This is a genomic window from Micromonospora sp. C97 (genome assembly GCF_018070385.1).
GTDB lineage: Bacteria > Actinomycetota > Actinomycetes > Mycobacteriales > Micromonosporaceae > Micromonospora > Micromonospora parva.
On record NZ_JAGPXU010000027.1, the window covers coordinates 1 to 55,556 of the forward strand.

At 71.8% G+C, this 55,556-nt stretch carries 60 protein-coding genes and 1 pseudogene (1 of these 61 running past the window's edge); 16 read left to right on the forward strand and 45 right to left on the reverse strand.

What is annotated here, in order from left to right; translation table 11 throughout:
• Nucleotides 1-31: 31 nt before the first annotated feature.
• Nucleotides 32-472 carry a hypothetical protein gene (locus KBX26_RS26095; RefSeq protein WP_210866625.1) on the reverse strand — a complete coding sequence of 147 codons (441 nt, stop codon included), beginning with the start codon at nt 470-472 and terminating at the stop codon, nt 32-34.
• Nucleotides 473-762: 290 nt separating this feature from the next.
• On the opposite strand from KBX26_RS26095, the gene KBX26_RS26100 reads away from it, so the two are divergent.
• Entirely contained in the window at nt 763-1,059 is a 297-nt protein-coding gene (locus KBX26_RS26100; protein WP_030336432.1) for a thiamine-binding protein, read from the forward strand.
• A gap of 189 nt (nt 1,060-1,248) precedes the next feature.
• Nucleotides 1,249-2,691 carry an NADP-dependent phosphogluconate dehydrogenase gene (gene gndA / locus KBX26_RS26105; protein WP_030336434.1) on the forward strand — a complete coding sequence of 481 codons (1,443 nt, stop codon included), beginning with the start codon at nt 1,249-1,251 and terminating at the stop codon, nt 2,689-2,691.
• A gap of 234 nt (nt 2,692-2,925) precedes the next feature.
• Here the strand turns inward: gndA and KBX26_RS26110 are convergent, their stop codons facing one another.
• The 5 genes from KBX26_RS26110 to recO form a co-directional block, all read right to left on the reverse strand.
• A complete protein-coding gene (locus KBX26_RS26110) occupies nt 2,926-3,687 on the reverse strand; it encodes a pirin-like bicupin family protein (RefSeq protein ID WP_030336436.1) in 762 nt (253 codons plus the stop codon).
• Complete coding sequence (locus KBX26_RS26115) at nt 3,684-3,911, reverse strand: hypothetical protein (protein ID WP_030336439.1); 228 nt, start codon at nt 3,909-3,911, stop codon at nt 3,684-3,686. The genes KBX26_RS26110 and KBX26_RS26115 overlap by 4 nt, the downstream gene beginning before the upstream one ends.
• Nucleotides 3,912-4,114: 203 nt before the next feature.
• Nucleotides 4,115-4,300 (reverse strand): hypothetical protein, encoded by a 186-nt coding sequence (locus KBX26_RS26120; RefSeq protein ID WP_030336441.1) that lies wholly within the window; start codon nt 4,298-4,300, stop codon nt 4,115-4,117.
• A gap of 71 nt (nt 4,301-4,371) precedes the next feature.
• Nucleotides 4,372-5,184, reverse strand: a complete 813-nt coding sequence (locus tag KBX26_RS26125; protein ID WP_030336443.1) for an isoprenyl transferase — start codon at nt 5,182-5,184, stop codon at nt 4,372-4,374.
• A 4-nt stretch (nt 5,185-5,188) separates the two neighbouring features.
• Complete coding sequence (recO, locus tag KBX26_RS26130) at nt 5,189-6,055, reverse strand: DNA repair protein RecO (RefSeq protein ID WP_030336445.1); 867 nt, start codon at nt 6,053-6,055, stop codon at nt 5,189-5,191.
• Between the two features lie 102 nt (nt 6,056-6,157).
• Here recO and KBX26_RS26135 point away from each other — a divergent pair, with 102 nt between their 5' ends.
• Nucleotides 6,158-6,970, forward strand: coding sequence for a DUF4097 family beta strand repeat-containing protein (locus KBX26_RS26135; protein WP_210866626.1), 813 nt, complete (start codon nt 6,158-6,160; stop codon nt 6,968-6,970).
• Here KBX26_RS26135 and KBX26_RS26140 read toward each other — a convergent pair.
• Nucleotides 6,957-8,087 (reverse strand): acyltransferase, encoded by a 1,131-nt coding sequence (locus KBX26_RS26140; RefSeq protein WP_210866627.1) that lies wholly within the window; start codon nt 8,085-8,087, stop codon nt 6,957-6,959. The two genes, KBX26_RS26135 and KBX26_RS26140, sit on opposite strands and share 14 nt — an antisense overlap.
• Nucleotides 8,088-8,291: 204 nt before the next feature.
• On the opposite strand from KBX26_RS26140, the gene KBX26_RS26145 reads away from it, so the two are divergent.
• Nucleotides 8,292-8,477 (forward strand): hypothetical protein, encoded by a 186-nt coding sequence (locus tag KBX26_RS26145; protein ID WP_030336451.1) that lies wholly within the window; start codon nt 8,292-8,294, stop codon nt 8,475-8,477.
• 31 nt (nt 8,478-8,508) lie between these two features.
• Here KBX26_RS26145 and era read toward each other — a convergent pair whose 3' ends face one another.
• The 7 genes from era to KBX26_RS26180 all read right to left on the reverse strand — a co-directional run bounded on the left by era (nt 8,509) and on the right by KBX26_RS26180 (nt 14,613).
• Nucleotides 8,509-9,405: a GTPase Era gene (era, locus tag KBX26_RS26150; RefSeq protein WP_156057903.1), complete on the reverse strand. Its 897-nt coding sequence runs from the start codon at nt 9,403-9,405 to the stop codon at nt 8,509-8,511.
• Nucleotides 9,406-9,410: 5 nt separating this feature from the next.
• Nucleotides 9,411-9,797 carry a hypothetical protein gene (locus tag KBX26_RS26155; RefSeq protein ID WP_030336454.1) on the reverse strand — a complete coding sequence of 129 codons (387 nt, stop codon included), beginning with the start codon at nt 9,795-9,797 and terminating at the stop codon, nt 9,411-9,413.
• Nucleotides 9,790-11,214, reverse strand: coding sequence for a hemolysin family protein (locus KBX26_RS26160; protein WP_156057900.1), 1,425 nt, complete (start codon nt 11,212-11,214; stop codon nt 9,790-9,792). Before KBX26_RS26160 ends, KBX26_RS26155 begins: the two co-directional genes overlap by 8 nt.
• Complete coding sequence (gene ybeY, locus KBX26_RS26165) at nt 11,190-11,663, reverse strand: rRNA maturation RNase YbeY (protein WP_030336457.1); 474 nt, start codon at nt 11,661-11,663, stop codon at nt 11,190-11,192. The genes KBX26_RS26160 and ybeY overlap by 25 nt, the downstream gene beginning before the upstream one ends.
• A gap of 15 nt (nt 11,664-11,678) precedes the next feature.
• The gene (locus tag KBX26_RS26170) at nt 11,679-12,737 is read right to left on the reverse strand and encodes a PhoH family protein (RefSeq protein WP_030336459.1); all 1,059 of its coding nucleotides are present in this window, start codon (nt 12,735-12,737) and stop codon (nt 11,679-11,681) included.
• A 131-nt stretch (nt 12,738-12,868) separates the two neighbouring features.
• Nucleotides 12,869-14,257, reverse strand: coding sequence for a serine hydrolase domain-containing protein (locus KBX26_RS26175; RefSeq protein ID WP_307857911.1), 1,389 nt, complete (start codon nt 14,255-14,257; stop codon nt 12,869-12,871).
• The gene (locus KBX26_RS26180) at nt 14,254-14,613 is read right to left on the reverse strand and encodes a histidine triad nucleotide-binding protein (RefSeq protein ID WP_030336463.1); all 360 of its coding nucleotides are present in this window, start codon (nt 14,611-14,613) and stop codon (nt 14,254-14,256) included. Before KBX26_RS26180 ends, KBX26_RS26175 begins: the two co-directional genes overlap by 4 nt.
• Nucleotides 14,614-14,712: 99 nt before the next feature.
• Between KBX26_RS26180 and KBX26_RS26185 the strand changes: the two genes are divergently transcribed.
• A complete protein-coding gene (locus KBX26_RS26185; protein WP_030336465.1) occupies nt 14,713-15,474 on the forward strand; it encodes an SDR family NAD(P)-dependent oxidoreductase in 762 nt (253 codons plus the stop codon).
• A 282-nt stretch (nt 15,475-15,756) separates the two neighbouring features.
• Here the strand turns inward: KBX26_RS26185 and KBX26_RS26190 are convergent, their stop codons facing one another.
• The 3 genes from KBX26_RS26190 to hrcA form a co-directional block, all read right to left on the reverse strand.
• On the reverse strand, nt 15,757-16,491 hold the full coding sequence (locus KBX26_RS26190; protein WP_030336466.1) for a 16S rRNA (uracil(1498)-N(3))-methyltransferase: 735 nt from the start codon (nt 16,489-16,491) through the stop codon (nt 15,757-15,759).
• Nucleotides 16,492-17,634, reverse strand: coding sequence for a molecular chaperone DnaJ (gene dnaJ / locus KBX26_RS26195; RefSeq protein ID WP_030336468.1), 1,143 nt, complete (start codon nt 17,632-17,634; stop codon nt 16,492-16,494).
• Nucleotides 17,635-17,709: 75 nt separating this feature from the next.
• Nucleotides 17,710-18,732: a heat-inducible transcriptional repressor HrcA gene (gene hrcA, locus KBX26_RS26200; RefSeq protein ID WP_030336470.1), complete on the reverse strand. Its 1,023-nt coding sequence runs from the start codon at nt 18,730-18,732 to the stop codon at nt 17,710-17,712.
• A 225-nt stretch (nt 18,733-18,957) separates the two neighbouring features.
• Between hrcA and KBX26_RS26205 the strand changes: the two genes are divergently transcribed.
• Nucleotides 18,958-19,581 (forward strand): DUF4870 domain-containing protein, encoded by a 624-nt coding sequence (locus tag KBX26_RS26205; protein ID WP_210866628.1) that lies wholly within the window; start codon nt 18,958-18,960, stop codon nt 19,579-19,581.
• Nucleotides 19,582-19,630: 49 nt separating this feature from the next.
• Here the strand turns inward: KBX26_RS26205 and hemW are convergent, their stop codons facing one another.
• Nucleotides 19,631-20,854, reverse strand: coding sequence for a radical SAM family heme chaperone HemW (gene hemW / locus KBX26_RS26210; RefSeq protein ID WP_210866646.1), 1,224 nt, complete (start codon nt 20,852-20,854; stop codon nt 19,631-19,633).
• A 19-nt stretch (nt 20,855-20,873) separates the two neighbouring features.
• Between hemW and KBX26_RS26215 the strand changes: the two genes are divergently transcribed.
• On the forward strand, nt 20,874-21,662 hold the full coding sequence (locus KBX26_RS26215) for an enoyl-CoA hydratase-related protein (protein WP_210866629.1): 789 nt from the start codon (nt 20,874-20,876) through the stop codon (nt 21,660-21,662).
• Nucleotides 21,663-21,704: 42 nt separating this feature from the next.
• Here the strand turns inward: KBX26_RS26215 and KBX26_RS26220 are convergent, their stop codons facing one another.
• A complete protein-coding gene (locus tag KBX26_RS26220) occupies nt 21,705-22,469 on the reverse strand; it encodes an SDR family NAD(P)-dependent oxidoreductase (RefSeq protein WP_210862770.1) in 765 nt (254 codons plus the stop codon).
• A 327-nt stretch (nt 22,470-22,796) separates the two neighbouring features.
• Here KBX26_RS26220 and KBX26_RS26225 point away from each other — a divergent pair, with 327 nt between their 5' ends.
• From KBX26_RS26225 to KBX26_RS26235, 3 genes are all read left to right on the forward strand, one after another.
• Nucleotides 22,797-23,657 (forward strand): hypothetical protein, encoded by an 861-nt coding sequence (locus KBX26_RS26225; protein ID WP_030336480.1) that lies wholly within the window; start codon nt 22,797-22,799, stop codon nt 23,655-23,657.
• A 222-nt stretch (nt 23,658-23,879) separates the two neighbouring features.
• Nucleotides 23,880-24,782: a phytanoyl-CoA dioxygenase family protein gene (locus KBX26_RS26230; RefSeq protein WP_030336481.1), complete on the forward strand. Its 903-nt coding sequence runs from the start codon at nt 23,880-23,882 to the stop codon at nt 24,780-24,782.
• A 159-nt stretch (nt 24,783-24,941) separates the two neighbouring features.
• Nucleotides 24,942-26,144 carry a low temperature requirement protein A gene (locus tag KBX26_RS26235; protein WP_210866630.1) on the forward strand — a complete coding sequence of 401 codons (1,203 nt, stop codon included), beginning with the start codon at nt 24,942-24,944 and terminating at the stop codon, nt 26,142-26,144.
• A 28-nt stretch (nt 26,145-26,172) separates the two neighbouring features.
• Here the strand turns inward: KBX26_RS26235 and KBX26_RS26240 are convergent, their stop codons facing one another.
• From KBX26_RS26240 to KBX26_RS26300, 13 genes are all read right to left on the reverse strand, one after another.
• Nucleotides 26,173-27,363, reverse strand: a complete 1,191-nt coding sequence (locus KBX26_RS26240; RefSeq protein ID WP_210866631.1) for a low temperature requirement protein A — start codon at nt 27,361-27,363, stop codon at nt 26,173-26,175.
• A gap of 143 nt (nt 27,364-27,506) precedes the next feature.
• Nucleotides 27,507-28,304, reverse strand: coding sequence for an ABC transporter permease (locus KBX26_RS26245; RefSeq protein WP_030336487.1), 798 nt, complete (start codon nt 28,302-28,304; stop codon nt 27,507-27,509).
• Nucleotides 28,304-29,224 (reverse strand): ABC transporter ATP-binding protein, encoded by a 921-nt coding sequence (locus KBX26_RS26250; protein WP_030336489.1) that lies wholly within the window; start codon nt 29,222-29,224, stop codon nt 28,304-28,306. Before KBX26_RS26250 ends, KBX26_RS26245 begins: the two co-directional genes overlap by 1 nt.
• Nucleotides 29,221-29,592, reverse strand: a complete 372-nt coding sequence (locus KBX26_RS26255) for a hypothetical protein (protein WP_030336491.1) — start codon at nt 29,590-29,592, stop codon at nt 29,221-29,223. The genes KBX26_RS26250 and KBX26_RS26255 overlap by 4 nt, the downstream gene beginning before the upstream one ends.
• A complete protein-coding gene (locus KBX26_RS26260; protein WP_210857844.1) occupies nt 29,592-30,188 on the reverse strand; it encodes a helix-turn-helix domain-containing protein in 597 nt (198 codons plus the stop codon). The genes KBX26_RS26255 and KBX26_RS26260 overlap by 1 nt, the downstream gene beginning before the upstream one ends.
• An 81-nt stretch (nt 30,189-30,269) precedes the next feature.
• Nucleotides 30,270-30,911, reverse strand: coding sequence for an MOSC domain-containing protein (locus tag KBX26_RS26265; protein ID WP_210866632.1), 642 nt, complete (start codon nt 30,909-30,911; stop codon nt 30,270-30,272).
• A gap of 71 nt (nt 30,912-30,982) precedes the next feature.
• Nucleotides 30,983-31,813: a carbohydrate ABC transporter permease gene (locus KBX26_RS26270; protein ID WP_030336496.1), complete on the reverse strand. Its 831-nt coding sequence runs from the start codon at nt 31,811-31,813 to the stop codon at nt 30,983-30,985.
• On the reverse strand, nt 31,810-32,796 hold the full coding sequence (locus KBX26_RS26275) for a carbohydrate ABC transporter permease (RefSeq protein WP_030336498.1): 987 nt from the start codon (nt 32,794-32,796) through the stop codon (nt 31,810-31,812). The genes KBX26_RS26270 and KBX26_RS26275 overlap by 4 nt, the downstream gene beginning before the upstream one ends.
• Complete coding sequence (locus KBX26_RS26280) at nt 32,793-34,079, reverse strand: sugar ABC transporter substrate-binding protein (RefSeq protein WP_030336500.1); 1,287 nt, start codon at nt 34,077-34,079, stop codon at nt 32,793-32,795. The genes KBX26_RS26275 and KBX26_RS26280 overlap by 4 nt, the downstream gene beginning before the upstream one ends.
• A gap of 249 nt (nt 34,080-34,328) precedes the next feature.
• Complete coding sequence (locus KBX26_RS26285) at nt 34,329-34,613, reverse strand: GlsB/YeaQ/YmgE family stress response membrane protein (protein WP_030336502.1); 285 nt, start codon at nt 34,611-34,613, stop codon at nt 34,329-34,331.
• Between the two features lie 544 nt (nt 34,614-35,157).
• Nucleotides 35,158-35,442, reverse strand: a complete 285-nt coding sequence (locus tag KBX26_RS26290; RefSeq protein WP_030336503.1) for a GlsB/YeaQ/YmgE family stress response membrane protein — start codon at nt 35,440-35,442, stop codon at nt 35,158-35,160.
• A 455-nt stretch (nt 35,443-35,897) separates the two neighbouring features.
• The gene (gene lepA, locus KBX26_RS26295; protein ID WP_030336504.1) at nt 35,898-37,775 is read right to left on the reverse strand and encodes a translation elongation factor 4; all 1,878 of its coding nucleotides are present in this window, start codon (nt 37,773-37,775) and stop codon (nt 35,898-35,900) included.
• Between the two features lie 116 nt (nt 37,776-37,891).
• On the reverse strand, nt 37,892-38,428 hold the full coding sequence (locus tag KBX26_RS26300) for a DUF4240 domain-containing protein (protein WP_030336505.1): 537 nt from the start codon (nt 38,426-38,428) through the stop codon (nt 37,892-37,894).
• A gap of 61 nt (nt 38,429-38,489) precedes the next feature.
• Between KBX26_RS26300 and KBX26_RS26305 the strand changes: the two genes are divergently transcribed.
• Both KBX26_RS26305 and rpsT read left to right on the forward strand, forming a co-directional pair.
• The gene (locus KBX26_RS26305) at nt 38,490-39,476 is read left to right on the forward strand and encodes a phosphotransferase (protein ID WP_307857912.1); all 987 of its coding nucleotides are present in this window, start codon (nt 38,490-38,492) and stop codon (nt 39,474-39,476) included.
• A gap of 468 nt (nt 39,477-39,944) precedes the next feature.
• A complete protein-coding gene (gene rpsT / locus KBX26_RS26310) occupies nt 39,945-40,211 on the forward strand; it encodes a 30S ribosomal protein S20 (RefSeq protein ID WP_030336508.1) in 267 nt (88 codons plus the stop codon).
• A 170-nt stretch (nt 40,212-40,381) separates the two neighbouring features.
• On the opposite strand, the gene KBX26_RS26315 is transcribed toward rpsT, so the two are convergent.
• The 10 genes from KBX26_RS26315 to nadD all read right to left on the reverse strand — a co-directional run bounded on the left by KBX26_RS26315 (nt 40,382) and on the right by nadD (nt 49,418).
• Nucleotides 40,382-40,771, reverse strand: coding sequence for a hypothetical protein (locus KBX26_RS26315; protein WP_030336509.1), 390 nt, complete (start codon nt 40,769-40,771; stop codon nt 40,382-40,384).
• A 29-nt stretch (nt 40,772-40,800) separates the two neighbouring features.
• Nucleotides 40,801-41,781 (reverse strand): DNA polymerase III subunit delta, encoded by a 981-nt coding sequence (gene holA, locus KBX26_RS26320; RefSeq protein ID WP_030336512.1) that lies wholly within the window; start codon nt 41,779-41,781, stop codon nt 40,801-40,803.
• 135 nt (nt 41,782-41,916) lie between these two features.
• Nucleotides 41,917-44,295 carry a ComEC/Rec2 family competence protein gene (locus tag KBX26_RS26325; protein ID WP_210866647.1) on the reverse strand — a complete coding sequence of 793 codons (2,379 nt, stop codon included), beginning with the start codon at nt 44,293-44,295 and terminating at the stop codon, nt 41,917-41,919.
• Between the two features lie 71 nt (nt 44,296-44,366).
• Complete coding sequence (locus KBX26_RS26330; RefSeq protein ID WP_210866633.1) at nt 44,367-45,197, reverse strand: ComEA family DNA-binding protein; 831 nt, start codon at nt 45,195-45,197, stop codon at nt 44,367-44,369.
• Between the two features lie 185 nt (nt 45,198-45,382).
• Complete coding sequence (locus KBX26_RS26335) at nt 45,383-45,757, reverse strand: VOC family protein (RefSeq protein ID WP_030336519.1); 375 nt, start codon at nt 45,755-45,757, stop codon at nt 45,383-45,385.
• A gap of 240 nt (nt 45,758-45,997) precedes the next feature.
• Nucleotides 45,998-46,771: an SDR family NAD(P)-dependent oxidoreductase gene (locus KBX26_RS26340; protein WP_210866634.1), complete on the reverse strand. Its 774-nt coding sequence runs from the start codon at nt 46,769-46,771 to the stop codon at nt 45,998-46,000.
• Between the two features lie 3 nt (nt 46,772-46,774).
• Entirely contained in the window at nt 46,775-47,629 is an 855-nt protein-coding gene (locus KBX26_RS26345; RefSeq protein WP_030336523.1) for a DegV family protein, read from the reverse strand.
• Nucleotides 47,630-47,677: 48 nt separating this feature from the next.
• Complete coding sequence (locus tag KBX26_RS26350; RefSeq protein WP_210866635.1) at nt 47,678-48,307, reverse strand: histidine phosphatase family protein; 630 nt, start codon at nt 48,305-48,307, stop codon at nt 47,678-47,680.
• Nucleotides 48,304-48,711 (reverse strand): ribosome silencing factor, encoded by a 408-nt coding sequence (gene rsfS / locus KBX26_RS26355; RefSeq protein ID WP_030336526.1) that lies wholly within the window; start codon nt 48,709-48,711, stop codon nt 48,304-48,306. The genes KBX26_RS26350 and rsfS overlap by 4 nt, the downstream gene beginning before the upstream one ends.
• 110 nt (nt 48,712-48,821) lie before the next feature.
• Complete coding sequence (gene nadD, locus KBX26_RS26360) at nt 48,822-49,418, reverse strand: nicotinate-nucleotide adenylyltransferase (protein ID WP_030336528.1); 597 nt, start codon at nt 49,416-49,418, stop codon at nt 48,822-48,824.
• A gap of 154 nt (nt 49,419-49,572) precedes the next feature.
• Here nadD and KBX26_RS26365 point away from each other — a divergent pair, with 154 nt between their 5' ends.
• The gene (locus KBX26_RS26365; protein ID WP_030336530.1) at nt 49,573-50,241 is read left to right on the forward strand and encodes a PadR family transcriptional regulator; all 669 of its coding nucleotides are present in this window, start codon (nt 49,573-49,575) and stop codon (nt 50,239-50,241) included.
• 185 nt (nt 50,242-50,426) lie between these two features.
• A complete protein-coding gene (locus KBX26_RS26370) occupies nt 50,427-51,632 on the forward strand; it encodes an FAD-dependent monooxygenase (RefSeq protein ID WP_210866636.1) in 1,206 nt (401 codons plus the stop codon).
• A gap of 99 nt (nt 51,633-51,731) precedes the next feature.
• Here the strand turns inward: KBX26_RS26370 and pepN are convergent.
• Nucleotides 51,732-53,096: pseudogene (pepN, locus tag KBX26_RS26375) on the reverse strand (aminopeptidase N); the annotation flags it as partial.
• 69 nt (nt 53,097-53,165) lie between these two features.
• On the opposite strand from pepN, the gene KBX26_RS26380 reads away from it, so the two are divergent.
• On the forward strand, nt 53,166-53,384 hold the full coding sequence (locus tag KBX26_RS26380; RefSeq protein WP_030336536.1) for a DUF397 domain-containing protein: 219 nt from the start codon (nt 53,166-53,168) through the stop codon (nt 53,382-53,384).
• Nucleotides 53,385-53,504: 120 nt separating this feature from the next.
• On the opposite strand, the gene KBX26_RS26385 is transcribed toward KBX26_RS26380, so the two are convergent.
• On the reverse strand, nt 53,505-53,906 hold the full coding sequence (locus tag KBX26_RS26385) for a hypothetical protein (protein WP_030336538.1): 402 nt from the start codon (nt 53,904-53,906) through the stop codon (nt 53,505-53,507).
• 146 nt (nt 53,907-54,052) lie between these two features.
• On the opposite strand from KBX26_RS26385, the gene KBX26_RS26390 reads away from it, so the two are divergent.
• Nucleotides 54,053-55,315, forward strand: coding sequence for a cytochrome P450 (locus KBX26_RS26390; protein ID WP_210866637.1), 1,263 nt, complete (start codon nt 54,053-54,055; stop codon nt 55,313-55,315).
• Between the two features lie 48 nt (nt 55,316-55,363).
• Here the strand turns inward: KBX26_RS26390 and KBX26_RS26395 are convergent, their stop codons facing one another.
• On the reverse strand, nt 55,364-55,556 hold the 3' end of the coding sequence (locus tag KBX26_RS26395; RefSeq protein WP_030336542.1) for a zinc-dependent alcohol dehydrogenase. The gene runs 977 nt beyond the window's last position; only the last 193 of its 1,170 coding nucleotides appear in the window; the start codon falls outside the window, past its right edge; its stop codon occupies nt 55,364-55,366.

Below are 55,556 nucleotides of genomic sequence, written 5' to 3' on the forward strand. Positions count from 1 at the left end.
GAGCGGGGTGGGGTGGGGTGGGGTGGGGTGGTTAGCTGCGGCGGAAGGCGTAGCGGCGGGCTTGGCCGGCCTGTTGGCTGCGGCCGCTGCCGGAGCGGTTGCCGCCGCCCTGCGGCGGACCGGCCGTCGGTGCCTTCGGCCGCCCGGTTGACTTCGGCAGGTCTGCCACCTTCGGCGCGTCGACAACCACCGGCACGTCGACCGCGTCCGGCAGATCGACCGGCAGCACCACCTCGTCCGGGACGGCCGCCGGCTGCGCCAACTCCACCAGCGCTCCCGGCTTGGCCAGCGCTCCCGGCTCCACCAGCGCCGCCGGCTCGGCCAGCGCCCCGGGCTCCATCAGCGCCGCCGGCAGGGACGGGTCGCGGGACGGCAGGGCGGGTGGCAGCGGGCCGTGGCCGGCCGCCGGGTCGACACCGAGCGGCGTCGCGCTGGGGGTACGGGTCTTCTTCGGGTTACGCCTGGCAGGCATCCGGGCCTCCTTCAGTGCCGACCGGCACGGCCGGTCCCGCGCAGCGGCGGTCGGTCGGATCGGCTGGTGACCGCCGTCGCGCGACGGTCGAGTGGGGAAGGGACTGCTCACCGGTGTCGGGCAGACCGTCGCCGCCGAACGGCGGGGAGGGGGATGCGGGACGCCCGGGAGCGCACGGACCGCGACGCGGGACGGCGGGCCGGCTCGGAAGTGGGGCGTCAGTTACGCATGTCCGTACCGTAGCCACCGCCGCACCGGCGCGCATCCGTTTTTCCTGGCACCATCGGCTCATGCTGATCGCGTTCTCGATCACCCCGCTCGGCGGTGACGATTCGGTGGGTGACCTGGTCGCTGAGGCGGTTCGGGTGGTCCGTGCGTCCGGCCTGCCCAACCGGACCGATGCCATGTTCACCACCGTCGAGGGTGAGTGGGACGAGGTGATGGCGGTGGTGAAGCGAGCGGTCGACGTGGTCGCCGCGCGGGCACCCCGGGTGAGTGTGGTGCTCAAGGCCGACGTCCGGCCCGGGGTCACCGACGCGCTCACCGGGAAGATCGCCCGTATCGAAGCCCGTCTCGCCGAAGGCTGACGCGCGCGGCGGGCAATGACGACAGGTTTCCCTGTGCGCGGCTCGCCGACCACCGTCGGGCGTCGAAACCGCCAGCGTCATCGTCCACATCACGTGCAGTAACGCGACGTCGGTCACTGGTCCGTATCGGCTCACATCACGGTAAGTTTCCAAACGCTGATAGTGGTGTGACGAGAGGTGGCGGCACGGATGGCTGATCAGGCGAGGGCTCAAATCGGGGTGACCGGGCTGGCGGTGATGGGTCGCAATGTGGCCCGCAACCTGGCTCGCAACGGCTTCACGGTGGCAGTGCACAACCGCTCGCCGGAGCGCACCCGCAGCCTGGTCGCCGAGCACGGCGACGAGGGCACGTTCGTGCCGGGCGAGACGATGGCCGATTTCGTGGCGTCGCTGGAGCGGCCCCGCGCTGTCATCGTGATGGTGAAGGCCGGCGCGCCCACCGACGCGGTGATCGACGAGTTGGTGCCGCTGCTCGACGAGGGCGACATCATCGTCGACTGCGGTAACGCCCACTTCGCGGACACCCGTCGCCGTGAGGAGGCGCTGCGGGCGCAGGGGCTGCACTTCAGCGGCACTGGCGTCTCCGGCGGCGAGGAGGGCGCGCTGCGCGGGCCGAGCATCATGCCGGGCGGTTCCGCCGAGTCGTACGCGAAGCTCGGGCCGATGTTCGAGAAGATCGCCGCCCAGGTGGACGGTGTGCCGTGCTGCATGCACGTCGGGCCGGACGGCGCCGGGCACTTCGTCAAGATGGTGCACAACGGCATCGAGTACGCCGACATGCAGCTCATCGCCGAGGCGTACGACCTGCTCCGGGCCGGCCTGGACGCGACGCCGGCCGAGATCGCGGAGATCTTCCGGGAGTGGAACAACGGCGAGTTGGAGTCGTTCCTCATCGAGATCACCGCCGACGTGCTGGCACACACTGACGCGGCGACCGGCCGCTCCTTCGTGGACATCGTGCAGGACCGGGCCGAGCAGAAGGGCACCGGTCGGTGGACCGTGCAGAGCGCCCTGGACCTGGGCATCCCGATCACCGGGATCGCCGAGGCGACCTTCGCCCGCTCGCTCTCCGGGCACGTCGACCAGCGTGAGGCGGCCCGCCGGGCGTTCCCCGACGCGGGTGAGAAGTGGCAGGTCACCGACCGGGAGACCTTCATCGAGGACGTCCGCCGGGCGCTGCTCGCTTCCAAGATCGTCGCGTACGCGCAGGGCTTCGACCACATCCGCGCGGGCAGCCAGGAATACAACTGGGACATCGATCTCGGGGGCACCGCGACGATCTGGCGGGGCGGCTGCATCATCCGGGCCCGCTTCCTCAACCGGATCCGTGAGGCGTACGACCAGCAGCCGGACCTGCCGACGCTGCTGGTGGCCCCGTACTTCGCCGAGGCGGTCAGCGCCGGTGTGCCGAGCTGGCGACGGGTGGTGGGCGACGCGACCCGGGCCGGGGTGCCGACGCCCGCGTTCTCGTCGTCGCTGGCGTACTTCGACGCGTTGCGCGCCGAGCGGCTGCCCGCGGCGCTGATCCAGGGTCTGCGGGACAACTTCGGCGCGCACACCTACCAGCGGGTGGACCGCGACGGCTCGTTCCACACCACCTGGGCCGGCGACCGCACCGAGTCCCCGGCGTAGCCTGCGCAGCACCCCCGCGCCCCGCGCCCCGCGCGCCCGGCGCCCCGCGCGCCCGACACCTCGGGCGCCCGACACCCCGCGCGCCCAGCGCCCAGCGCCCAGCGCCCAGCGCCCAGCGCCCAGCGCCCAGCATGATCGTGCTGGATCCATGATGTAGTGGCCTCCGCGAAAGGCGGAGGCCACTACATCCATGTTCCAGCGTGATCATGGGAGGGCGATGCGAGCCGGCGGCGGTCAGGCGACCGTGGCGTGCATCTCCCAGACGAGGATCTCGGCCGGTTCGTCGGCGGTGACCCGTCGGCCACCGGTCATGGTGAGCCGGGCGGCGTCGCCGGTGCCGAGCGGGCCGCTGCCCTCCAGCGTCACGGTGCCGTTGGGCACGTAGAGGTGCACATAGGGCGCGTCGGGGATGGTGACCTCGTCGCCGGGCGCGAGGCGGGCGGCGTGCAGGGTCGCGTACCGGTTGCGGATGCGGATCGCGGACGCGCCGTCGTAGCGGTCCATCCCGGAGGCGATCGGCACCAGACCGCCGCGCAGCAGCTCGTCCTCGATCTCCAGCTGCTCGTAGCCGGGGTCGACGCCCTGCTCGTCGGGGAGCACCCACATCTGCACGAAGTGCACCGGGTCGCTGTGCGGCTCCTGGTTGTTCAGCCGCCAGGCGTCGTTCTTCTCCGAGTGCAGGATGCCCGTGCCGGCGCTCATCCGCTGGGCCAGACCCGGGTAGATCACCCCGGAGTGCCCGGTCGAGTCCTGGTGCACCAGCGAGCCGCGCAGCACCCAGGTCACGATCTCCATGTCCTGGTGCGGGTGGGTCTCGAAGCCGGCCCCCGGCCGGACCACGTCGTCGTTGTTGACCAGGAGCAGGCCGTGGTGGGTGTTGGCCGGGTCGTAGTGCCGGGAGAACGAGAAGGAGTGCTTGGAGTCCAGCCAGGAGATCCGGGTGGCGAAGCGATCATCGGCCCGCCGGATGTCGACGGCGGGTGCGGGTGCGGTCACCAGGCACGCTGCCCGGCGTCGGGGGTCGACGGCGCCCAGCCCAGGGCCGGCTCACCGATGGCCAGTTCGGCGATCTCACCGCTGCGCAGCGACGGTGTGTGGCCGAACTCGGCGCAGTGCTGCTCGGCGATCTCGGCGCAGATCTCGGCCACCTGCTCACAGATCGGGTCGCCCAGATCGGCGGCGTTCAACGCCATGATCATCTTGAATCGGAGATCCCGCATCTCGCCCCCCGCCGCCGTCGTCCCACCACCTCCGGACCCTACCCGCCGCCCTTGCGCAGGACCCCGAAACGAGCACACCACCCCGGCTCGGCACACCGCGCTGCCCACCCGCGCGTCGGCCGGCAACGTCGTCTCGCCACCGAGGGACACGACGACGCCGCCCGCACGGGGTGCGGGCGGCGCCGGGGAGAGCTGGGGGTTGGTCAGAAGAAGCGGCGGCGCTTGGCCTTCTGCGGACGGATCAGGTCCGCACCCTTCGTCAGCAACCGGGTCGCCCCGGAGGGACCACGCCGGGCCTCCAGGGTGTGGCTGAGCCGGCGGGCACCGGCAGCGGCCAGCGGCACCGCGATCGCCATCACCGCCCACTGGGCAATGCGCTTCTGGATCATGTGGGTTCACCTCCGTCAGTGGCTCCTGACGACTCTGATACCCAGAGTGACGTGCGGGTAAGCGCGTCGGCTCAGATAACCGGGGCGACCGGGTTGGGCAGCGCGCCGCCGAAGCGTCGGTCCCGCTGCGCGTACAACTCGCACGCGTACCAGAGGTGGCGGCGGTCGAAGTCGGGCCAGAGCGTGTCCAGGAAGACCAACTCGGCGTACGCGGTCTGCCAGAGCAGGAAGTTGGAGATCCGCTCCTCCCCGGAGGGGCGCAGGAACAGGTCCACCTCCGGGACCTCCGGGTGGTAGAGGTACTTCGCCACGGTCTTCTCGGTGACCTTCGCCGGGTCCAGCCGGCCGGCGGCCACGTCCCGCGCGATCGCGGCGGCGGCGTCACCGATCTCGGCCTGCCCGCCGTAGTTCACGCAGAACTGCAGGGTCAACGTCGAGTTGTCGCGGGACATCTCCTCGGCGGTCTGCAGCTCGGAGATGACGCTCTTCCACAGCCGCCCAGACCGGCCCGACCACACCACCCGGACACCGAGGTCGACCAGCTGGTCACGACGGCGACGGATCACGTCCCGGTTGAACCCCATCAGGAACCGGACCTCGTCGGGCGAGCGCCGCCAGTTTTCCGTGGAGAACGCGTACGCCGACAGGTACGGGATGCCCATCTCGATGGCGCCCTCGATGGTGTCGAAGAGGCTGTGCTCCCCCGCCTCGTGCCCCTTGGTGCGGGGCAGCCCGCGGTCCTTGGCCCAGCGGCCGTTGCCGTCCATCACCACCGCCACGTGCCTCGGCACCGCCTCGGCGGGCAGCGCCGGGGGGCGGGCCCCGGACGGGTGTGGCACCGGCGGGGTCGGCTCGCGCCGGCCAGCCTTCTTCGATCGGATCACTCGGTCACTCCCTGTTCGCGCCGTCCGCCCCGGCCTCGACGTCGCCACGTGGCCGGAGCACCACGGCCCCGGTGCCTTCCGGCGGCGAGGCCGCGCCGGCCGCCGAGGGACCCCGGTCGACCAGCGGCAGCGAGCGTAGCGCGCGCTCCAGGTGCCACTGCAGGTGAGCCGCGACCAGCCCACTGCACTCCCGACGTACGGCGGCGTCGGTGGCGTCGGCGATCACCCAGTCGCCGGTGGTCAGCGCGGACATCAGATCGATGGTGGCCGGCGCGGGATGAGCCGCCCCGGGTGGCCGACAATCCGGACAGACCGCACCACCGGCCGGTACGGAGAACGCCCGGTGCCGCCCGGGCGTGCCACAGACCGCGCAGGCGACCAGCGCCGGTGCCCAGCCGGCCAGCGACATCCCCCGCAGCAGGTACGCGTCGAGCACCAGGGTGGTGGCGTGCTCGCCCCGGGACAGCGCCTTCAGGGCGCCCACGGTGAGCTGGAACAGCCGCAGCGACGGCTCCCGCTCCACCGGGGTCAGCCGCTCCGCGGTCTCGGCGATCGCACTGGCCGCCGTGTAGCGCGGATAGTCACCCAGGAACCGTTTGCCGTACAGGTCGATGCCCTCGACCTGGCTGACGGTGTGCAGCGAGCTGCCCTGGTTGCCCTTCGGGTCACCGGCGAGCTGGAGGTCGACGTGGCCGAACGGCTCCAGCCGGGCACCGAACTTGCTGGTGGTGCGGCGGATCCCTCGGGCCACCGCGCGCAGCCGGCCGTGCCGGCGGGTGAGCAGGGTGATGATCCGGTCGGACTCGCCGAGCTTCTGCACACGCAGCACCACCGCGTCGTCGCGGTAGAGCTGTCGGCGATACCCGGCCATCGGGCCATTCTCCCTCGGGGTGTGAAATCAGGGTTGGTTCGGGGTGCAAGCGCGGATGAACCCCGATGCGGCCGAGTCGTGCCCGGCCGTAGCGTGCTGCTCATGCAACTGCGCCTGACCTCCACCACCCCCCGCCGGCGTCGCGTCGCCGCTCCCGTCGCGCTGGGACTCACCGCCACCCTCATCGTGCTCGCCGGGTGCGACAACCTGTCGTTCCGCCGGCTCGACTACGACAACACCGAGGCGGTCCGGATCACCATGGTCCGGGTCTCCGGTGGCTCGGGTGACGTGGTGGTGCGGGGCACCGGCCCGGCGTCCGAGGTGCGGATCAAGCGGGTGGTGCGTTACCAGGGCGGTGAGCCGGACAACACCCGGTACGAGATCAAGGGCACCGAACTGGTGCTGGACACCGACTGCGGCTCGCGGTGCAGCATCTCCTACGAGGTGACGGTGCCGGAGGGCGTGGCGGTGCAGGGCGAGACCAGCTCCGGCAACGTCGAGCTGAGCCGGGTCGGCGCGGTGGAGCTGCAGGTGAGCTCGGGCGACGTGCGGATCTCCGGCGCGTCGGGCGCGGTCGGGGTGGAGGCCCGCTCGGGCAACATCGAGGTGAGCGAGGCCACCGCGGCGGTACGGTTGCGTGCCTCGTCCGGGGATATCACCGCACGCCGGCTGGCCGGCACTGTCGACGCCGAGGCCAACTCCGGCAACGTCGACGTCCAGCTCGACCAGCCCGCCTCGGCCCGGGTGCACGCCTCCAGCGGTGATGTCACGCTGCTGGTGCCCCAGGGCAGCTACCGGGTCCGGTCCAACGCCGACTCCGGCGACGAGACCGTCACCGTCGCCGACAACCCGGCCGCGTCCCTGGTGCTCGACGGTTCGGCCAACAGCGGCAACCTCACGATCAGCCAGCGTTGAGCGTGACGCTGGCCTCCTCCCGGGCCACCCGCTGCGCCGGCACCACCACTCGACCGCCGGTCGTCCCGGCACCGTCCGACGTGTCGCCGCCCGGCTGGGCCGCCTCGTCGGCGGGCTGCGCCGCGCCACCGGGGATCAGCTCCGGGCGGCGGCGGGCGGCGACGTCCTCGACCCAGCCGACGGCCAGTGTGACCAACCCGACCAGGGCGAAGACCAGCAGCACCCGGATGGCCAGGCCCACCGGGTCCTGGTGGGACCAGCCCACCACGTCGACCAGTGGAGTGAGCGCCACCACGAACGGCATGTGCCAGAGGTAGACGGTGAGCGCGCGCCGGTTGAGCACGGTGACCGCCCGCTCGGCCAGTCGGCTCCGGCTCAGCCAGGAGACCCCGGCCGGTGCCCGACCCAGCACGATCAGGATGAATGCGGCCGACCAGAGGGCGTTGCCGAGGTGGTTGTCGTTCAGGTCGTACCCACGCGGCCCGGGATGCCCGACGATCCAGGCACCGCCGCCCACGGCGAGAGCGAGCGCCAACGGGTACAGCAGCCAACCGGAAAGTCGGCGCAGCATCCCGGCGTGGTGGGCGAAGCCGAGCAGCCACGCTCCGAAGTAGAGCCCGAACTCGCGCAGCACCGGCGGCGCCGGGTAGATCCCCACCTCGATCATCACCAGCAGGAGGTACGGGGCGAGCAGGGTCGGCAGCGGGGCACGCCGGAACAGCCAGAACGCGACCGGTGAGGCGAACACGAACCACAGGTAGTCGCGCAGGTACCAGATGACGCTCAGCGCCAGCGCGCCCCAGTGGTTGGCCGGCGGGTCGGCCACCGGGAACAGCCACAGCAGCACCCGGGGGCTCACCGGCAGCCCGGTGAACAGCATCGCTGGCACGAAGACCACAGCGACCACCCACAGCGACGGCAGCAGCCGACGCAGCCGACGCCCGACCGCCGCCGGCCCGGAGCGGGTCAGCGAGGCGGCCATCAGCGAGCCGGCCAGCGCGAACATCACCGACATGGCGGGGAAGACGAGGGTGAGGGTCGCCCATCCGGTGACGTGGTAGACGACGACTCGAACGATGGCCAGGGAACGGAGCAGATCGAGATACCGGTTGCGCATCAGCCTGCATCTGGGTCGGGGACGCGGGGCGTAACTCCCCTACCCTGCGCGGTGCCCGCGCGAAACGGTCACCACCCCGACCAAACGTGATCCTTTCCACCCAGCTGACCGAAATGACCTCTGGCTAATCGAGATCCAACTGCCGGAACACCGACGATTGCGGGGCCGGCGGCTCAGCCGGCCCCGCAACCACCGTGAGGGACGATGACTGAACCACTGGCCAGCCCGATCCTGACCCTCGGTCCGCCGGGCGGTTACCACGCCCGGGTCGATGTCACCGAGCGTGCCGAACTGCGCCGCGTCGAAGCCCGACCGGACCACCCCATCCCCATCATGGGCGTGGAACGGTTCCGGGTCCGCTTCTGGGCCGCACGTCCGGGCGAGGGGTGACCGGATCACCCGGCCGGTGAATGCTGGTGGATCAGAAACCCAGCTTGCGCAGCTGCCTCGGGTCACGCTGCCAGTCCTTCGCGACCCGCACGTGCAGGTCGAGGTAGACCCGGCTGCCCAGCAGCTCCTCGATCTGCTTGCGGGCGGTGGTGCCGACCTCCTTGAGCCGACTCGCCTTGTGCCCGAGCACGATGGCCTTCTGACTGGGCCGCTCCACGTACAGGTCAGCGTAGATCTTCATGACCTGACCCTCGGGGATCATCTCCTCCACCACCACGGCGATGGAGTGCGGCAGCTCGTCGCGGACCCCCTCCAGCGCGGCCTCCCGGATCAGCTCGGCGACCAGCACCTGCTCGGGGTCGTCGGTGAGCATGTCGTCCGGGTAGAGCTGCGGCGACGGTGGCAGGTAACTGGTCATCACGTCGACCAGGGTGTCCACCTGGTGCCCGGACACCGCGCTCACCGGCACGATCTCGGCGAACTCCCCCATCTCGCTGACCGCTAGCAGCTGCTCCGCCAGGCGGCGCTTGTCCACCAGGTCGGTCTTGGTCACCACCGCCAGCACTGTCGCCTTCAACCCGGCCAGCTCACCGGTGATGAACCGGTCACCGCGCCCGACCGGCTCGTCGGCCGGGATGCACAGGCCGATCACGTCGACCTCGGTCCAGGTGGACCGGACCAGGTCGTTGAGACGTTCACCGAGCAGCGTACGGGGGCGGTGCAGGCCCGGCGTGTCGACGAGGACCAGCTGCGACTCCGGGCGGTGCAGCACCGCCCGGATGACGTGCCGGGTGGTCTGCGGCTTGTTCGAGGTGATGGCGATCTTGGTGCCGACGATGGCGTTGGTGAGCGTCGACTTGCCAGCGTTGGGACGACCGACGAAGCAGCCGAACCCGGCCCGGTACGGTCGCGCCTGCGGATCCTGCACCGGGCTCACTCGGTCACCGTGCCGAGCACCGTGCCGTCCGGAGCGGCCACGTGGACCGGCGCGTCGGCCGCGAGGTCCCGCACCGCCGCGTGCCCGGCACCGTCCAGCGTCGACGCCTCGGTCACCACCACCGCTGCCTCCAACCGGCTCGCCCCGGCCGCCACCGCCGAAGCGACAGCCAACTGCAACGCGGTGAGCGTCAGCGACGGCAGCGCGACACTTGCCGCCGCGTACGTCCGGCCGTCCTGGTCGCGGACCGCGGCACCCTCCACGGCACCGACCCGGGCGCGGGCTCCCCGGGCCAGGACGACGAGCTTGCCGTCCTCGGCGCTCAGCGCGCCCGACGCGGTGGGGGTGGGCCGGGCGACAGGCGCGGCGGGTGTGTCAGGCATCGGCGGGTTGCCTCTCGTCGTCTCGGTAGTTGTCCGTGTCGTCCCCGGGGCCGGCGTGCTCGCCGCGCCCCGCGGTGTCCTGCTCGTGGCCCGGCTCCACCCGGCTGACCAGCACGGTGTCGATCCGGTTGCGCCGGCCGGTGGTGCCCTCGGCGACCAGGCGGAGGCCGGCGACCTCGGCCTCGGCACCCGGGATCGGCACCCGCCCCAGGGACTGGGCGAGCAGGCCGCCAACCGTCTCCACCTCGTCGGTGGGCAGGTTGGTGTCGAACATCTCGCCGAGATTCTCCACCGGCAGGCGGGCGGTCACCCGCACCGAGGAGTCCCCCAGCCGTTCGACAGGCGGGCGCTCGACATCGTACTCGTCGGTGATCTCACCGACGATTTCCTCCAGGATGTCCTCGATGGTGACCAGACCGCCGGTGCCGCCGTACTCGTCGACCACGATGACCAGGTGGTTGCGGGCCGCCTGCATCTCGGACAGCAGGTCGTCGACCGGCTTGGACTCCGGTACGAAGGTCGCCGGGCGCATCAGCTCGGCCACCGGCAACTGCTCGGCCCCCGGGTCACCGCCACGGGAACGCCGGATCAGGTCCTTGAGGTAGAGCACACCCAGCACGTCGTCGACGCTCTCGCCGATCACCGGGATGCGGGAGAAGCCAGAGCGCAGGAACAGCGCCAGCGCCTGCGCGAGCGTCTTGCCCTCCTCGATCCACACCATCTCCGTGCGCGGCACCATCACCTCACGGGCGATGGTGTCGCCGAGCGCGAAGACGGAGTGGATCATCTGGCGCTCGCCGTGCTCGACCACGCCGCGTTGCTCAGCCAGGTCGACCAGTTCCCGCAGCTCCACCTGGGAGGCGAACGGGCCCTCCCGGAAGCCGCGCCCCGGGGTGACCGCGTTGCCGATCAGGATCAGCAACGACGCGAGCGGGTTGAGCGCCCGGCCCAACCAACGGACCAGCGGCGCCACCGCACGACCCACGGCGTAGGCGTGCTGCCGGCCGAGGGTGCGCGGGGCGACGCCCACGACCACGAAGCTGACCACTGTCATCGCGCCGGCGGTCACCAGCGCGGCCCACCAGCCGGCGCCCAAGCTGTCCACCGCGACGAGCGCCACCAGCGTGGTGGCGGTCAGCTCGGCGAGCAGCCGCAACAGCAGAAGCAGGTTGAGGTGCCGGACCACGTCGCCGGCGACGACCTGGAGGGTACGGGCGCCGCGCACACCGTCGCGGGCCAGCTCGGCGGCGCGGGCGGGTGAGACGGCGGCGAGGGCCGCCTCGGTCATCGCGATCAGGCCGGCCAGCACCACCAGGCCGGCCGCGAAGACGATCAGCTGGAAGTCGGGAAGGCCGGCGGTGGCGCCGGCCGCCAGTAACGGAGGAGTTGACATCACTGGGTGCGGGTCGACCGCCAGCTCGCCAGCAGCCGAGCCTGGAGCGCGAACATCTCCCGCTCCTCCTCCGGCTCGGCGTGGTCGTAACCGAGCAGGTGCAGCACCCCGTGCACGGTGAGCAGGTGCAGCTCGTCGGCCGACGCGTGCCCGGCGGTCGCCGCCTGCTTGGCCGCCACCTCGGGGCAGAGCACGATGTCGCCGAGCAGTGCGGGCTCGCCGCCGGCCGGTGCGGACTCACCCGGGCCGTGGTCGACGCTGCCCTCGTCCATGGGGAAGGCGAGCACGTCGGTCGGGCCGTCGCCACCCATCCAGCGGTGGTTCAGCTCGGTCATGTAGTCGATGTCGACCAGCAGCACTGACAGCTCGGCGAGGGGGTTGACCCCCATCTCGTCGAGGGCGTGCCGGGCGACGGCGAGCACGGCGTCGGTGTCGACGTCGACACCGGACTCGTTGGCGATCTCGATGGACAACTGCTTTCCTCTGCTTTAGCGGCGGCGGCCGGCCCGGCCGCCCTGGGCGGGTCGCCCAGGCACGGCGTGAACGCCCTGCGCCTGCTGATTCTCCCGCTCGGCGTCCCAGCGGGCGTACGCGTCGACGATCTCGCCGACCAGCCGGTGGCGGACCACGTCGGAGCTGGACAGCTGCGAGAAGTGCACGTCGTCGACGTTTTCCAGGATCTCCCGGACCACCCGCAGGCCGCTGCTCGTCCCGCCGGGAAGGTCCACCTGGGTGATGTCACCGGTCACGACGATCTTCGAGTTGAAGCCGAGCCGGGTGAGGAACATCTTCATCTGCTCGGGCGTGGTGTTCTGCGCCTCGTCCAGGATGATGAACGCGTCGTTGAGCGTGCGGCCCCGCATGTAGGCCAGCGGCGCGACCTCGATCGTGCCGGCGGCCATCAGCTTCGGGATCGTCTCCGGGTCGAGCATGTCGTGCAGCGCGTCGTAGAGCGGGCGAAGGTAAGGGTCGATCTTCTCGTTGAGCGTGCCGGGCAGGAAGCCCAGCCGCTCGCCCGCCTCGACCGCCGGACGGGTGAGGATGATCCGGTTGACCTGCTTGGCCTGCAACGCCTGGACGGCCTTCGCCATCGCCAGGTAGGTCTTGCCGGTGCCGGCCGGGCCGATGCCGAAGACGATGGTGTGCGTGTCGATCGCGTCGACGTACCGCTTCTGCCCGAGCGTCTTGGGGCGGATGGTGCGCCCGCGCCGGGAGAGAATGTTGAGCGTCAGAACCTCGGCGGGCCGCTCGGCGCTGCCCTGCTCGAGCATGCCGACGGTACGCCGGACGGCGTCAGTGGTCAGGGTCTCGCCTTTCTCGATGAGTTCGAGGAGCTCGCTGAAGACCCGCTCGGCGAGAGCGTTGTCCGCGGGGTCACCGGTGATGGTGATCTCGTTGCCGCGGACGTGCACGTCACTGGTGACCGAGCGTTCGACGAGTCGGAGGATCTCGTCGCCCGCGCCGAGCAGATTCACCATGATCTTCGGGTCGGGCACGGTGATCCTGGTCTGCACCCGGGGCGGGCCGGGAGGTGGGGTGCCGGTCATAGGTCGGGCCGAAGGGCCCTGCGCCACCTGCTCTCGATCTCGGCGCCGGCCTGCTGGCCTGGCGTGCGGACGTTACACCCATCGTATCGGTTCAACACGGGCCGCATCGCGCCCATTTCCGCTGGCCGCGATCAACCCCCGGCCCGGAAGTCGTACCGGTCGAAGGTCTCCTGGTGGCGGGTGAACCGGTACGTCGCCCAGTGCATCCGGACCACCACGCCGGCCTCGTCCCGGGTCAGTCGCAGCAGCTCACCGGCCTCCCGACCGGAGACCACCCGGAACACGTCCGGCTGGTCCGCCAACGGGGTGAAGATCGCCGGCGGTCGTCCGGCCGGGTCGTCGACCCCGCGCGCCCGCAGGGCGCCGTCGTGCCAGGAGAAGACGTACTCGCTGCCCTCGCCCCACCAACGGCCGAGCGCACCCCGCAGGGCCGCCGGCGCGGGCGCCCCGGGACGCCAGGGCTCGATCTCGGCCGGGTCGTGCTCGACCGCCACCGCGAGCAGCCGGTGCGGCAGGCTGAGCAGTTCGGCGGCCGTGCCGGACGAGCCGAGCACCGCGGCGCCCATCGCACCTGCCGTGCCGTCACCACCGCGACGGCCGTACACCCCGGCGAGGAAGCCGGGCATCGCCCCGTCGTGCCCCACGTGCATCACCCGTTCCCCCTGTGGGATCAGGATCAGCCCGAGCCCGAAGCCCGCGCCCCAGAGCGTCTCGTCGGTGGTGGTCAACGGCCAGCGCATCTCGTCCAGGGTGGCCGGGGCGAGGACCGCGCCGCCCGGGTCCAGGGCAGCCGGGTCGGCCAGGAACGCCGCCCAGCGGGCCATGTCGGTAGCGGTGCTCCACAACTGGGCGGCCGGGCCGACAGCGCCGAAGTCGGTCGGCGGTTCCGGGTGCGCCTCGTCGGAGTACGCGTCGACCAGGAACCCGGTGGCCGCCGTCGGCCGTGGGGTCACTGTGGTGTCGGTCAGCCCCAGCGGCGTCAGGATCCGCTCGGTGAGGGCCTGCGCCCAGCTCCCGCCCCGCAGCCGGGCGACGAGCTGGCCGAGGACTGCCATACCCAGGTTCGAGTAGTGGAACCGGCGGCCGGTCGGCAGCACCCGCTCGGCGCGGTCCAGCTCGGCGACCAGTTGGTCGGCGTCCGGTGCGCGCAGGCTGTCCCAGACGTCGCCGAACGGCTCGCGTTGCAGGCCAGCGGTGTGCGACAGCAACCGGCGTACGGTCAGCTCGCCGTGCGCCGGGAGGTCGAGGTGCCGGCCCACCGGGTCGTCCAGGTCCAGCAGCCCGTCGTCGCGGCACTGCAGGACCAGCACCGCGGTGAACGTCTTGGTGACCGAGCCGATCCGGAACTGGGTGCCCGGTCCCAGCGGGTTGTCGGTGCCGGTCCCGCCGACGGTACGGGTCCAGAGCGGTCGGTCGGCCCGGTGCAGCGCCGCCGACACCGCCGGCACCCGGGCGTCGGCCTGCACCCGCCGGACGAGTCGGTCCAGGTGCTCGTGCACGCGGCTGTCCGGCACGCTCACCCGAGGTCCCGGGCCAGCATCGGGCCCAGCGGCGCGCCACCGAGCAGGTGCGCGTGCACGTGGAACACCTCCTGCCCGCCGTACGCGCCGGTGTTGAACATCAGCCGGAAACCGTCGCCGAGCAGGCCCTCGTCCTCGGCCACGGCGGCGGACGTCGCCAGCACGTCGGCGGCGAGCGCCGGGTCACCCTGGGCGAGCGTCGCCACGTCGGCGTAGTGCTCCTTCGGAATGACCAGCACGTGCACCGGCGCCTTCGGGTCGATGTCACGGAAGGCGAGCGTGGTGTCGGTCTCCCGGACCACGGTGGCCGGGATCTCCCCGGCGACGATGCGGCAGAACAGGCAGTCGGATCCCATCGGGGCAGTGTAAGGAGTAACGGGCCGGTGCCGCCGTGGCGCGGCCCGCGCCGCCGGCCCGTTCGCCGGCATAGAAACGGCTGAGGCAGGATGGCCGGCATGACGGATCGGGCGGTACTCGTGACCGGGGCCTCGCGCGGGATCGGCAGCGCGGTGGCAATGGCGTTCGCGGCCAGCGGTGACCGGGTGGCCATCCACCACCGCGACTCCGCCGACGCGGCCGAGCGGCTGCGCGCGCGGCTACCCGGCGCCGGGCACGTGGTGGTCCGCGCCGACCTCACCGATCCGGACGCGGTCCGGGCCATGGTCGACCGGGCCGCGGAGCTGCTCGGCGGGCTGGACGTGCTGGTCAACAACGCCGGGACGTACGGCGACCGCGACGACCCGCACCCGGTCTTCGGCGCCTCGTACGAACAGTGGCAGAACCGCTGGCGGCAGGTGCTGGAGACCAACCTGACCGGTGCCGGCAACGTCATCTGGTGCGCCGCCCAGCACATGCGGGAGCGCGGCGGGCGGATCGTCAACGTCTCGTCCCGGGGCGCGTTCCGCGGCGAGCCGCACCAGCCGGCGTACGGTGCCAGCAAGGCGGGGCTGAACGCGTTGGGTCAGTCCCTCGCGGTGGCGCTCGCGCCGTACGGCATCACGGTGGCAACCGTCGCGCCGGGGTTCGTGGCGACCGACATGGTCACCGAGTACCTGCGCGGTGAGGAGGGCGCCGCCATCCGGGCGCAGAGCCCGTTCGACCGGGTGGGCGAACCGGAGGAGATCGCCGCGGCCGTGCACTGGCTGGCCTCGCCGCAGGCCACGTGGGCCTCCGGCACGATCGTCGACCTCAACGGCGCCTCGTACCTGCGCAGCTGACCTCGCGACCCGAACCCGCTGCGGCGTCCGCCCGACCGACCGGCGGTGGGCCGCGGCCCCCGACCGACCGGCGGTGGGCCGCGGCCCTGCGGGCCGACGGCGAACACCACATTGAGCGTGATGCCTGTCAGTCATCGTGATGACCCAGAGGCATCACGCTCAATCGAGCGGGCGGCTCCGATCCGGCCGGACCACAAGCCAGCGCGCGGCGGAACACCAGCGGCCGAAACGAGCGACGGGCCACCAGCGGCCGCAACGAGCGGCGGCGTCAGGGGTGGCCAGCTACCAGCGGCCGAGGCGGGTGGCGAGCACGCTGAGCGCGGCCACGCCGGCCGTGGAGGTACGCAGGACCTCCGGCCCGAGGCGTACCGGCCGGCCACCGGCCTCGCGGAAGGCTGTCAGCTCAGCCGGGGCGATGCCACCCTCGGGGCCGACGACGAGGACGATCTCCCCGGCCGACGGCAGGTCGACGCCGGTCAGCGGCTCCTCGGCCTCCTCGTGCAGCACGAACCCGGCGGCGGCACCGGCGATCCGGCGGGCCACCGTGGCGGTGGACTCGTCCGGCGCACCGGCCACCACCGGTAGCCACGGTCGGCGGGCCTGCTTGGCCGCCTCCCGGGCCGTGGCCACCCACTTCTCCCGGGCGCGTACGCCCCGGTCGCCGCGCCACTGGACCACCGAACGCGATGCCGCCCAGGGGACGATCTCGTCCACCCCGACCTCGGTCATCGCCTGCACGGCCAGCTCGCCCCGGTCGCCCTTGGCGATGCCCTGCACCGTCACCAGCCGGGGTACGGGCGCGTCCGCGTACCCCCGGGAGGTGACGGTGACCTCCAGGCTGCCCCGGCCGACGGCCGTGACCACGGCGGCGGCCGTGCCACCCCGGCCGTCGGCGAGCAGCAGCTCCTCGCCGACGCGCAGCCGCTGCACGGTGGCGGCGTGGTGCCCCTCCGGGCCGTCCAGGGTCAGCGTGTCGCCGGTGGGCAGCGCCTCGACCAGGAACAGCGGCGCGGACACTCAGGCGTGCCCGTTGAACGCGTCGCGCATCCGGGAGAAGAAGCCGCCCTGCTTGGACAGCTCGGCGACCTCCTCGCCACGGGTCTTGGCGAAGTCGCGCAGCATCTTCTCCTGGTCGGCGTCGAGCTTGGTCGGGGTCCGCACGTCCAGGTGGACGTAGAGGTCACCCCGGCCGGTGCCGCGCAGGTGCGGGACGCCTCGGGCGCGCAGCCGCAGCGTGCTGCCCGGCTGGGTGCCGGGCTTGACGTCGACCGGCTCCTCGCTGTCCAGCGTCTTGATGGTCAGCCGGGTGCCGAGCGCGGCGGCGGTCATCGGCACGGTGACCCGGCAGTGCAGGTCGTCGCCCTTGCGCGAGTAGACGTCGTGCGGACGTTCGTGGATCTCCACGTAGAGGTCACCGGCGGTGCCGCCGCCCGGGCCGACCTCGCCCTGCTGGGCCAGCCGGATCCGCATGCCGTCCTCGACGCCGGCCGGGATCTTGACGGTCAGCGACCGGCGGGTGCGCACCCGGCCGTCACCGGCGCAGGTGGGGCAGGGGTGCGGGATGGTGGTGCCGTAGCCCTGGCAGACGGTGCACGGCCGGGCGGAGACCACCTGACCGAGGAACGTCCGCTGCACCGACTGCACCTCGCCCCGACCGCCGCACGCCTCGCAGGTCGCCAGGTGCGTGCCGGCGGCGGTGCCGGCACCGGAGCAGGTGGTGCAGAGCACAGCGGTGTCGACGGTGATCGGCGCCTCGACGCCGAACGCCGTCTCGTGCAGGTCGAGTTCGAGTCGCAGGATCGCGTCGGCACCCGGGCGGGTACGCGGCCGAGGGCCACGGGCGCCACCCGCCGCGCCGCCGAAGAACGCGTCCATGATGTCCTGGAAGCCGACGAACGGGCCGGCTCCACCGGGGCCGCCCGGGCCACCGGCGCCGCCACCCGGGGCGAGCGGGTCGCCACCCAGGTCGACGATCTGCCGCTTCCGGTCGTCCGAGAGGACCTCGTACGCGGCGTTGATGTCCTTGAACTTCTCCTGAGCCTCCGGGTCCGGATTGACATCCGGGTGGAACTGGCGTGCCAGCTTGCGGTAGGCGCGCTTGATCTCGTCATCGGAGGCTTCCCGGCTCACACCGAGAATGCCGTAGTAGTCCCTGGCCACTGCGTTCCGTGTCCTCATGTTCGTCTCGCGTTGCGCCGGTCGGCGGCCGCAGCCGGCCGCATCGGCCCTGACCAATCAGTTCTGGGCCAGCAACTCGCCCACGTAGCGTGCCACGGCGCGCACCGTGGCGATGTTGCCGGGGTAGTCCATCCGGGTGGGCCCCAGCACCCCGAGCCCGCCCACGATGGTGGTGCCCGGGCCGTAGCCGGTGCTGACCACCGAGGCGGCGCGCAGGTTGTCGAACTCGTTCTCGTCGCCGATCAGCACCCGGGTCGTGCTCGGCTCGGTCTCACCGATGAGCTTGAGCAGCACGACCTCCTCCTCCAGCGCCTCGAGGATCGGCCGCAGCGAGCCCTGGAAGTCGAGCAGCCCGCCCCGGGTGAGGTTGGCGGTGCCGGCGAGGGCGATCCGTTCCTCGTGCCGTTCGACGAGCGTCTCCAGCAGCACGCTGGCGAGCGTGGTCATGGTCGGTCGCAGCCCGGTCGGCGCTTCCTCGACCAGCGCCTGCACCAGCGGTGGCGTCTCGGACAGCCGGGCGTTGGCGAGCTTCTCGTTGATCAGTCGGCGCAGGTCGGTGACGTCGTCGGCGGGCACCGGCCCGGGCAGCTCCACGAGTCGCTGCTCCACCCGGCCGGTGTCCGCGATCATGACGAGCATCAGCCGGGTGGTGGAGATCGGCACCAGCTCCAGGTGACGCACCGAGGAGCGGGCCAGGCTCGGGTACTGCACGACGGCGACCTGCCGGGTGAGCTGGGCGAGCAGCCGCACCGTGCGGTGCACCACGTCGTCGAGGTCGACAGCGCCGACCAGGAAGCGCTCGATGGCCCGGCGCTCGGCCGGGCTGAGCGGCTTGACCCGGGACAGCCGGTCGACGAAGAGGCGGTAGCCGCGGTCGGTGGGCACCCGGCCGGCACTGGTGTGCGGCTGCCGGATGTAACCCTCCTCCTCCAGCACGGCCATGTCGTTGCGGACCGTCGCCGGGGAGACCCCGAGCTGGTGCCGCTCGACCAGCGCCTTGCTGCCGACCGGCTCCTGGGTGGAGACGTAGTCTTCGACGATGGCGCGGAGCACTGCGAGTTTCCGGTCGTCGAGACCCATCCTCCGCACCTCCTGTCGCACGTCGGCCGCCGGCGCCCTGGGCCGGCCGAGCCGTCCTGGCACTCGACTGTAGCGAGTGCCAGTCTACGTCGGCAGGCCCGCCGACGCGATGATCAACGGCCACCGGTCGGTGCGGCCCGCGCCACCGCACTGGGCCGATCGGCCCGCACTGCCGGGCGGTGTCGCTCTGGTGCGGCGTTGCCACGGGCCCCTACCGTGACATCCATGACTGAACCTCCTCGCCCTCCCGGTTCGGGTGAGCCCGGCAACTACCCGCCGGAGCCGACCTCCCCGGGCCCGTTCCCGTCGGCCGAGCCGCCCACCGCACCACTGTCGGGCGCACCCGGCCCGGCCGGCTATCCCCCGGCCGGTGGCTATCCGCCTCCCACCGGTGACCAACCGACGTCAGGTGGCTACCCTCCGGCAGGCGGCTACCCCCCGCCCGGGGGCTACCCGCCCGGCGGCTATCCGGCCGGTGGGGCCTACGGCGGCCCCGGCGGCGGCTACGCCACCAACGAGGACAAGACCTGGGCGTTGGTCGCCCACTTCGGCGGCGCGCTCGGCGCGCTGATCAGCTTCGGTCCGCTGGGCTTCGTCGCCCCGCTCATCGCCTACCTGGCCCGTGGCCAGCAGTCGCCGACCGTCCGGGCGCACGCCCTCGCCGCCCTGAACTTCCAGATCCTCTGGTCGATCATCGCGTTCGTGCTGCTCTTCGTGAGCTGGTGCCTGCTCTTCCTGCCCAGCATCGCCGTCGTGGTGATCCAGATCCTGTTCGGGATCATCGCCGGCGTGAAGGCCAACGAGGGCACCCCGTACCGCTACCCGATGACCGCCAACTTCATCAAGTGAACCGGGCCGGCCGCTCCCCCGGCCGGTTCGGCACACCGCCGCCCTGCGCTCAGGGCAGCAGATCGCGGACGACCGCGTCGGCGAGCAGTCGACCGCGCACTGTGAGCACCGCCCGGCCGGCGGCGTACTCGTCGGCGGCCAGCAGGCCGCCGGCCAGCGCCCGCTCCGCGCCGGCCCGCCCGGCGGCGTCGAGCACCGCCAGCGGGAGACCGCTGGCCAGCCGCAGCCGCAGCATCACGTCCTCCATGTGCGCCTCGTCGACAGTGAGCACCTCCCGGGCCAGCCCGGGAGACGCACCGGCGGCCAGCCGCTGGGCGTACGCGGAGGGGTGTTTGACGTTCCACCAGCGCACCCCGCCGACGTGGCTGTGCGCCCCCGGGCCGAGGCCCCACCAGTCCGCGCCGGTCCAGTAGAGCAGGTTGTGCCGGCACCGGGCCTGGTCGCTGCGGGCCCAGTTGGAGACCTCGTACCAGGAGAACCCGGCCGCGTCGAGCGCGGCCTCCGCCGCCAGGTAGCGGTCCGCGGCCACGTCGTCACTGGGGTACGCCAGCTCGCCGCGCCGCATCCGGGCGGCGAGCCGGGTGCCGTCCTCGACGATCAGGGCGTACGCGCTGACGTGGTCCACCCCGGCGGCGACCACCTGCTCCAGCGAGGCGGCGAAGTCCTCGGCCCGTTCCCCCGGAGTGCCGTAGATCAGGTCCAGGTTGACGTGCGCGAACTCGGCGTCGCGCGCCTCCAGTGCGGCGGCGGTGGCCCGGCCGGCGCTGTGTGTGCGGTCCAGGATCGCCAGCACCCCCGGGGAGGCGGACTGCATGCCCAGCGAGATCCGGGTGTAGCCGGCCGCCCGCAGCAGCTTCAACGATTCCGGGGTGACCGACTCGGGGTTGGCCTCGGTGGTCACCTCGGCGTCGGCGGCCAGCCCCCAGGTGCGGTCGATCCCGTCGAGGATGCGGGCCAGGTCGTCGGCGGGGAGCAGGGTGGGCGTGCCACCACCGACGAAGACGGTGTCGACCCGGGGCGGCGGGTTGTCGCCCAGCACCCGGGCGGCGAGCGCCAGCTCGGCCAGGACGGTGTCGGCGTACCCCTCGCGGCTGGCACCGCCGCCCAGTTCGGCTGCGGTGTAGGTGTTGAAGTCGCAGTAGCCGCAGCGACTGGCGCAGAACGGGACGTGCACGTACACGCCGAAGCCGCGCGCGCCGACCGCTGCGGTGGCGGTGGCGGGCAACGATCCGTCAACGGGGACGGTCTCACCATCTGGAAGGACGCCGGGCATGGCCACTAGTGTGCCCGGCATGACCTCTCCCGACGTCCTCGTGCGGGTCGCCACGGCCCGTGGGGTGACCACCCTCACCCTGGACAGCCCACACAACCGCAACGCGCTCTCCACCGCCCTGATGACCCAGTTGCTGGCCGGGCTGGCGGACGCGGTGGCCGACGAGGCGGTCCGAGCGGTAGTGCTCGACCACACCGGCCCGGTCTTCTGCTCCGGGGCGGACCTGAAGGAAACCGCCATGGCGTACGCCAGCGGGACGGTTCCGGCCGGCATGTTGGGTGATGTGCTCGCCGCGGTCTGGGAGTGCCCGAAGCCCGTGCTGGCCCGGGTGGCCGGGCCGGCGCGGGCCGGTGGGCTCGGCCTGATCGCCGCCGCCGACCTGGCCGTCTGCGCCGACGAGGCGACGTTCGCGTTCACCGAGGTCCGCATCGGGGTGATCCCGGCGGTGATCTCGGCGACCGTGCTGCCCCGGCTGCACCCCCGCGCCGCCGCCGAGCTGTACCTGACCGGCGACACCTTCGACGGTCGCCGGGCCGCCGAGATCGGCCTGGTCACGGCGTCGGTCCCGGCGGACGGGCTGGACGACACGGTGCGCGGCTACTGCGACTCGCTGGTGCGCGGCGCGCCGGGCGCGTTGGCCGGCGCGAAGGATCTGCTGCGCCGGCCGGCCACCGCCGAGCTGCGTGCCGAGCTGGCCCGGCTCTCCGCCGTCTCGACCGGTTACTTCCTGTCCGACGAGGGACGCGAGGGGGTCACCGCGTTCCGCGACAAACGTCCGGCGCGCTGGGTGCCCGCTCAGGACGACTGAGGGTCAGGGGCGCCGCCGGGAGCCGCGGCGCCCATGCTCGGGTCACCAGGCGGTCGCGCCGCCGTCGACCGGGTAGTTCGCCCCGGTGATGTACGACGCCCGGTCCGAGGCGAGGAAGACCACCAGCTCGACGACCTCCTCGGGGCGCGCGAAGCGCTTGAGCAGCGTCTTGGCGGTGATGGCGTCCCGGGCCTCCTGGTTGTCACCGAGGTCGCGTTCGCTGGCCGGGGTGAGGGTGGGCCCGGGGCTGACCGCCACGGCGCGGATCCCGTGCGGCGCGCCTTCGAGCGCGAGCTGTCGGGTCATCCCGATGATGCCGGCGTTCGCGGCGGTGTGACCGACCATCGGCGGCACGTGGCCGCCGATCGTCCCGGCCATGGAGGCGGCGCTGATGATGACGCCGCCGCCGCGCCGGACCAGGTGCGGCCAGGCGAACTTCGACACGAAGTACGGAATGTCGAGTTCCCCGGTGATGGTGTAGCGCCAGTCCGCCACGGAGAAGTCGGGCATCGGGCCGAAGCGGAGCGCTGCCGCGTTGTTGTAGACCACGTCCAGCCCGCCGTAGGCGGCGGCAGCGTCGTCGACGAGCGTGCGTACCTGCTCGGGGTCGGTGAGGTCGACCGGCGCGATGCCGGTCATCTCGCCCCCGGCGCGGCGGACGAGGTCGACCGTCTCGTCGTTCGCGGCGACCTGGAGGTCGGCCCCGACGACCTTCGCGCCCTCACGGGCGAAGGTCAGCGCCGCGACGCGGCCCAGACCACCCCCGGTGCCGGTGATCAGCACGACCTTGCCGTCAAGCGTTCCCATGACACTCCTCCTCGTTCGGTGACCGACTCGCCCAGGTGGTGGCGGTCGGTCGGATTGACATGTCAACAGGGATAAGTCCTTGACTGGTCAATCGCTTCCCGCCGTCGCGCACCCGGTGACACTCCCGACAGGCCGGCACCCGGCACGTGACACGTGACAGAACCAGCGAGCAGGTGAGATCGCCACCGAAGCGGGAACGTCGCCAACCGGTACGCGACAACGGAGCCGACCCGAACCGGTCCGAGGCGCCCGAGTCGGGCCCGAACCGCTCGGACGACCCGGAGGGGGCGTGCGGGGACGTACGCTTGGCGGACTGTCGATCTGGGGGTGTGGGTGCGAACTCGGGCAACCGTGGCGGGTGGAGTGGTGCTCATCCTCGTCGCCGTGATCGCGATCTGGCTCGTCGTACGGCAGGTTGGCGACAACCTCACGCTGCCGCTGGTGGCGCGGAAGTGCACGGTGCAGGCCGATGGTCGGGTCGCGCTGGACGCCGACCAGATGGCCAACGCGGCGACCATCGCGGCGATCGGCGCGAAGCGTGGCATGCCCGAGCGGGCCGTCGTTGTCGCGCTCGCCACCGCGTACCAGGAGTCCGGGTTGCGCAACCTCGCTGACGGCGACCGCGACTCGGTCGGCCTGTTCCAGCAGCGACCGAGCCAGGGCTGGGGCACCCCGGCGCAGATCCGCGATCCGCGCTACGCGGCCAACCGGTTCTACGCGGCCCTCAAGAAGGTGCGCGGCTGGGAGAAGATGCGCGTCACCGATGCCGCCCAGCGGGTGCAGCGCTCGGCGTTCCCCGAGGCGTACCAGAAGTGGGCCGACGACTCCGAGGTGCTCAGCCGGGCACTGCTCGGCGACGCCAGCGGCGCTGTCGCCTGCACCGTGGGGCGCACCCCGGCGATGTACGGCGCGGCTGCGGCGGCGCAGCTGACCCGCAACCTGGTGCTGGACTGGGGGTTGAAGGGCACCGACCCGACCGACCCGACGGGGTTGGCGGTCACCCCGGGCGACCAACGCGACGGCTGGCGGTACGCGCACTGGCTGGTGTCACACGCCCAGGACCACGGGGTGAAGCGGGTTCGCTTCGGCGACCTGGAGTGGACCGCGCGCAACGGCTCGTGGGGTCGGGTGGACGGGCAGCAGAGCCCGGCCGGTCAGGTGGTGGCCGAGGTGTTCAACGAGGGTTGACCCGACCCGGATCTCCTAACCGGCAGTGACCGCACAATCCGGCAAAATGCATTAAACCCGGCTATTGATCGCCTTGATCTCACTCTGTGCGTTTCTCTCGCTGCGTGGGGTCCCACTGCGACCCAATCCCCCAACACACCCTCCCCGATGCCTGGGCCACCGCGTTACGATCGGCGGCCTGTGCCAGAAAAGGTTTCACCTCATGGGGAGGGGTACGACGCGGTGTTCGATTACGGCGACCGGACCGGTTACGAACCGATCAGCGACATTGACCGCAAGGAGTTCCACGAGCAGGGTTTCCTCCTGCTGCGCAACGTCCTGACCGAGGACCACCGGGCGGCGCTGGAGGCGGCGGTCGACCGCGTCTACGCGGAGGAGCAGGCGAAGGGCACCACCAAGAAGGACGGCACCCTGCACCTGCTGGGCTTCCTGGAGCGCGACGAGCTCTTCGGTGAGCTGCTGACCCACCCGATCGCCTTCCCGTACATGTGGGGGCTGGCCGGCTGGAACATCTACACCCACCACAACCACCTGGACGTCACCCCGCCGGCCGCCGAGCCGGAGAAGCCGTACTGGGGTTGGCACCAGGACGGGTACCGGCAGAACTCCGACCCGGAGACGATGGACCCGAACCTGCCCCGGCCGATGTTCTCGCTGAAGGTCGCGTACGTGCTGTCGGACCTGTCCGAGACCGGCCGTGGCGCCACTAAGGTCATCCCGGGCAGCCACCTGTGGAACTCGCTGGACCGTCCCAAGGACCTCAGCGTGCACAACCCGGACCCGGAGGGCACGGTGGAGATCACCGCCAACCCGGGCGACGCCTTCATCTTCGACCGCCGGCAGTGGCACTCGCGCTCGACGAACCTGTCGACCATCACCCGCAAGATGCTCTTCGTCGGCTACACCTACCGGTGGATCCGTCCGCTGGACGAGCTGCACCCCGACGTGAACGGCGAGTGGTACCGCAACCGCACCCCGGTGCAGCGTCAGCTGATCGGTGAGGGCACCCACACCGCCAACTACTGGGGCATCAACTGGGACGGGTACGTCGACGACGAGATCCCGCTGCGCAAGGAGCTCAAGGAGCGCGGCCTGCTCGACCGCAGCATCCCCTGGCTGCGCTGATCACCTGCGTCTGAGAACGGCCCCCGCCACCGCTGGCGGGGGCCGTTCCCGTATCCGCTTCCGGGCCACCGGGCGCCGCGGTGTCGGTAGCGTGACGGGTAGGCAGAGCCGGGGCGCAGCGCCTGGCCGGGGCGCGGGGTGGCACAGGAGGCAGCCGCAGTGACGTCCGCTCCGCTCCCCCGGATCCTCCGCCGTCGCGGCGAGCCGGAATACCCGACCTTCCTGGAACTCTTCTTCGACCTGGTCTACATCTTCCTGCTCTCCCGGCTCTCCGCCAGCCTGGGCGAGGACCTCACCGTACGGAACGCGGCGCAGACCGCCGTCCTGCTGCTGGCCGCCTGGTGGGTCTGGGTGCTCACGGCGTGGCTCACCGACCTGTTCGACCCCCGACTGCCGATCATCCAGGCGACCGTCCTGCTGGTCATGCTCGGCACCCTGCTGATGGCGATCGCGACACCGCACGCCTTCGGCAGGTACGGGTGGCTCTTCGTCGCCGCGTACTTCGGCATCCACCTGGTCCGCGACGCCGTCCTGATCCCCGGCACCCGGGTCAATCGTCCGATCCAGGCCCGGAGCATCAGGGTCTTCTTCTGGTTCGGCGTGACCGTGGCGCCCTGGGTGGCCGGGGTGTTCGTGGACGGGACGGCTCGGCTGGCGCTCTGGTCGCTCGCGGTGGTGGTCGACCTCGGCTCGGCACGGTTCGGCTGGCCGACGCCGGGGCTGGGGCGCACCGAACTCGCCAGCCAGATCTTCACCGGGGTGCACCTCTCCGAGCGGCACCGGGCGATCTTCATCGTCGCGCTCGGCGAGTTGATCCTGAGCACCGGCATGGGGCTGGCCGGCAGCGGGTTCACCGCCGGTCAGGTGACCGCGAGCGCAGTCGCGTTCGTCAGCGCGGTCCTGCTGTTCCAGCTCTACTTCCAGCGCGTCCAGCGGATCCTGGCCCCACCGAGCGTCACGACCGTGGAGAGGGTCCGCTCCGGCACCTCCACCTCGTACACGCACCTGGTGATGGTGGCCGGGGTGGTGTTGGTCTCGACCGGCACCTCGATGGTCATCGCTCGGCCGTCCGGTCACACCCCGGTGGATGTGATGGTTGCCATCCTCGGCGGCCCGGCGCTGTTCCTGCTCGGCAGCGTGCTGTTCGATGCCGTCGTGACGGCCCGGATTCTCTGGTCCCGGGTGCTGGCGATCGTGCTGCTGGCGGGCGTGTTGCTGGGCGCGCTTGTCGCGCCCGGCGCGTTCCGGCTGCCGCCGTTGACAGTCCTGGTGGTGGCGAACCTGGTCCTGCTGCTCACCCTGGCCGGGGAAGGCCTGGCTGCACGGCGCAGACCGGCCGAGGTCATCACGGCGGCCCGATGAGAGGTCGCCCCACCGGCCGCGCGGAGTCTCACCCCAGCATCGGCGGCGCCGGGGTACGGGTGTGTCGTCGGGTGCTGGCCAGGTTCGCCACGGCGATCAGGGCCAGCACGATCATGGCGAGCAGGGCGACCAGGATCGGCGGCAGCACGGGCGTGGCCGGCGCCAGGCACCCCAGCAGCACCACGCCGGCCAGCCGGGAGCGCGAGATGCGTCCGAACACGGTGAAATCGAGGAGGCCCCGGCCGAGCAGGTACAACGCGGGGCTGCCGAGGATGACAGCGGCCCACGACGGCGGGGTCTCGCCCAACGGTCGATTCACCACGAGGTCGCTGGTGACCGCCGCGCCGGCGATGCCGGCCACCATGATCAGATGGGTGATCGCGGCGGACTGGGTGAACAACGCCGGGTCGGTCGACCGGACGATCGCGTCGGTCAGCAGCTCACCGGCGCGGTAGATGTAGATCCGCCACATCAGCACCACCGTGCTGAACACCACGAGCAGCGCCCAGGCGCTCTCCAGCGTGTACTCGCTCCTGCTGAAGGTCGTCCCGGTCACGAAGATCGACACCCCGAGCGCGATGATGACGAACTGCCGGTAGCGCTCGGCCACCCGCGCGTGGACCAGCCGCCAGTCCCGGGGTCGTGAGCGACCGATCCGGGGCAGCGGCCAGCCGCACACCGCCCCGACGTACTCGACGACGACCGCGAGCGCCCAGATCGGCAGCTGGCCCGAGCCGCCCACGAGCGCCCCGCCGATCCATCCGACGGCGGTGATGGACTTCCAGGTCTGGATCCGGATCGTCGAACGCCGCAGGGGCCAGCCCTTCGAGACGACAACGGCGTAGTAGGCGGTGGTGCTGAGGGGAATGATCACGAAGGTGATCGCGAAGAGCAGCGCACGATCGCCGTACGCGTCGGCCGCGGTCGCCGCCAACAGCAGACTGGCCGCCGCCACCCAGATGAGATGCCCCTGCCCTGATGGACGGGTCAGGTCGATGGTGTCCGCCGTCCACACGGTGAGCGCCCAGATCATCGTGAACGCGAGCAGCAGCACCAACGCCTCGGCGAGGCCGGTCCAGGTCAGGTCGTTGGCGAGCATGTTCGCCAGAGTGACCAGCGCGAAGACGTAGACGAGGTCGAAGAAGAGTTCCAGAAACGCCGGACGTTCCAGGTCCGGATCGGTGGGTGCCGCTGCCGTGGCGCCGCCATCCGTTGCCATCGACATCGCGCTCCACCCGGCCTCCACCGCACGCCCCCAAAGGGGACAATACGGGCAACGGCTCGGGCTCGGCCCTGTCATCCGTTTCTTACCGTCCGCCGGTCACCCCGACACTGGCGTGTCGTCCCGGCGGCACGGGACGGTCAGGTGACGTCCCGGCGCAGGGGCAGCAACACGGCGATCGCCGAGGCGGCCACCGCGTACGCGGTGAGCAGGAGAGCCCCGGCCGCCGGTGGGAGGAGGTGGACGGCGCCGCTGCCGAGTTCCGCGGAGATGGCGTCGGCGACGTAGGTGAAATCGGTGAGCGCGGCGGTGGCTCCGCCGGGGAGGATCGGGTACAGCGTGTTGACGCCCGGGATCATCATCAGCACCGGCTCCCCCACGTACAGATAGCCGGTCACGACACACAGCGCCGCGATCTGGTGGTGGACGAGGGCGCCCACCCCGGCCCCGAGGAGCAGGTAGACCACCATCGCGACGGCGATACGGCCGAGCAGCGCCAGCACTGTGGTGGCTGGCAGACCGAGTGCGACGCCGCGGGCGGCGGCGACGGCGAACAGCGCCACCGCGGCGGTGCCCGCGAGGACGAGCCCATAGGCGAGACCGACCACCGCGTACGTGGCGAGTTTGGCGGCGAGCACCCGCCCACGGCGCGGCGCGAACAGGAAGGTGACCGCGGCGGTGTGGTGTCGGTGCTCGGAGGTGACCGCGAGGGCCCCGGCTGCGGCCGGCACGAACGCGGTGTAGCCGAGGATGCCGAGGATCGCGCGGAGGCCGGCCTCGGTGTCCAGACCGGGCATCGGCGGGTCGAAGTTCTCCGGCCCCGCCAGCGCCATGGCCCCGAACATGCCGCCGCCCAGCGCAGCGGCGGCGAGCAGCAGGCCGCCCCACATCCGGGTGGCCAGCAGCCTGCGGAACTCCGCTCTGATCAGGAGGTTCATCAGCTGACCGCCTTGTCCCTGGTGAGGTGGAGGAAGAGTTCTTCGAGGCTGGTGGTCTCGACGACCAGCTCGTGCACCCGCACGTGATGGGCGGCGGCGAGGTCGGCGAGGCCCGGCGCGTCCAGCCCCCGTACCCGCAGCCGGTCGGGCCCGGCGGCTTCGACGTGCGGTGCCGGGCCGCCGTTGGCGGGGCCGGCCGTCAGGACGGCAGCGAGCGCGGCCGCGTCGGGTGAGGTGACCAGCACCGCCGGCGGGCCGGCGAGCTGGGAACAGGGCCCGGCGGCGACGAGTTCGCCACGCCGGATCACCACGACGTCATCCACGAGCTGCTGGATCTCGCCGAGCGCGTGGCTGGAGATCAGGACGGTACGGCCCTCGTCGGCGAACTGGCGCAGGAAGCCGCGTAGCCATGACACGCCCTCCGGGTCCAGGCCGTTGCCGGGCTCGTCCAGCAGCAGGACGCGGGGGTCGCCGAGCAACGCTGTGGCGAGGTTGAGCCGCTGCCGCATGCCCGTGGAGAATCCTCGGGTGCGCCGGTGTGCGGCCTCGGCGAGGCCGAGCATGTCGAGCAGGTCGGTGACGCGGCTGTCCGGGTATCCGCCCATCGCGGCGTAGACGCGCAGGTGGTCACGGGCGGTGTGTCCACTGTGGAACGCGTTGGCGTCGAACACGGCGCCGACCGTGCGCGACGGCCGGGCCAGTTGGCCGTACGTCCGCCCGCCGATCGTGGCGGTGCCACCGGTCGGCGACACCAGCCCGGTCATCATGCGCATCGTGGTGGTCTTGCCGGCGCCGTTCGGGCCGAGGAACCCGGTGATCACGCCGGGTCGCACGGTGAAGCTCAGATCACGCACGGCGGTGACGTCACCGAAGCGCTTCGTCAGGCGCGACACCTCGATCGCGAGGTGGTCGCCGGTCACGCGCGGGCCGCCATGGCACGCGTGATCGCCTCCACGAGGCCCGGCGCGGCGGGGCTGGAGAGCACCACCTCGTCGAACTCGCCGTCGAACGCCGCCCGGTCCAGAACGAGGTGCAGCCCTGGTTCCGCCCGGCGGGCCGCCACGAGCTGCCGAGGACCCCCGTACAGGCCCCACACTCCGATCTTGGCGAAGCCGGACACCACGTATCCGCGGCGTGCGCCACGGGCCAGGCGGAGCGGGCTGTCCACCAGGGCGACGTGCCGCACCGCGGTGAGGGGCGGTGCGAACCGCTCCCGCCCGACCCAGACCCGCTCCCATCCGGTGAATCGAATGTCGATCACATCGTTGGTCACCATGACCGATGCCATCAGTCTTCCCCTCTCGTCGTGTCGGAGTCGTCAGTCGACGCGGGTGCGCGCCTGTCGGCCGTCGGCAGATCGGTGGGCAGCAGGACGGTCGCCAACAGTCGCGGTATCCGCCCGCCGCCGGGTTGGTTGCCGAGCAACGGGCCCACCAGTGCGTTGAGCCCGGCGGCGAACTCGCCCAGTTCGGCGTCGGTCAGGTGCAGCACGAGTTGCTGGTAGCCCACGCCGTCGGCGGTGAAGTCGATCCGCTCCCGGGTGAGATAGCGGGAGAACTCCGACAGCAGGCTCGACATGAACGCCGTGAAGTAACGGGCGTGGTCCTCCCGCGTAGCCGTGGCGAGGGCCGCAGGGTCGAGCGTCGCGCCGCGCGCGGGCAACGCGTACACCCGCTCGACGGCACCGCGCACCCTGCGTTCATCGATCACCTCGACCAGCCCGGCCTTGACCAGGATCGCCAGGTGCCGGTACATCGTGGCCTGTGGGACATCGGGCAGCAGCTCAAGCAGGCCCTGCGTGGTCAGGCGGGTGCCCGCGACCGCACGCAGGATCCGGATCCGCACCGGGTGCAGCGCCAGGTCCGCCCAGCGTTCTCTCGACATCTCCACGCCCGAACGTTATCACTATTGATAGTGATAACAAAGCGTGGCGTTCCACCCGGGTGGGCCCTTCGGCCCTCGATGTCAGTTACGGGTGGCGAGACGCCGGCGGACCTTGTCCCGGATCGACTCCGGCAGGTCGGGTGCCTCCAGCAGGCGGGGCAGCAGCTCCGGCTCCAGGGTGGTGGCCCGGAACACCTCACCGATGGTCACCCCGTGCGCGGGCCGGTCCACCACGTCGACCGGGTCACCCGGCCCCACCTCCCCCTCGCGAAGCACCCGCAGGTAGGCACCGGGCAGCGCCCGGACGGTGAACCGCTTGATCAGATCCGGTACGCCCCAGAAGCCGGCGAAGGTGGCGCACGGCGTTCGCGGCTTGGTCACCTGGAGCACTGCCGATCCGACCTGCCACTGCTCACCGATCACCGCGCCGGTCAGGTCCACCGCGTACGTGGTGAGGTTCTCGCCGAAGCCGCCGGGTCCGATACCGCGCCCCAGTTCGGTGGCCCACCAGGCGGCGTCCTCTTCCGCGTAGGCGTAGACCGCCTGGTCCTCGCCCCCGTGGTGGGCCCGCTCGCCGATGAAGTCGCCAACCACCCCGTCGACGCGGAACAGCACAGGCGAGCCCACCGACCGCTTGTCGATGCCGCTGCGCCCGCTCGCGTCGCCGGCCCACTCCGCCTCGGTCACCACGCCGAGGTTCACCGCTGCCACCCTGCCCGTCATGACGGTCAGCCTAGCGGGGGCCGGCAGGGTCGACCCGCCTTCAAGATCGTCTACCGGTACCGGGGCGACCCTCAGCCCTTGACGGCGCCGGCCACCAGACCGGAGACCATCCGACGCTGCACCAGCAGGAAGAAGATGATGACCGGCAGGGTGAACAGGGTGGACGCGGCCATCACCGGACCCCAGTTGGTGTCGTCGCGACCGAAGAAGAAGGTCATCGCCACCGGCAGCGTGTAGCTGCCCTGGTCGTTGATGAACGTCAACGCGAAGATCAGCTCGTTCCACGCGGTGATGAAGGAGAAGATGCTGGTGGCCACCAGGCCGGGCGCGACCAGCGGGAAGAGCACCCGGCGGAAGGTCTGGGCCCGGCTGGCCCCGTCGATCGCCGCCGCCTCCTCCAGCTCCTTCGGCACCGCCGCGACGAAGCCGCGCAGCATCCAGACCGCGAACGGCAGCGAGAAACCCAGGTACGTGAGGATCAGGCTGGGCAGGGTGTTGTAGAGCCCCAGCCGCTGGATCATCAGGAACAGCGGGATGACCAACGCCTCCAGCGGGATCATCTGCACCACCAGCAGCATGATCAGAAAGCTGGTCCGCAGCTTGAAGCGGAACCGGGCCACAGCTGTCGCGGCGAGCAACGCCACCAGACCGCTGAGCACCACCGTCGAGACGGCGACGAGTGCGCTGTTGAGGAAGAAGTCGAGGAAGCTGACACCGGGGATCAGGTTGCCGGTCAGGATCTCCCGGTAGTGCTCAAGCGTCGGGTGGGTCGGCACCGGCTGCGGGGTGGCCGAGAAGATCTCTCTGCTCGGCTTCAGCGAGGTGGAGATCATCCAGTAGACCGGGAACGCCGCGAAGAGCGCGACCAGCAGCCCGGCGCCGTTGAGGGCGACCTTCTTCACGACTCGTCCTCCTGCCTGAGCACCATGCGTACGTAGAAGCCGGTGACCACCAACAGGATCAGCGTGAGGATGACCGCGATGGCCGCGCCGAGCCCGTACTTCGGCGGCGGAGAGAACGCTTCGGCGTACGAGTAGATGGCGAGCATGAACGTCGGCCGGTCCTGGGTGCCGCCGGCCAGCACGAACTGCTGGGTGAAGACCTTGAAGTCCCAGATCGTGGAGAGCACGATCAGGATTCCGAAGACCGGGCGCAGCAACGGAAAGGTGATCTTCCAGAAGACCCGCCACGGGCTGGCGCCGTCCACCCGGGCCGCCTCGTGCAGCTCACTCGGCACGCTCTTCAGCCCGGCGAGCACGCTCACCGCGATGAACGGGAACGAGTGCCAGACCACCACCAGCGTGAGGATGGCGAAGAAGAGCAGTGGCGAGTTGAACCAGCCGTAGCCGGTCCAGTCGCTGCGCCCGAACAGGCCGTTCGAGAGCCCGTCCGGCAGCGCGTTGAACAACCAGGTGACCAGGCCGCTCGTATCGTCGAAGATCCACTTCCAGACGATGGTGCCGGTCAGCGCAGGCGTGGCCCAGGCGAGCATCACGCAGCTCGCCACGAACGTCGCCATCTTGCGACCGAGCCGGTTGAGCAGCAACCCCACCAGGGTGCCGAGCACCATCGTGAGCAGCACATTGGCCGCGGCGAACAGCACCGTGTTGCGCAGCACGGTCAGGAAGAACGGATCGGAGAGAATGTCGGTGTAGTTACCGAGCCCCACCCACGGCCACTCCCGATCGCCGCGTAGTTGCCGGACGCTGTTCAGCCGGTAGAAGGACATCACCACCACCTGGCCGAGCGGCCAGAGCAGCAGCACCCCGATGATCAGCAGGGCGGGCAGGAGCAGCAGGTAGGGCAGGCGGTCCACCCGGCGACGGCGCCGCGCGGGGGTGTCCCGCGCGGCGGCCGCCTCCGGCACCTCGGTCAGCGTGCTCACTTGGCGTTGAGGATGCTTTCCATCTCGGTGGCCGCGTCGGCGGTGGCCTTCTCGACCGTCTTCTGACCCTTCATCACCGAGCTGTTCATCGCCTGGGTCACCGTCTTCGTCCGGCTGACCTCCACCCACTTCGGGGTGAGCGGCGTGAGCTTGGTGTTCTGCATCGTGGTGGCAAACGCCGCCATCACCTTGTCGTTCGCGTACGCGTCACCGGACACCAGATCCTGGTAGACCGGGAAGAAGCCGAGGCTGCTCGCGAAGCTCTGCGCGTTCTTCTTGTTCAGCAGCACGGTCAGGTAGTCCCAGGCCAGGTCCTGCCGCTCGCTGTCCTTCCAGATCGCCACGTCCGAGCCGCCCGCGAAACCGGGCGCCGCCTTGCCGTCCGGGCCGGGGATCGGGAACGTACCCCAGACCTTCTCGATCTCGGGGTTGTCCTTCTTGATGGCACCCTGCTGCCAGCTGCCGGCGAAGGCCATCGCGGCCTTGCCGGTGGCGAACTGGGTACGCGCGTCGATCTCGTTCCAGCCCGCGGCGGCCGGCGGGGCCACCTTGTGGACGGTCACCAGGTCGGTCCAGAACTTGACCGCCCGCTGCGCCTCCGGCGTGGTGTAGCCGGACTTCCAGGTGCCGCCCTGGTTGCTGGCGATCTCACCGCCGGCTCCCCAGAGGAAGGAGTAGAAGGGCAGCTCGGAGTTGCCCGGCAGGGCGATGCCGTACGTGCCCTTCTTCTTCGCCTGCACGGCCTTGGCCACGCTGACCAGGTCGTCCCAGGTCTTCGGGGGCTGCACGCCGGCCTCGGCGAACCAGTCGGTGCGGTAGTAGATGGCCCGCACACCCGCGTACCAGGGCACGCCGTACTGCTTGCCGTCGAGCTGCGCGTTACGCACCAGGTCGGGCAGCAGGTCCTTGCCGTCCGCCCAGCCACCCATCCGGCTGCTCACGTCGGCGAGCGCCTCCTGGGCGGCCCACCCCTGGGTCTCGGTGTTGCCCAGCTCGGTGATGTCCGGTCCCTCACCGCCGGCGAGCGCGGCCTGGAACTTCTTGGGCGCCTCCAGCCAGGGGATGTACTGCACGACCACATCGGTGTCGGGGTGCTTCTGACGGAACTCGGCCTCGACCCCGTCGAGGAAGGAATTCTGCGCGTCCCCGCCCTCGCCCATCATCCAGACCGTGAGCTTGCTGTCGTCGGCCGCGTCGTCGCCGGAGCCCCCACAGCCGGTCAGCACCATCGCGGCCGAGGCCACCATGGCGGTGACCGGGGCCAACCGCTTCCACCTGTTCACGCCACTTCTCCCCTCGCGCCGCCTGGAACTAACCTTCTCCGCCGCACCCTAGTACGGAGAATTCCTTTACGACAGTGGGTGGCGCTGGCCGAAGCGTGGCGAACGTACCGCAGCGCCCCACCGGCGGGCACTCCGACGTCGGGCCAAAGTTGGGCGCTTCAACACGAAAGAGCGCCCGGCGTGGCCGGGCGCTCTTTCGAGTGGTGCTGTCCCACCGGTGGTGGGGTGTTACCAGATGATGCCGGGTCGTTATCGGGTGATGCTGCGGCGGCGACCCACGCCGGCCACCAGCGCGACAGCGATCGCGGCCACCACGACCTGCACCAGCAGCTCGCCCCAGTCGACACCGTTGGTCTCGGTCGCGATGCCGATGGCCCGCGCCAGAACGGTGCCCAGCAGCGCCGCACCGACACCGATCAGCAGGTGCAGCCAGATCGGCATGTTCTGCCGGCCCGGAACGACCAGGCGGCCGAGCGCGCCGACGATGAGACCAACAACGATCGCAGTGATGATGCCCCACACGGTGAGCTCCACGGCCACCCTCCTTCAAGAATGTCTGACACACGGTGCGTGTGCTTCCTGTCGTGACCGTTAATTGCCCGACCCACCCAAATTCCAAACCGACTTCACTCACCAAACGATCACGATCTGGCCGAGAGGAGCACGTTCCACCGCCCGCGACCACTGGCCGCGTTCAACAAGGGGTCGCCGCATTCGGCGGTGTCGTCGTTCGACCGGAGCTGGCAGAGATACGGGGCTGCGGCGTGCCAGTGCGGCGACCCGGAACCCCCGGCTCCCCCGGGAACCGAAACGATGACCGCGATCCGGCTCGCCGCACGCCTGGCAAGTCGCCAGCAGACTCGGGAGGCTGCGCCGCGTAGACCGCGAGCTGCACGCCGCGGACCTTCGGCCGCACAGACAGACATCGGGCCGCCTGCCGAAACGTCGGGCGGGAGGCCGTCGCGACGGTATGAAGACGGCGACGCCCCACCCGTGGCGGGCGGAACGTCGATGGGCGCCCGACCTGTCGGCCGGGCGCCCATCGATGGTGTCGCTGGTAAGGGTTGGTGCCGTGGTGTTACCGGGTCACGCGGCGGCGGCCACCCACACCGGCCACCAGCGCGACAGCGATCGCCGCGACCACGACCTGCACCAGCAGCTCGCCCCAGTCGACACCGCTCGTCTCGGTCGCGATGCCGATGGCCCGCGCCAGAACGGTGCCCAGCAGTGCCGCACCGATACCGATCAGCATGTGCAGCCAGATCGGCATGTTCTGCCGGCCCGGGACGACCAGACGGCCGAGCGCGCCGACGATGAGACCAACAACGATCGCAGTGATGATGCCCCACACGGTGAACTCCACGGTCGCCCTCCTTCTAAGAATGTCTGACACACGAGCTGTGTGCTTCCTGTCGTGACGGCTAAGTGCCCGGCCCCCCGAAAACCCAAACCGACTCACCCCGAAGAAGAGCGTCACTCGTCGATGCTCCAGCGACGCGTCGATTGGCCCGTGAGTGCGTCCACACAGGTAGGAGGCGGTTTCGTCGACCCACCGACCCGACGACAGCGACGGAAAAAATTGCCGCACCGACGGTCGCACCGCCGCACCACAGCGCCGAGCCCCAGCACCCCGCGCCCCAACACCCGCACCACAGCGCCCCGCGCCACAGCGCCGACGCTCCCAGCACGAAGCACCCCGCCCCCCGCGCCAGTGGAGACGGTGCCGACGCCGACGCCCACACCACGCGGGGCGACCGGGACGCCCTGAAACGCGACGCGCCCGGGCGTGTGACACCCGGGCGCGTACAGCGTCGTGAACTACTTCTTGCCGGCGGCCTTGCCGTCGCCGGAGTCGGAGGAGAGGGCGGCGATGAAGGCCTCCTGCGGCACCTCGACCCGGCCGACCATCTTCATCCGCTTCTTGCCTTCCTTCTGCTTCTCCAGCAGCTTGCGCTTGCGGCTGATGTCACCGCCGTAGCACTTGGCGAGCACATCCTTGCGGATCGCCCGGATGGTCTCGCGGGCGATGACCCGGCTGCCGATGGCCGCCTGGATCGGCACCTCGAACTGCTGGCGCGGGATCAACGTGCGCAGCTTCGCGGCGATGGTGACGCCGTAGTTGTACGCCTTGTCCTTGTGCACGATGGCGCTGAACGCGTCCACCGGCTCGCCGTGCAGCAGGATGTCCACCTTCACCAGGTCGGACGCCTGCTCGCCGGAGGGCTCGTAGTCCAGCGACGCGTAGCCCTTGGTGCGGCTCTTCAGCTGGTCGAAGAAGTCGTAGATGATCTCCGCGAGGGGCAGCGTGTAGCGCAGCTCCACCCGGTCCGCGGAGAGGTAGTCCATGCCGAGCAGGGTGCCGCGCCGGCCCTGGCACAGCTCCATCACCGCGCCCACGTAGTCGTTCGGGGTCAGCACGGTGGCCCGGACCACCGGCTCGTACACCTCGGCGATCTTGCCGGTGGGGTACTCGCTCGGGTTGGTCACCACGATCTCCTCGCCGTCGTCCGTGATCGCCCGGTAGACGACGTTCGGGGCGGTGGAGATCAGGTCGAGGTTGTATTCGCGCTCCAGCCGCTCCCGGATGATCTCCAGGTGGAGCAGGCCGAGGAAGCCGCAGCGGAAGCCGAAGCCGAGCGCGCCGGAGGTCTCCGGCTCGTAGTCCAGCGCGGCGTCGTTGAGCTTGAGCTTGTCCAACGCCTCGCGCAGGTTCGGGTAGTCGGACCCGTCGATCGGGTAGAGGCCGGAGTAGACCATCGGCTTCGGGTCCTTGTAGCCACCCAACGCCTCGGCCGCCGGCCGGCTGTTGATGGTGACAGTGTCACCGACCCGGGACTGCCGGACGTCCTTCACGCCGGTGATCAGGTAGCCGACCTCGCCGACGCCGAGCGCCTCGGCCTTGACCATCTCGGGTGAGATGACGCCGATCTCCAGCAGCTCGTGCACGGCGCCGGTGGACATCATCTTGATCCGCTCGCGGGCGCTGATCCGACCGTCGATGACGCGGACGTAGGTGACGACGCCGCGGTAGACGTCGTACACCGAATCGAAGATCATCGCCCGGGCGGGCGCCTCGGCGTCGCCGACCGGTGGGATGAACTGCCGGACGATCTCGTCGAGCAGGTGCGGGACGCCCTCGCCGGTCTTGCCGGAGACCCGGATGCAGTCGGCGGGGTCGCCGCCGATGAGGTGGGCCAATTCCTCGGCGTACTTCTCCGGCTGCGCGGCCGGCAGGTCGATCTTGTTGAGCACCGGGATGATGCGCAGGTCGTTCTCAAGGGCCAGGTAGAGGTTGGCCAGGGTCTGCGCCTCGATGCCCTGGGCGGCGTCGACCAGCAGCACAGCGCCCTCGCAGGCGGCCAGCGACCGGGACACCTCGTAGGTGAAGTCCACGTGCCCCGGGGTGTCGATCATGTTGAGCACGGCGTGCTCGCCGGCCCGCTCACCCTCGCGGATCGTCCACGGCATGCGGACGGCCTGACTCTTGATGGTGATGCCGCGCTCGCGCTCGATGTCCATCCGGTCCAGGTACTGCGCGCGCATCTGCCGGGGGTCGACCACGCCGGTGAGCTGCAACATCCGGTCGGCCAGGGTCGACTTCCCGTGGTCGATGTGGGCGATGATGCCGAAGTTCCGGATGCGACCGGGGTCGGTGGCACCAGGGGCGTTCGCGCCGGGATCGAGCTTCGGTGGCACAGCGGTCCGTTCTGGTCGGCTGACGTGAACAGGCCGGCGCGCCGCCGACCCCCTCTATGTTCCCACGCCGCCGGGGTGCCCCCACTGCGCGGGCGATGGATCGGCCCGAGAACCCCTCACTCCATCGGCGGCTCGACGAAGAGCGCGGCCAGCCGGGGCAGCCGCCGGCGCGCCTCGTCCTCGTCGTCGAAGTCCCAGAAGTCGTTGAGGTCGGGCGTCCGCACCGGGTCACGGTCCGCCGGCAGGTCGGTAGCGGTGGCCTTGCGGTACGCGTCCCAGGGCACCGAGAGCATCTGCTCGGCGGAGAACTCCTCGCCGGTGAGCGAGGCCGCCCGCACCTGGGGCAGTTCGGCCAGCGAGTCCGGTTCGGCGACAGCGCGGGCGAAGACGGCACGCCCCTGCGTCATCAGCCAGCCCCGGAAGTGTTCGAAGCCGTCGGCCGAGGCACCGCCGTTGATCAGGTACGCCGCGCCCCACAGATCCGCCTTGTGCGAGGCGGCGAGCACCCGCGTCTGATGCCGCGCGTACCCGATGATGTCCTCCGGGTCGCGCTCGGCGAGCAGCGCGACGGCCCGCGCGGCGACCGGGCCGGGCTCACCACCGCCGCCCGCCCGCGCCTCGTCGATCAGCTGCCAGAAGTCCTCGGTCCTCATGGCTTGGCAGTCTGGCAGTGCCGCCGCGCGTCGTGCACGTACCCCGGGGCAGCATGGTGGGGTGTCCTCGCCCCAACTGCCGCCGGTGCCGTACCACGCGAGCGCCCAGCGCCCGTCGTGGCCGGCGTTACCGGCGGCGCTGCGGGCCGCGGTCGCGGACCGGCTCGGCGCGCCGGTGGTCACCGCCCGGGTCGCGGGCGCGGGCTTCACCAGAGGTTTCGCCGCCGTGCTCGACACCGCCGACGGTGCTCGGGCCTTCGTCAAGGCCGCACCCGCCGCCGAGCAACCGCATCTGGTCGACTGGTACGCCCGAGAGGCCGCGATCCTCGACCGGCTGCCGGTGGACCTGCCGGCGCCCCGCCCCCGGTGGACCCTCTCCGCGGCCGGCTGGTTCGTGCTGTGCACCGACGCCGTCGACGGGCACACCCCGAGCCTGCCCTGGGTGCCCGCCGAGCTGGACGCCACCCTGGCCGGGTACGCGCAGATCGCCGCCGCCCTGGCCGACCCGCCGGCCGAGCTGACCGCGCTCGGCCTGCCGCGCCTGGCCGACCTGGCCCGGTCGGACATCCTCTGGTGGGAGGAGGTCGCCGCCGGTCGCGAGCCGACCCCACCCCTGCCCGCGCCGCTGCTGGCCCGGCTGCCCGAGCTGGTGGAGTTGGAGTCGCTCCTCCCCCGGTACGCCGCCGGGGCGACCGGTCTGATCCACGGCGACCTACGGCTCGACAACGTGTTGATCGGGTCGGACGGCCGAGCCTGGTTCTGCGACTGGACCTGGGTCTGCTCCGGGCCCGCCTGGTTCGACCTGGCCGGCCTGCTGCTCACCGCGTACGCCAGTGGGCTGGACGCGGACCGGCTCTTCGCCACGCACCCGGCGTGCGCGGGCGCGCCCGCCGACGCGTTGGACGCCGCGCTCGCCGCGCTCGCCGGCTACTACCTCACCGGCGCGGCGGCCGCACCGCCCACGGCCTCGCCGCACCGGCGCGCACACCAGCGATGGAGCGGCGAGCAGTCGCTCAGCTGGCTGGCCGACCGCCAGGGCTGGCAGTGACGGCGGCCCCGGCGGCCCGGCGGCCTCGGCGGCTCGGCGGGCCCGGCGGCTCGGCGGGCCCGGCGGCTCGGCGGGCCCGGCGGCCCCGGCGGCTCGGCGGCTCGGCGGGCCCGGCGGCCCCGGCGGCTCGGCGGCTCGGCGGCCCCGGCGGCTCGGCGGCTCGGCGGCCCCGGCGGCTCGGCGGCTCGGCGGCCCCGGCGGGCCGGCGGGCCGGCGGCTCGTGATCGACTCGGGTTTCTTGAAGTCGGGCTGTCAGCCGTGGTCGGATGGCCCGGTTTGCAGGAAGGCGAGTGGATCAAGCGTCGAGCGTCCGGATGAGCCCGCGAACCGGGCGGAGGCGGTTTCGGCCGAGCCGTTTTGGCTCGTCCCGGGCGACCTGGTAACCTGGCTCTTCGCGCAGCGGTGACGCATGTTCGTCATCATGCGCAATAAGCTGACCAACCCGAGCTATCAAGACGAGGCTGTCGCGTGGCGAACATCAAGTCCCAGATCAAGCGCAACCGGCAGAACGAGAAGGCCCGGCTGCGCAACAAGTCGGTCAAGTCGTCGCTGAAGACCGCCGTCCGGAAGTTCCACGAGGCTGCCGAGGCCGGTGACGTCGAGAAGGCGACCGCGCTCATGCTGGACGCCTCTCGCAAGCTGGACAAGGCCGTCAGCAAGGGCGTGATCCACTCCAACCAGGCCGCGAACCGCAAGTCCGCGATCGCAAAGCGCGTGGTGGCGCTCTCCGCCTGACGACTTCACCGTCAGACTGATTCGGAAAGCCCCGGGCCCAGGCCCGGGGCTTCCGTGTGTCCTGGTAGTCGTCGGTCGGCCGACGTGCCTCCTCGAACAGCGCCGGCCCAGCGGCCGGCCGGGCTTCTCCGGGCCGGCCGTTCGGTGCGGGCCCCTGCCGGGGTCGGTGCTCAGTCTGACGGGTTGGCCCGCCGCTGCGGTGGCGGCGGGTCGGCGGTGATCACCACGCCGGGAACGCTGTGCGAGATCCACTCCACCCGGGCTCGGCCGACCACCGGTTCCATCTGCCGGCGAAACCGGTCCCGTTCCTGCTCGGGTACGAGCGCGGCGGAGCGGACCACGACCGCGGCCACCATGTCGTTGAGCTTGACCATGGCCGCCACCACGACCGGCAGCACCAGCACCGCCCACCAGCTGACCAACTCGGCGAGGGCGAGCAGGACCGCCAGGGCGATGGCACCCTCGAAGAAGAGGAAGCACAGCACGCCACCGGGGTTGACGAACCGCAGGCCGAGGAGCCGGGCGTAGAGCGGCCGGTACCGCTCCTCGTCCACGGACATGGTGGCCCACACTGGGCGGTTCGCCCCCGTCACCTGGTGCTGCCCTGCCGGGCCGCCGCAACCGAGAAGACCGCACGTTCCAGGGCGTACGCCCGGTCGTCGGACCCGCCCTTGACGGCCGCGTTGCACTCGGCGGCGACCTGCATGGCCCGGACCAGTCCCTCCGGCGTCCAGCCCCGCCCCTGTCGCTGCGCCCGCTCGATCTTCCAGGCGGGCATGCCGAGGCTGCTGGCGAGCTGGTACGGGCTGCCCCGCCCGGCCGACGCCACCCGGGCCACCGTCCGCACCCCGTCGGCCAGCGCGTCGGCGATGGGCACCGGGTCGACCCCGACGTGCAGGGCCCACCGCAGTGCCTCGAGCGCGGCCGGCACGTCGCCGACCATTGTGGCGTCCGCCACGGTGAAGCCGGTCACCTCGACCCGACCCCGGTAGTAACGGGACACCGTCTCGGCGCTGATCCGCCCATCGGTGTCGGCGATCAGTTGGGAGCAGGCGGCGGCCAGCTCGCGCAGGTCGTTGCCGACGGCGGCGATGAGCGCCTCGGCGGCGTCGTCGGTGCACTTCCCCCCGGCCCGGCGGATCTCGTCACGGACGAAGGCCACCCGCTCGCGGTGCCCCTTGAGCTTGCCGGCCGGGACCACCGTTGCGCCGGCAGCCCGCAGGCCGTCGGCGAACGCCTTGCCCTTCGCGCCGCCCAGGTGCAGCACCAGCAGTTGGACGTCCGGGTCGGGATTCTTCGCGTACGCCAACAGCGCGGCGACCAGGTCCTTGCGGGCATCCTGGCCGGAGCGCAGGATCAGCAGCCGCCGTCCGCCGAACAGTGAGGGGCTGAGCATCTCGGCGATCTCACCGACGGTGAGCGCACTGGCCTGGTACTCGCGGACGTCCACCTCGGGGTCGACGCCGCGAACCTTCGCGACAGCTTCGGTGACCGCGCGCGTGGCGAGCAGTTCCTCGTCACCGAGGACGAGCAGAATGGGGGCGAGGCTGGCGGGGGTCACGTCGCCCATATTCGCACGGCCTGCGGCGGGATCGTGCCTGCTCATTCGCTGCTTGGTCGGCGCAGCCCGCACACAGTGCAAATCAAGACATCTAACTCGATTCCCCCCTTAATGCGCAAATCGTTCATCGAATCGGAGTGCGGCTCAGGGCTGCCGGCCTGCGGGCAGACCTCGCCGGGCCACCGCGAGACCGTTGCCCGTCCGGACCGCCGCCACATCGCCGTCCGTGTCGGTGCGCAGCACCCGGACGCCGCCGCTGTTCAGGCGGGCGAGCAGCCCCGGGCTCGGGTGCCCGTAGGTGTTGCCGGTGCCCACCGGCACGAGCGCCACCGCCGGCCGCACCGCGTCGAGGAAGCCCGGGTCCTGATACGCCGAACCGTGGTGCGCGACCTTCAAGACGTCCGCCCTCAACTGGCCGGGCGCTGCCCGGGTCACCATCGCGTGCTGCTCCTCGGTCTCCGCGTCGCCGGCCAGCAGGATCCGCACCCCGGCCACCGTGGCGCGCAGCACCAGTGAGTTGTTGTTCGGGTCGGATCTGGTCCCCGCCAGCGGGTACGGCGGGCCGAGCACCAACAGGTCGACCCCGCCCACGGGATGGCGAGCGCCGGCCACGGTGGTCAGCAGCGCGGCCTGCCCGCCGGTGGCCGCCGCCCGGACCAGGTCCCGGCCGCTCTCCGGGTCCGTCGATGACGGCGTCAGCACGGCACCCACCCGCCGCCCTCGGAACACCCCGGCCACCCCGCCCACGTGGTCCACGTGAAAGTGGCTGATCACCAGCAGCGGCACCTCCCGTACTCCGAGCCGGCGCAGGCAACCGTCCACCGCACCTGGTTCCGGCCCGGCGTCCACCACCACGGCCCGGCCGCTGCCGACCGGAAGCACCACGGCGTCGCCCTGCCCGACCGCACAGGCCACCACCACCCAACCGGCGGGCGGCCAGCCGGCGGCCACCAGCCGCACCGGCAGGGCACCCAGCACCGCGGCGACACCGACCACCGCGACCAGCCGGCGGACGAGTGGTCGGCGCACCGCGATCAGCAGCGCGACTGTCAGCCCGGTCAGCAGCAGGGCCCCGGGCACACCACCCGGCCACGGCAGGGTGCCGCCCGGCAGCCGAGCCCCCTGCCGGGCGATGAGCACCAACCACCAGGCCGGCCAACTCGCCAGCCACGCGACGAACCCGGCACCGGCCGGCCAGATCGGCGACACCAGTGCCGCCAGCACGCCCAGCACTGTTGCTGGCGCGATGGCCGGCACGGCCAGCAGGTTCGCCGGCACCGCCACGAGGCTGACCGTGCCGGAGATGCCGGCGACGACCGGGCCGCAGGCAAGTTGGGCGGCCGCCGGCACGGCCAGCGCCTCGGCCAGCCCTGTCGGTACGCCTCGCCGCCGCAGCCCGTCCCGCCAGCGCGGCGCGAGCAGCAGCAGGCCACCGGTGGCCAGCACGGAGAGCGCGAACCCCGGGTCCCCGGCCAACTCCGGGTCGACGAGCACCAGCACGGTCACGGCAGCGGCCAACGCGGGCAGCGCCGCCCGAGGACGACCGGCGGCGAGCGCGGCGAGCCCGATCGCCCCCATCGTGGCGGCCCGTACGACGCTCGGCGACGGGCGGACCAGGATGACGAACCCCACCAGCGCCACCGCACAGAGCGCGGCGGCGAGCCACGGACCGGCCCGTGCCCACCGGGCCAGCAACAACACCGCACCCACCACAATCGCGACGTTGGAGCCGGAGACCGCGTTGAGGTGGGTCATCCCGGTGGCTCGGAAGTCCTCCTCGACGGCGGGCGGTAGTCGGCTGGTGTCGCCCACCACCAGACCGGGCAGCAGCCCACCGGGGTCGTCGGGCAGCGGCGCGCAGGCGCGTTGCAGGCCGGTACGCAGCACCCCGGCGGCCCGCTGCGCCCAGGACGACGCGCCGTGCCGCTGCGGTGGACTGTTGGTGCTGAGCACCGCCGCGGTGAGGTCGCCTCCGCGCGGAACGCCGAGCCGGCCGTCGGCGGTGAGGCGCTGCCCGGGCAGCAGGCCCCGCCAGGCCGGGTCGGTCGTCAGCACGAGCAGCCGCACCGACGCGTGGACCCGCCGACCGTCCGGGCCGGTGAGCCGGACCAACTGCGTCGACACCAGCAACATGCCCGGCCGCCCGGCGCTGCGGATCGGGCGGGGGTCGTCCCGGACGACAAGGTCGGCGGTGACCGGAGCCCGTTGCTCGGCGAGGGCCCGGATCGGCGGCGCGTCGCGGACGGCGAGCCGGGCGGCGGTGGCCGCACCACCGCAGACCACACCGAGGCCCACCGCCACCGCCACCCACCCGTAACGCCGCCCCACGGCTCGGGGACAGCCGAGGCGGCCCAGCAGGTGCCCGGCACCAACCGTCGTCAGCCCGGCCGCCGTGCCGGCCACCAGCAGCACGGTGCGGCTGCCGAGGTGCAGGCCGGCGAGCGCGGTGAGCCAGGCCGCCACGGCGAGCCCAGCCAGGCGCAGATCCGGCGGCTCGGATCCGGCCCGACCAGCCGGGGGCACGGTCTGCGACTGCTCGACCGGAGGGCCGGGCTGGGCGATGCGAGGCGGCGGTGGGCCAGCGGCGGGCCCGCTCACACCGTCACCAGGTCCTTGAGCTGCTCGTAGCGGGCATCACCGATCCCGTCGACCTGGCGTAGGTCGCCGACGGACGTGAACCCGCCGTGCTGATCCCGGTGGGTGAGGATGCGTTGGGCGAGCACCGGCCCCACCCCGGGCAGCGCGTCGAGCTGCGCCAGTGTCGCGGTGTTGAGATTCAGCGGCCCGACGGCGGGTGCCGCACCGCCCGCCGCAGGCCCGGCCGCGCCGCCCGGCGGTGGCGTCACCCCGACCACGATCAGCTCACCGTCGGTGACCTTGCGGGCGGGGTTGAGCAGCGCCACGTCGACCCCGGGCAATGCGCCGCCGGCCGCCTGCACCGCATCGGCGAGACGGGACCCGGCCGGTAGACGTACCAGACCGGGTTTGCGGACCTTGCCCGCGACCGCCACCACCACCTCGCCGGAGCTGGACACGCTGGGGCCACCCGACGGTGCGGCCGACGCGGCATCGCTGACCAGTGGCGCGACCGGCTCCGACCGCGGCCGGGCCTGCCAGGCCCAACCTGCCGCAGCCAGGACCACCACCACGGCGACCACCGCCAACGCCCGCACACCGCGTCGCCCGGGGTCGAACGCCCCCGGGCCGGGCAACCGCGACTCGGGTGGAACCGCGAGGCCGCCCGGCGCCGGCTCCACTGCCGGCGCGGCAGGCTGGAAAGGCAGCCCGTCCGCAGGCAGCGCGCCGACCAGAGACGACGGGGGTACGCCCGTGAGCGGCGCCGCCGGCCGGGGCGACGGCGCGACAGCCGCCTCCGTCAGCCGGCGCAGGCGCTGGCGTACCTCTGTCTCCTCGTCGTGCGACACAGCGCGACGCTATGGCGGCGGCCGGGACGGTGGAGGGTGACGACGGCATTCTGTGGACAACCACCCCCACTGTGGACAACGCCCTGATCATGCCCCGATCTGCTATGGCGGAGCCGAATCGCCGCGCGTGGCCTGGGTAACCGGGCTCCAGACCACGCGCATGCTGAGGGTGACGCCGTCGCCCCCTACAGGTACGGCCGGGTGATGATCTCGATGGCGTGGCCGGCCGGGTCGAAGAAGTAGAAGCCCCGCCCACCGTGCTCGGTGTTGGTTTCCCCCTCCCGCTTCAGCTGCGGGTCGGCCCAGTACGTGATGCCACGCCCCTCGACGAACGCCAGGCACCGCACGAACACCTCGTCGTCGACGAGGAACGCGTAGTGCTGCATCTGGATGTCCACCGGCGGCTCGGCGAACTGGAGCAGTACGCCGTCGTCCAACCGCACGTTGGCGAACGGCCCCCACGAGGGGGCCTCCGGCAGGTCGAACAGCTCGCGGTAGAACGCGGCCGAGGCGCTCTTGTCCTTGCTCGCGATGATGGTGTGGTTGAACGTGACTGTCATGCGTACGGTCTTCTTTCCGGTCGATCCGACGACCCGACCGCAGGCCCACAGCATTCACCCAGCCACCCAGATGACAAAGCCCCGAGGGCGCCGACGCCCCGGATCCCGCACGAGAGACGCGGACGACGCGTCGATCTCGGCGTGGTGGCTGAAGTAGCCAGAACCTCCGGGGGTAGGCCCATCTGGGGCGCGCACGGAGGCTAACACAGCGGCGCGGAGCAGCTGCCCCCCGAGAACCTGTCAGCGGGCCTCCGGGTCGAGGCCGAGCACGGCCCGTCCCCCGTCCACCGGCAGTGTCACCCCGTTGATGAAGCTCGCCGCGGGTGACAGAAGGTACGCGACCGCCTCGGCCACCTCGTCGGTACGCCCGATCCGGCCCACCGGGTGCAGCCGGTTCAGCTCGGTGGTGATCCACTCAGCCTGGCTGGGCTCCTGAGCGGCCAGGAACTCTGCGTGCCGCTCGGTGGCGATCGAGCCGAGCGCTACCGCGTTGGCGCGGATGCCGTGCCGTCCATACTCGACGGCCAGCGCCCGGGTCAGCCCCTCCACGGCGGCCTTCGCCGTCGCGTACGGCAGCGCACCGGGCACCGGCCGGCGGGCCTGGTGCGACGAGACGTTGACGATCGCGCCGCCGGTGGCGCGGGCCAGGAAGTGGCGGACGGCGACCGCGGCGCCCACCACCGCCGGGCGCAGGTTCACGGTGATCAGGTCCAGCACCGTGTCGGCCGACGCGGAGTGCAGCGCGGCGTCGCGGAACACCGCCGCGTTGTTCACCCAGCCGGTCAGCGGCGCGGCCCGGTCCGCCAGCTCGACGGCGCGTTCGGCCACCTGCTCGTCGGCGGCGTCGCCGAGAACCGCGACGAGCCGATCGGCGGCCGGGTGGCCGGCCAACCAGTCCACAGCCTCGGCGTCGCGTTCCAGGACGACGACGGTGGCACCGGTGGCCACCAGCCGTTGCACCACAGCCCGGCCGACACCGCGCCCACCCCCGGTCACCACGTACGACGTGGGCACTGCTCAGCCCTGCGGACGGCGGTGGACGACCACGCAGGCCAGCCCTGGCCCGGCGTGCGCCGCGATGACGGCACCCGCCTCGGAGACGTAGGTGTCGTGCAGCCGGTCGCCGAACCGTTCGGTCAGCGCGGCACGCAACGCCTCGGCCCGTTGCGGTGCGGCCAGGTGGTGCACCCCGAGGTCCACGTCGTCGTCGCCGGCCGCCTCGACGGCCAGGTCCACGAGGCGGGCCACTCCCCGGCTGGCGGTGCGGACCTTCTCGCGCAGCACGATCGCCCCGTCCGGCATGTGCATGATCGGCTTGACGGACAGCGCGGTGCCGACCAGCGCCTCGGCGGCGTTGATCCGGCCGCCGCGACGGAGGAACTCCAGCGTGTCGACGTAGAACCAGACGGTGGTGCGGGCCACGGCGGCGAGCGCCGCGTCGCGTACCACGGCAAGATCGGCGCCGGCCTGGGCTGCGGTGGCGGCGGCGATGGCGGGAAAGCCCAGTCCCATGCCGGTCGAGCGGCTGTCCACGACCTCCACCCGGCCGTCCAGGTCGGCGGCGGCCAGCCGGGCGGCCTCCACGGTGCCGGACAGCGCGGCGGAGAGGTGCACCGAGACGATCCCGTCGGCGCCGGCGTCGAGCAGTTGGCGGTACGTCCGGGCGAACTGCTCCGGTGCCGGGCGGGAGGTGGTCGCGGTGACCCGGCGGGCGCTCAGTGCGACTGTCGCGTCGGACGGCTGGGTCTCCACCCCCTCCAGCCCTTCCGCGCCGTTGAGGACGACGGTCAACGGCACGACGGTCAGCCGGTGCGCCTGCACCAGCTCGGGCGGAAGGTAGGCGGTGGAGTCGGTGACAACCGCGACGGGCATGCCCGGCACGCTAGCCGATCGAGGCCGCGAACGCCGAGGCGCGATTGCTCAGACCGCGTCGACGGCGACCGGTGCGGTGATCAGGCCGACGTTGTGCGCCCGCAACTGCCATCCACGGACGTCGTCGTGACGCAGTTCGGTCCAGTGGCAGTTGGCCAACGAGCCGACGGTGCGCAGCACGGCATTGTCCCAGCCGAGCAGGTGACCGATGCCCTGCCGGGAGCCGCCACCGTGCGTGGCGATCACCACGGTGCCGCCCGCGGCCGCGTCGGCTGCCTCCTGCAACGCGACACCGACCCGTTCGCCGAGGTCGTGCAGGGGCTCCAGGCCCGCCCCCGGGTCGGGGTCGCCGGCTCGCCAGCGCGCGTACTCGTCGGGAAAGCGCGCGGCGACCTCGGTGAGGTGCAGACCCTGCCACTGGCCGAAGTGCCGCTCACGGAGCCGGGCGTCGGTGCGGACCGGCAGCCCGGTCAGCGCCGCGAGCGCGGCGGCGGTGTCCGCGGCGCGGCTCAGGTCGCTGGCCACGATCGCGTCGGGCCGCAGCGCCGCGAGCAGCGGGGCGGCGGCGCGGGCCTGGTCGCGGCCCAGCTCGTTGAGGGGTACGTCGGTCTGCCCCTGGACGCGGTTGGCGGCGTTCCAGTCGGTGTTGCCGTGCCGCCAGACGATCAGTCGGCTCATTCGGCGGCGGCGGACCCGCTGGCGTCGGCCTCGACCAGGTCGCGATCGACGAACGGGATGGTGGGGCAGTCCTTCCAGAGGCGGTCGAGCCCGTAGAACTCGCGCTCCTCGGTGTGCTGGACGTGCACCACGATGTCGACGTAGTCGAGCAGCACCCAGCGGCCACCGCGCTCGCCCTCGCGCCGCACCGGCTTCGCCTTCTCCGGAAGCTCCAGCAGGCTCTCCTCGATGGCGTCGACGATGGCCAGCACCTGACGCTCATTGGGGGCGGCGGCGAGCACGAACGCGTCGGTGATGGCGAGCTGGTCGCCGACGTCGATGATCGTGATGTCCTGCGCCTTCTTGTCGGCGGCGGCCTGGGCGGCCGCGATAGCCAGCTCGTGAGCGCGTTCGGAAACTGTCACCGTTCTCCTTCGATCAAGCGTGCGATCCTCCAAGCGTCTCATACCCGACGGCATCGCGATCGTGCAGTTCTGCCCGGTTAGCTGCACAAACCTGGGCATAACGGGTGCGCTCAGCGCTGATAGAGGCTCCGCTTGGCGATGTACTGCACCACACCGTCGGGCACCAGATACCAAACCGGCTCACCTCTGGCGACCCGGGCGCGGCAGTCGGTCGACGAGATGGACATCGCGGGCACCTGGATCAGGCTGACGGTGTCCGCCGGAAGGTGCTTGTCGCTCAGCGGGAAGCCGGGCCGGGTCACCCCGATGAAGTGCGCCAGCTCGAAGATCTCGTCCAGGTCCTTCCAGGACAGGATGCGTTGCAGGGCGTCCGCGCCGGTGATGAAGAAGAGCTGCACCTTCGGGCCGTACTCAGCCTGGAGGTCACGCAGCGTGTCGACGGTGTAGGTGGGTCCGCTGCGGTCGATGTCGACCCGGCTGACCTGGAAGCGGGGGTTGGAGGCGGTGGCGATGACGGTCATCAGGTACCGGTCCTCGGCCGGGCTGACCGGCTCGTCGGCCTTCTGCCACGGCTGGCCGGTGGGGACGAAGACCACCTCGTCCAGGCCGAACCGGTCCGCCACCTCGCTGGCCGCGACGAGGTGCCCGTGGTGGATCGGGTCGAAGGTGCCACCCATGATCCCGATCCGCCGGATATCTTCCTCCACCCAGTGATCGTAGGCCGAGCGTGGTTGACGACCGTCCCGGCCCGGCACCGTCGGCCCGTGCGTCGCCGGACATCGGTGCGACAGGGGGTCGCGGCAGCCTGCACGGCGGCGTATATTCGTCGACGAGTAACCGTCGACGAGCGAGGGGGTCGTCGTGCCGAAGCGGCGCAAGGTCGGCAACCTGCTGGCGCTGGCCGTGCTGTCCGCCCTGGTCCAGCGGCCCATGCACCCGTACGAGATCGCCACCGCACTCCGCGCCTGGGGCAAGGACCAGGACATGGAGTTCAAGTGGGGGTCCTTCTACACGGTGATCGGCAACCTGGACAAACACCACCTGATCGAGGCGGTGGAGAGCCTGCGCGAGGGCCGCCGCCCGGAACGCACCGTCTACCGGATCACCGACGCCGGGCGGGCGGAGCTGATCGACTGGGCCCGCGAGCTGGTCTCCACCCCGATGGCGGAGCACCCCCGCTTCCGGGCCGGGCTGTCAGTGCTCGCCGCGTTGCACCCCGACGAGGCCACCGACCTGCTGCGGCAACGGCTCTCCCGGCTGGAGGACGCGATCCGCCAGGACCGCGAAACGCTCGACGCGCACCTGCGGGAGATTCCCCGGCTGTTCCTGGTGGAGTCGGAGTACGACCTCGCCATCCGGGACGCGGAGGCAGCCTGGCTACGGGCCCTGCTCGCCGAGCTGACCTCGGGAAGCTACCCCGGCCTGGACACCTGGCGGGCCTTCCACGAGACCGGCGAGATGCCCGCCGAACTGACCGATCTGGCCGAGAGAACCAGCACCGACAGCCGCGGGGGTGATCCCACCGGCTGAAAGAACGGCCCCGGCGAGGTGCGCCAACACCTCACCGGGGCCCTGACCCCGAACCGACGCCTGGGAAGGCACCCGGCCCGAAGCGGCAACCACGAGGATAACCGGGCTCCCTCCCAGGTCCGCGTGCCCGCGCACCGACCACACCAGGTCCGCGCGTCGGCACCGACCACACCAAGGGAGAGACCATGACCACGATACGAACCGCGACCGTCATCGGCGGTGGCATCGCCGGGCCGGTGACAGCGCTCGCGCTGCGCCGCGCCGGCATCACCGCAACCGTCTACGAGGCGTACCCGAGCACGGCCACCGGCATCGGCGGCACCCTCGCCCTCGCGCCCAACGGGATGGCGGCGCTGCGGACGGTCGGCGTCCACGACGCGGTGACGGCGATCGCCACACCGATCGGACGCAACGCCCTGGCTGTCGGCCGCCGACGCATCGACCTGCCCACCCTGACCGGGGTGCCGCCGCTGCACGTGGTGCACCGGGCCGAGCTTCACCAGGTGCTGCACGATCAGGCGTCCGCTGAGGGCGTGCCGTTCGCGTACGGCAAGCGGCTGGTCGCCGCCGAGCAGACCGGCGACGGCGTGATCGCCCGTTTCGAGGACGGCAGCACCGCCACCGCCGACATCCTCGTCGGCGCGGACGGAATCCGCTCCACAATCCGGGGTCTCATCGACCCGGCCGCGCCCGGACCTCGGTTCACCGGGCTGCTCGGCTTCGAGGCGGTGGCCCGACACGAGGTCGACGCCGAGCCGGGCACGATGACGTTCGCGTTCGGGCGACGGGGCTACTACCTGTACTGGCCGGAGCCCGGCGGCGGCACCCGGTGGGGGGCCAACCTGCCGCAGCAGCGGCCGATGAGCCTGGTCGAGGCCCGGGCGGTGCCGGCGGAGCAGTGGCTGGACACGCTGCGCACCAGCTACGGCGACGACGACCCGGGCCGGGACCTGATGGCGACCAGCAACGCCGCCGACCTCCAGGTGGTCGGGTCGTTGCAGATCATGCCGCCGGTGCCGCACTGGCATCGGGGCCGGATGGTGCTGGTCGGCGACGCGGCGCACGCGCCGTCGAACAGTTCGGGGCAGGGCGCGTCACTGGCCATCGAGAGCGCCGTGCAACTCGCCCGCTGCCTGCGCGACCTGCCGGACGTCGAGGCGGCGTTCGACGCGTACGTGCGGCTGCGTCGTACCCGGGTGGAGAAGGTGGCGGCGCGCGCGGCCCGGATCAACCACGCGAAGGCTCCCGGGGCAGTCGCGCGGACGCTGATGCCGTTGCTGATGCCACTGATGGTGCGCACGGTGCTGGACCCGGAGAAGACCGTCGCCGACGAGCAGCGCTACGTCATCGACTGGGACGCGCCGGTCACTGCGGTACCCGCCCCGCGCTGAGGTTGTGGGCCAGCGGGGTGGCCGGCCGGCCACCCCGCTGGTCAACGTTCAGGCCGAGGCGGCGGCCACCGCCGTCCGGGCGACCAGCGCGCGGCGCAGGCCGTCGGCGTCGACGGCGACCTCGGCGCGCAACGTGTTGACCTGCGGCTGGCGCAACCACAGCTCGGCCCAACCGGACAGCTCCCGCCCGCTGCTGGCGGAGAGGCTGGTGAGCAGGTCGTCGAGGGTGGCGTTGCCGAAGCGGTGCGCCGCGAAGTGAGCGTTCAAACCGGCCAGGAACGCCTCGTCGCCGAGCCACGCGACCAGCTGCCGCAGCACGCTGGCCCCCTTGGCGTACGAGATGCCGTCGAAGTTGAGCAGGCCCTCGTCGGCGTCGGCCACCTCCTGCGGGGCGACCGGGTGGGTGGAGGGGCGCTGGTCGGCTGCATACCCCCAGGCCTTGCGGCGCATGGCGAAGGTGGTCCAGGACTGGTCGAAGCGGGTCGCCTCGGCGGTGACCCGGGTGCCCAGGTATTCGGCGAAGGACTCGTTCAACCACAGGTCGTCCCACCAGCGCATGGTGACCAGGTCACCGAACCACATGTGGGCCATCTCGTGGGCGATGGTGCCGGCCCGCTGCTCGCGCTGGGTGTCGGTGACCGCCGAGCGGAAGATGTAGTCGTCGCGGAAGGTGACGATGCCCGGGTTCTCCATCGCCCCGGCGTTGAACTCGGGCACGAACGCCTGGTCGTACTTGCCGAACGGGTAGCGCTCGGTGAAGAGCTGGTGGAACCGGTCCAGGCACTGCCGGGTGACGGTGAAGATCTCGTCGGCGTCGGCGTCCAGGTGCTCGGCCTGCGACCGGCGGCAGTAGATGCCCAGCGGTACGCCGTCGTGCTCGGCCCGCCGGACGTGGTACGGCCCGGCGATCAACGAGAAGAAGTAGGTGGCCAGGGGCGCGCTCGGGGCGAACTCCCAGCGCCCGGGGGCCGGGTTGGCGGCCAGCTCGGCGTTGCCCGCGACGAGCCACTGCGGCGGCGCGGTGACCGAGAGGGTGAACGGGGCCTTGAGGTCGGGTTGGTCGAAGGCGGCGAAGATGCGCTGCGCGTTGTCGAGGAAGGACATCGCGTAGAGATAGGTCTCGCCGTCGGCCGGGTCGACGAAGCGGTGCATCCCCTCGCCCGCGTTGGAGTACGCCATCTCCGCCTCGACGACGAGCGTGTTCTCCGCGGCCAGGTCACCGATCGGCAGCCGGTTGTCGGTGAGCAGGTCGAGGTCGAGGTCACTGTCGTTGAGGCGTACCCCGAGCAAGTTGGCGGGCTTGACCTCGGCGAAGGTCGCGGCGCCGGCGGTCGCCCGGAACCGGATCTCGACGCGGGAACGGAACACGTCACCGTCACCGGTCAGGTCGAGGTCCACCTGATAGGACTCGACAGTAATCGCCGCGCCACGCGCGGTCGCCTCTACACGGGTCAGGCTCGGCATCCGCTTATCCTGCCCGATGGGGATCGGCACCCGGTCACCAGACGACCCTCGGCACTGGAGGAAAGAACCATGGCGCAGCACCCCAAGGGCGACTTCGACCTCTCTCGGGCGGTCTGGCAGCGGGCCGAGGGGGACACCTCCGACAGCGCCGTTGAGGTCGCGTTCGTCGACGACCTGATCGGCATGCGTAACTCGGCCGAGCCGGACGGGCCGGTGCTGGTCTTCACCCAGGCCGAGTGGGACGCCTTCGTGGCCGGCGCGCAGGACGGCGAGTTCGACCTGGACTGATCGCGCCCGCCGACCCGTCGGTGCTGGATCGCCGTGCCGGTGCCCGTGCTGCGGACACCGGCACGGCCACGCGGGCGGCCGGGTCGACGCCCTCCCGGGTCGACCACCCGGGGCCGCTGGTCAGTCATCGCCGGGGCCGTCGCCGCCGCCCCAGCCGAGGCCACCGGGACCGGGGGCGTGGTGGAAGCCCGGGTGGTCGGCCACGTCGACGCAGCGCTCCCCGTCCGGGCCGACCGCGCCGCAGAACAGCCGCTCGGCGCGCTGCCAAGCGTCGGCCGGTGACAGGGCCGCCGCCCCGAGTGCCACCTCCGAGCGGAGCAGGCTCAACGCCTCGGCGTACGCCACTGCCAGTTCACGCGCCTCGGCCGGGCCGGGCGCGGTGAAGCCCAGGTGCACTGTGAAGAACCGGTGCGGACGGGTGGGCCGCCGTGGTGGCCCGATCAGTGACCGCCCGTCGCGGCCTCCGCCCAGTGCTCCGGCCGCTCGCCGCTGCCGCCAGTGCGGCGATCTGTTGTCACGCATCCGCCCTCCCCGTGGTTGTCCCACCAGCAGCAAACCAGGTTCCGCCGCCCCTGGGAGGGGCCAGCCGCACCGGGGTTCAGCGGCGTCGACCGGGGTAACCGCGGTGGGCGGCGGCGACCAGCCGCGCCCGCGCGTGAGGAGACCCGATGGCGACCATGCCGGCCGACCGCAGCCCGGACAGCACCCTCGCACTGCTGCGCGCCGGTTACCGGTTCGTCAGCGAGCGCTGCGAGCGGTACGGCAGCGACGTCTTCCAGACCCGGATCCTGCTCACCCCGACCATCTGCCTACGAGGCCGGCCGGCGGCGGAGCTGTTCTACGACAACGACCGCTTCCAACGTGACACCGCGATGCCGCTGCGCGTGCAGCGGACCCTGACCGGTCGGGGTGGGGTGCAGGGCCTGGACGGGCCGGAGCACGACGACCGCAAGGCCATGTTCATGTCGATCATGACACCGACCGCGATCCGGCAACTCGGCCAGCTCTTCGACGACGAGTGGCGGACCCGGATCACCGCCTGGGAGGGCGCCGGCCCGGTGTCGCTCTACGACGAGGTGGGCCGGTTGCTGACCCGGGTGGTCTGCGCCTGGGCCGGGGTGCCACTGCCGACGTCGCAGGTCGAACGCCGTGCCACCGAGCTGCACGCCATGATCGAAGCCCCAGCGGCGATCGGCCCCCGGCACTGGCGGGGGCGGCTCGCCCGGTACCGCGCCCAACACTGGCTCACCGACCTCGTCGAACGGACCCGGGTCGGCTCAGCCCCGGCGCCGGCCGGCAGCGCCCTGGCCGTGATCGCCGAACACCGGGACCGAGCCGGCCGCCTCCTCCCCCGCCGGATCGCGGCGGTGGAGCTGCTCAACGTGTTGCGCCCGGTGGTCGCCGTCGACCAGTACATCGCCTTCGCCGCGCTCGCCCTGCACGACCATCCGGCCTGGCGGGAACGGGTCCGCGACGACGACGAGGCCACCGAGCACTTCGTCCAGGAGGTCCGCCGCTACTACCCGTTCTTCCCGCTGGCGGCGGCCCGGGTCCGGCGGCCCTTCGACTGGCAGGGCCATCACTTTCCGAAGGGCCGGCGGGTGCTGCTCGACCTCTACGGCACCAACCACCACCCGGCGATCTGGCCGCAACCTGAGCTGTTTCGTCCGGAGCGGTTCGCCGGCCGCCGGGTGGACCCGTTCGAGCTGATCCCGCAGGGCGGCGGTGATCACTGGGCCGGTCACCGCTGCGCCGGCGAGTGGCTCACCATCGACCTGATGAAGCGGGCGGTCACCAACCTGACCGCCGCCATGCGCTACGACGTGCCGGTCCAGGACCTGGCCCTGGACCTGCACCGGATGCCGGCGCTGCCGCCGCTGGGCCTGACCGTCACCAACGTCCGCCGCGCGCCCGACCTCCGCCCGGCCTGACCCGCCCCACCGGTCACGGTGCCCGGCGAGACGGGTGCCCCCGGCCCGTCAGGGATGCAGCACGCTGCGCAGACAGCCGTCCTCCTTCTTCTCGAACAGCTCGTACCCGTGGACGCCCTCGTCCAGGGAGAGCGGGTGGGTGGCCAGATAGCCGGGCTCGATCTCGCCGGCGGCGAGCCGGTCGAGCAGCATCGGAATGTAGCGCTGCGCGTGCATCTGTCCCATCCGCAGCACCAGGGCC

What these genes read in the sequence shown, in the direction of transcription:
- KBX26_RS26095 (WP_210866625.1), bottom strand. Translation starts at nt 472, where the DNA reads ATGCCTGCCAGGCGTAACCCGAAGAAGACCCGTACCCCCAGCGCGACG.
- KBX26_RS26100 (WP_030336432.1), top strand. Translation starts at nt 763, where the DNA reads ATGCTGATCGCGTTCTCGATCACCCCGCTCGGCGGTGACGATTCGGTG.
- gndA (WP_030336434.1), top strand. Translation starts at nt 1,249, where the DNA reads ATGGCTGATCAGGCGAGGGCTCAAATCGGGGTGACCGGGCTGGCGGTG.
- KBX26_RS26115 (WP_030336439.1), bottom strand. Translation starts at nt 3,911, where the DNA reads ATGCGGGATCTCCGATTCAAGATGATCATGGCGTTGAACGCCGCCGAT.
- KBX26_RS26120 (WP_030336441.1), bottom strand. Translation starts at nt 4,300, where the DNA reads ATGATCCAGAAGCGCATTGCCCAGTGGGCGGTGATGGCGATCGCGGTG.
- recO (WP_030336445.1), bottom strand. Translation starts at nt 6,055, where the DNA reads ATGGCCGGGTATCGCCGACAGCTCTACCGCGACGACGCGGTGGTGCTG.
- KBX26_RS26135 (WP_210866626.1), top strand. Translation starts at nt 6,158, where the DNA reads ATGCAACTGCGCCTGACCTCCACCACCCCCCGCCGGCGTCGCGTCGCC.
- KBX26_RS26140 (WP_210866627.1), bottom strand. Translation starts at nt 8,087, where the DNA reads ATGCGCAACCGGTATCTCGATCTGCTCCGTTCCCTGGCCATCGTTCGA.
- KBX26_RS26145 (WP_030336451.1), top strand. Translation starts at nt 8,292, where the DNA reads ATGACTGAACCACTGGCCAGCCCGATCCTGACCCTCGGTCCGCCGGGC.
- KBX26_RS26155 (WP_030336454.1), bottom strand. Translation starts at nt 9,797, where the DNA reads ATGCCTGACACACCCGCCGCGCCTGTCGCCCGGCCCACCCCCACCGCG.
- KBX26_RS26170 (WP_030336459.1), bottom strand. Translation starts at nt 12,737, where the DNA reads ATGACCGGCACCCCACCTCCCGGCCCGCCCCGGGTGCAGACCAGGATC.
- KBX26_RS26180 (WP_030336463.1), bottom strand. Translation starts at nt 14,613, where the DNA reads ATGGGATCCGACTGCCTGTTCTGCCGCATCGTCGCCGGGGAGATCCCG.
- KBX26_RS26185 (WP_030336465.1), top strand. Translation starts at nt 14,713, where the DNA reads ATGACGGATCGGGCGGTACTCGTGACCGGGGCCTCGCGCGGGATCGGC.
- hrcA (WP_030336470.1), bottom strand. Translation starts at nt 18,732, where the DNA reads ATGGGTCTCGACGACCGGAAACTCGCAGTGCTCCGCGCCATCGTCGAA.
- KBX26_RS26205 (WP_210866628.1), top strand. Translation starts at nt 18,958, where the DNA reads ATGACTGAACCTCCTCGCCCTCCCGGTTCGGGTGAGCCCGGCAACTAC.
- hemW (WP_210866646.1), bottom strand. Translation starts at nt 20,854, where the DNA reads ATGCCCGGCGTCCTTCCAGATGGTGAGACCGTCCCCGTTGACGGATCG.
- KBX26_RS26215 (WP_210866629.1), top strand. Translation starts at nt 20,874, where the DNA reads ATGACCTCTCCCGACGTCCTCGTGCGGGTCGCCACGGCCCGTGGGGTG.
- KBX26_RS26220 (WP_210862770.1), bottom strand. Translation starts at nt 22,469, where the DNA reads ATGGGAACGCTTGACGGCAAGGTCGTGCTGATCACCGGCACCGGGGGT.
- KBX26_RS26240 (WP_210866631.1), bottom strand. Translation starts at nt 27,363, where the DNA reads ATGGCAACGGATGGCGGCGCCACGGCAGCGGCACCCACCGATCCGGAC.
- KBX26_RS26245 (WP_030336487.1), bottom strand. Translation starts at nt 28,304, where the DNA reads ATGAACCTCCTGATCAGAGCGGAGTTCCGCAGGCTGCTGGCCACCCGG.
- KBX26_RS26255 (WP_030336491.1), bottom strand. Translation starts at nt 29,592, where the DNA reads ATGGCATCGGTCATGGTGACCAACGATGTGATCGACATTCGATTCACC.
- KBX26_RS26260 (WP_210857844.1), bottom strand. Translation starts at nt 30,188, where the DNA reads ATGTCGAGAGAACGCTGGGCGGACCTGGCGCTGCACCCGGTGCGGATC.
- KBX26_RS26265 (WP_210866632.1), bottom strand. Translation starts at nt 30,911, where the DNA reads ATGACGGGCAGGGTGGCAGCGGTGAACCTCGGCGTGGTGACCGAGGCG.
- KBX26_RS26300 (WP_030336505.1), bottom strand. Translation starts at nt 38,428, where the DNA reads ATGAGGACCGAGGACTTCTGGCAGCTGATCGACGAGGCGCGGGCGGGC.
- KBX26_RS26315 (WP_030336509.1), bottom strand. Translation starts at nt 40,771, where the DNA reads ATGTCCGTGGACGAGGAGCGGTACCGGCCGCTCTACGCCCGGCTCCTC.
- holA (WP_030336512.1), bottom strand. Translation starts at nt 41,781, where the DNA reads ATGGGCGACGTGACCCCCGCCAGCCTCGCCCCCATTCTGCTCGTCCTC.
- KBX26_RS26335 (WP_030336519.1), bottom strand. Translation starts at nt 45,757, where the DNA reads ATGACAGTCACGTTCAACCACACCATCATCGCGAGCAAGGACAAGAGC.
- KBX26_RS26345 (WP_030336523.1), bottom strand. Translation starts at nt 47,629, where the DNA reads ATGCCCGTCGCGGTTGTCACCGACTCCACCGCCTACCTTCCGCCCGAG.
- KBX26_RS26350 (WP_210866635.1), bottom strand. Translation starts at nt 48,307, where the DNA reads ATGAGCCGACTGATCGTCTGGCGGCACGGCAACACCGACTGGAACGCC.
- KBX26_RS26370 (WP_210866636.1), top strand. Translation starts at nt 50,427, where the DNA reads ATGACCACGATACGAACCGCGACCGTCATCGGCGGTGGCATCGCCGGG.
- KBX26_RS26380 (WP_030336536.1), top strand. Translation starts at nt 53,166, where the DNA reads ATGGCGCAGCACCCCAAGGGCGACTTCGACCTCTCTCGGGCGGTCTGG.
- KBX26_RS26385 (WP_030336538.1), bottom strand. Translation starts at nt 53,906, where the DNA reads ATGCGTGACAACAGATCGCCGCACTGGCGGCAGCGGCGAGCGGCCGGA.
- KBX26_RS26390 (WP_210866637.1), top strand. Translation starts at nt 54,053, where the DNA reads ATGGCGACCATGCCGGCCGACCGCAGCCCGGACAGCACCCTCGCACTG.